Genomic DNA, 57,671 nt, shown 5'->3' on the forward strand with positions numbered 1-57,671 from the left:
TCATGCTTTGCGAGAATCTCGATCTCCTCATCATTCAGATGTACCGCATGCGCAACCAGAGATGGACGGGAGAAAAATCCTAGCTTCTCCAAATGCGCGACCGGACGCAGTCCGTAATCAGCCACGTTCTGCTCCACTTCGCGAAGCGTTTCAGACATATGCGTATGCAAAGGCAGATTCAGGTCATGAGCAACCTGTACCAGCTTCTCTATGTAATCCGGAGGGCAAGTGTAAGGGGCGTGTGGAGAGATTACGGTTGTAATTCTTCCGTCTGCTTGTCCATTCCATTGACGGGCAAATGCTGCGGATTCTTCCAGCTTGCGTAGTTGTTCTTCTTCTGAGCAAAGTCCGATTACCCCACGTGCCAGAGCAGCCCGAACGCCAGATTGTTCCACCACTTTCGCCACCTGATCCATATGATCATACATATCCAGGAACGCTGTTGTTCCGCCCTTCAACATTTCAAGCACGGAAAGTGATGTGCCCCAATATACGTCTTCAGACGTCATTTTGGCTTCCATTGGCCACATTTTCTCCTGCAACCATACTTGTAACGCCAGATCGTCTCCATGGCCTCTCAGAAGCGACATGGCCGCGTGACCATGCGTATTGATCAGACCCGGCAAGAAGAACAGTCCTTTTCCGTCCACCTTTGTCAGACTTTCGTCTCCTTCCGGCAATGTCTCACCAATATGCACAATCTTGTCATTCTCGACAACCATAAAACCTTGAACCACTTTCCAATTCGTACCCTCACTCACGGCAAATTTGCCGTTGTGAATTACCCATCTATTTGTCGTCATCTTCCTCGTCGTCCTTTCCATTCTCCAAGTAATAAGCAAGGCTTAGCAGATCCGTCGTAAAATCGGCATGATGAATGCGAATATGCGGCGGGGTCTTTAGGATCGTTGGCGCAAAATTCAGGATCGCTTCAATTCCTGACTCAATCAGCTGATCTGCAACATTTTGAGCTTCCGTATCCGGAACCGTGATAATACCTATACGAATGTTATCTTTTTTGACCGAATCCGTTAATTCATTCATCGGCTGCACCGTCAGACTGTTGATTTGACTCCCAATCTTCGGACCGTAGGCATCAAATACAGCGACTATTTTCATGTTGTCTTTGAGGTAGGCATTGTAATTGGACAAAGCATGTCCCAAATTACCTGCTCCAACAAGAGCCACATTGATCTGCTGGTCTATTTTTAAAATATGGCGAATTTTCTCGATGAGATATGAAACGTCATACCCGATCCCTTTACGACCAAAATCACCGAAGTAAGCCAGGTCTTTACGAATCTGGGCAGGATTCAAATCCAGCCTCAGTCCAAGTTCTTGTGAAGAAACCGTATTGACTTCGCGCTGATGCAGTTCATTCAAATAACGCAAGTAAACAGGCAATCTACGCACCACGGCTTCCGAAATTTTATCTGATTTCATTCATTGCTCCCCCTTACCAAGGCCACGATAGATAGATCAAAAGATGAGCACCCTGTCTAAAACGATGCAAAAATGATTACTGAATTAAACAGGATGCTCCTTGTTATATAATGGATAATTGCTTAAATTATTTCTTTAATCATTTTACTCGCATATCCATGAAACGAATAAATGATATTACTCAATTTTACCGCCAATCAGTGGCGTCATGCAATAATGCAAGGTACAGAGCATATCTGTTATTGTTGTTCATCGGTTGGTCTCTCGAGCCATTCCGAAATGCGTGGAACCATCTGCTCGGTGAGCATGTGCTCCATTTTGGGACCAGGTAATGAATATAAAAAGTACTTGCCATAATACGCTTCAATGACGCGTGTATCGTATACAATCACTATGCCTCTGTCTTTACCTGTACGAACCAGTCTGCCAAATCCCTGCTTGAAACGAATGACTGCTTGTGGCACTGACAGCTTCATAAACGGGTTTTTCTTCTGCTGTTGCAAAAGCTCGCTCTTCGCTTCGACTAATGGATGATTCGGTGGCTGGAACGGCAGTCTGACAATCGCAAGACAGGTCAGAGCCTCTCCCGGAATGTCCACTCCTTCCCAGAAACTGCTTGTGCCAAGAAGCACCGTTGCTTTCGCATCTTGGAAGCGGCGTGTAAGCTTAGAACGACTGCCGCTGTCCACCCCTTGCCCAAGTAAAGAGATATCATTGCCTGACAAGGCCTCCTTAAGCGGGTCATAGACCTGACGCAGCATGCGGTAGGAGGTGAACAACACCATCATGCGTCCACGAGTCGCGATAGCCGTTTCCGCGAGCGAGTGCACGAGCATATCCACAAAGTGGGCATCGCCTACACTGCCCTTCACGCTTGGGAAATCACGTGGAATGACAAGCAGAGCCTGTTCGCGATAGTTGAACGGTGACGGCAGCATGGACGTTAACAAGCGGTTATTCTCGGCAGCTTCCTGCAAGCCCAGCTGTTCGATCATGAATTGGAATGACTTGTCAACGGAGAGCGTAGCCGATGTAAGCACAACGCTTTTCTTTTTATCAAAGAACATATCCTTCAATTGTGCACTGACATCGACAGGAACAGCATAGAGTTGCAGTGATTTACTGCGGAACTGGCCGCTGGCCTCCATCCAGTACACGGTATTGGCATCATCCATCCGCATGAAGAAACGCAGATTATCCTTGATCGTTGCCAAGTCCTTGAGCAGACCTGAGATATCCGTAATCAGACTATCGGACTGGTAATCGTCCTGATCTTCTTTCACTTCAAGCAGCAGCTTGTCTCCTTTACGAATCAAATCGCCTAGAGTTACATAGATTTGGTTTTCAACATCCTGCAATTCCTGCCATTTAGCTGGTTTTTGTGAAGGTTTCAGTCTAAGAGAGAATTGTCCTGTCTCGCCTGGAGAAGCATCGCTACGTTCAGGCAACAGGCTGAATAGTGTATCACTTAGTCGATCCCATGTCTCCTTGACTTCGACGGCAAGCGGGAACATCTGATCAATCATGGAGCCCCACTGTACCGAATTTTCATGACCCGACAATTGAGAACGAAGCATAGGCAGTTGGCCATTACGGCTATCTTTAAACAGTCGGGTCAGTGTATGAACCAACGTGAAATATTTCATATGAAGACCAAGGTGTTTACCCGCTACATCCTCCAGATGATGTGCTTCATCGATGACGAGACTTTCGTAGGCTGGCAGCAACTGATGCGCTGCTTTGACATCCGTAAACAATTTCGAATGATTCGTAATAACGATATCGGACAGCCCCGCTTCATGTTTGGCCCGGTGATAGAAACATTTGCGGAACCAAGGACAGGAACGTCCAAGACAGGATTCAGACTCACTCTGTACCGTCTCCCAGAAGTCTCCTCCGCGCCCGCTTAGATTAAGCTCCTCGTCGTCTCCAGTCTCCGTCTGAGTAAGCCAGACAATCATCTGAGCCGCTGTAAAATAATCCTCTTTCGGTGTAGCAAATTCACGTTTATTGATTTTATGCTCAAACTTACGCAGACACAGATAGTGCCCACGTCCTTTGAACACCGCTGCCTTGAACGGGAACGGAACCACTTGGGTCAGCATAGGAATATCCCGCTCTCTCAATTGCTCCTGCAAGTTGATGGTATGTGTGCTGACCATGACTTTCTGTTCCTGTTTCACACTTTCATAGATGGCAGGCAACAAATAACCAAGTGATTTACCTGTACCTGTTCCAGCTTCAATCAATAGATGTTTCTCTTCATCCAAAGCTTGTCGTACACTGCTGAACATCTGAGTTTGAGCCTCACGCTCCTCATAATGGTCCAGCGTCTCCTTCAGGTTATCTCTAACCTGATCCATAAACTGCTCAAAACTTACGCCTTCCAGCGGATTACCCTCTCGCTCCTCACGTGGTGAGCCTATATCGGTCCAGTCACTCACGTTCAGGGCAAGCTGGCGGTAATACGTATGACCATCCAGATCCTGAATCGGCTCTGCTTCCTTCTCAGTACGCATTCCATCGAAGAACCAACCCAAGTCACTGTCTTCGGGTGCAAACAGGTCACTGAGGCGCTGAATCGTGATCAGAGGCAATGCACGCAGCTCATCGAGACACTTCAGTAATACAAAAGCTGTTGCAAGGGCATCACTGTCTGCCTGATGAGGGCGGTCATGCTGAAATCCGAATTCTGAAGACACGTAACCGAGTTGATAAGAACCCAGTGACGGGAACGTGATCTTCAGGAAATCAATCGTATCCAGAATCCGTCCGGTAAACGGTAGATAGCCGCAGCGATCGAGTGCATTTTGAAGAAAATGGAAATCAAAAGCAACGTTGTGTCCAACAAGAACCACATCGTCAAGCAGCGGAACCATCTCCATCATCATCTCTTCCAATGAGGGAGCATCCGCCACATCTTCATCAGTAATACCGGTTAACCCCGTAATAAACGGAGGAATCGGTACACCTGGGTTCACATAAGAACTATATATTTGAGTTATGCTGTAATCATGGTCTATGATGGCAAGTCCGGCTTGTATAATCTCACCGTCGGACTGCGTGCCGGTTGTTTCGAAATCCAATACGGCAAATTTCATTGCAATGTACGGTCCCTTCCATTCCAGTCTATGTTACAGCATAGCAAAAAAAAGGGCGTTTGAAAATTAACTGACAAAAAAGGCGGTGTCCCCGCCGCTATGCCAGAGGAGGGAACACCGTCTTTATGCCGCCGAGTAGCCCTTAATTTAAGGCAGTCAGCTGATTTGCATATTGCAATTTTCCGCTGTTTAAACGACAGGCTTCCATGTTATACAGCGGTTCGGTCAACGTTGGGTCATACTGAAGCGCCTGTGCAAATAGTGAACATGCTCCATCAGGGTTCGCAAGCTTGGCCTCGATACAGCCCAGGACGTTACATACCAGTCCTTTCAATCTCGGCGAACCATTCAAATGCATAATCCGCTGCAAGTGTATTCCTGCTTCCTCGGTTTGTTCCAGGTTAAGATGAGCAAGAGCCAGGTAAAAACGAGTCAATGCACTTTCCGGATAGTCGGTCACAACCCTAGAAAATTGCATAATCGCCTGCGGGTACATTTGCAGTTTGAAATATCCCTGACCGCGACTGAAACACTCCAGATGCAGTTCTGGCAATGCGGTAACAGCTTCCTGTTCAGGTTCGAGGGAAGCAGGCTTATCCATATCCCTTTCCCTCACCTGGCTCATTTTTTCTTCAAACATCAGCCACTCGTCAATCATCCCGTCACTCATCCGCTTCAGCAAATTCCACTTTTGCAGCAATTCCTGTTTGCTTAGGCCTTCAGCAGAAGGGTAGCGCTTGATAATTTCATCTAACATGTCGTTCATTTCTGCGAAAACATGCTGGAACATCGATGCATCCCCACCCTTAAAAAAATGGATTAGTGCAGTGACCTGTACTCATTTTTTGTAGAATGGGTCGATTTCATTCCCCTTACCAGTCGATTACATAATCGTCGCATGAACTTCTTGCTTCATCGTTTGCACAGGTTTATTCTGTCCATCCACAAATACAACGGTAGGCTTGTGATTATTTGCCTCTTCTTGAGACATCATCGCATATGAAATGATAATGACGGTATCCCCAGGCTGTACCAGACGAGCTGCTGCTCCATTCAAACAGATAACTCCACTTCCACGTGGACCTGGAATGACATAGGTTTCCAGACGTGCACCATTGTTGTTATTCACAATTTGCACTTTTTCATTTTCCATCAGATCGGAAGTTTCCATTAGATCTTCATCAATGGTAATGCTACCCACATAGTTCAGGTTTGCTTCCGTAACGGTTGCCCGGTGAATTTTGGATTTCATTAGTGTTCTAAACATGGGACAGCACCTCCGATTTTTGCAGCCTTATATTGTCAATCAATCTTGTTTTGCCGAATTTTACTGCAAGTGCGATCAACAGATCGTCACGACCATGAACTTTTTCCTGATTTGCAAGAGGTTCCAGGCTTGGAAAAGCCTGAATTTCAGCATAATCAATCACAGCCATTGGTGAACGTTCAATGTTCTGACGCAATATACCGCGGATATCCGCTGCTGTCATCGCCGTCCCTGCATCTACAGCTTCCTGAGCCTCACGCAGTGCCTTGGACAGAACAAGAGCTTCCTGACGCTGTTCTGCGCTGAGGTACACGTTGCGCGAACTAAGCGCCAAGCCATCACTTTCACGAACGATAGGACAAGGTACAACCTCAACTGCCATGTTCAAATCGTTAACCATCTGCTGGATCACAGCTACCTGCTGTGCGTCCTTCATGCCAAAAAATGCACGTTGCGGTTGTACAATGTTAAACAGCTTCGACACGACCGTAGTCACTCCGTCAAAATGCCCTGGACGTGATGCACCGCATAAGCGATCCGTTAGACGAGAAACCGATACGGCCGTTTGTGTAGGCTGTGGATACATCTCTTCAACAGAGGGAATAAATACGATATCCACCCCATTTGCTCGTGCAGTTTCCACATCTCTGGCTTCATCCCTAGGGTAACTGTCAAAGTCTTCATTCGGACCGAATTGAATGGGATTTACAAATATGCTCAAAACCACGATATCACTCTGTTGTTTGGCCGCTTGCATCAAACTTGCATGGCCTTCATGAAGAAATCCCATCGTAGGCACGAGTCCTACAACGGACTCTCTGGACTGAATCGACTGACGTTCCAAGCTAAGTTCTTGTCTTAATTCTGCGATTGTCCGTATCACTTTCATGCGTTGGTCTCCACCTTTTCTTTACGATGTCCGTACAGTTGATCCAGAACGCCGTCAGCGGCGGTAAATACATGCTCTTCTGCCGGGAATGAGCGGTCCTTGACTTCTTTCACATAGGACTCAATGCTATTGCGAATCAGTGTACCTACGTCTCCATACGATTTGACAAAACGTTTTGGCGTGTATGGGGAAGCATACTGAACCACATCATGGAATACCAATACCTGACCATCACACCCTCTACCTGCGCCAATACCAATCGTAGGAATAGACAATTCTTCTGATATCGCTCTTGCCACTTCTTCAGTGACCAGTTCGAGTACAATGCCGAAAGCTCCGGCTGCTTCAAGCGCCTTAGCTTCGTCCATCAGCCGTTTGGCATCTGCAGCATCCTTGCCCTGAATACGATAACCGCCAATTTGATTCACGGATTGCGGTGTAAGCCCGATATGTCCAAGTACAGGTACACCGGCTTGCACAACCGCCTTTACCGTATCTGCGATTTCGAGACCGCCCTCCATCTTGACCGCATGTGCATGACCTTCCTGCATCAGGCGACGGACACCTTTAAGAGTCTCGTCCACGCTGCCATGGTACGTCATGAAGGGCATATCAGCCACGATAAACGTATTTCCCGCCCCACGTACTACAGAGCGTGTATGGTACACCATATCGTCGATCGTAACAGGCAAGGTGGAGTTATAACCCAACACCACGTTTCCCAGTGAATCACCAACCAAAATTAGATCGATACCTGCTTCCTCGGCCAATTGGGCTGTCGGATAATCGTAAGCTGTAATCATACTAAGCGGCACGCCGTCCTGCTTATATTTTTTCATTTTCACAATATTCAATGCTTGTTTGTTTGCCATTTTTGTCATGGCTCCTCTCACCTTTTCAATTTAAACGCAACAAAAAAACCTTTTAGTTTCCACTAAAAAGTCCCGAAAAGTCAAAAAAGAGTCACTTGCGATCGTCCCTTCTGTCTCGGTCCTCTTCGGCTCAGAGCAGAATCCAACAACTCACTTTACTACCATTCCTGCCTTGTCACTACAACATTTTAAAAGCAGAACAAAGCATACTATTGCCGGAGTGCAATTCGGTCTGCATTAGCCGATATCGCCTCACGAACACAGTATACCAAAGTTCTGCCCAAAGTTCACGTCTTATGTTCATTTTAACGGTGTAAATTCGACAAATTGTTTAATTCACCAATGAAACTTCACCGGAATAAACCGATACACGCTCACCGTTTTTCTTCACCACAATCAATGCCCCAGAAGGATCAATGCCTACGGCTGTACCTTCGATGATCCCCTGCGGATTAGCCACCTTAATTTCGCGATTCATGGATACGGACAAAGCTTCCCAGAGCGAAGAGATCACGCCGAAACCTTCTTTTTGATACAAAAAATACAAACGCTCCAATTCCGAGAGAATGGCCGCTGCAAGTTTTGTTCGGTCTATGGTTTGTCCGGTCTCCATCTTAAGTGAAGTTGCGATTGTTATCAGATCCTCGGGATAATCCTTGGGATCGAAGTTCACATCTACGCCTATGCCTGCGATACAGTAACGTAATTCGTGGTCTTCAACGGTTGATTCAAGCAGAATCCCGCATACCTTGCGACCATCAATCAAAAGATCATTAGGCCATTTGATTCCAGCATCAGCACCTGTATATGACCGAATGGCACGACACACGGCCACACCCGTTAATAAGGTAAGCTGTGGTGTATTTTGCAGTGCAAGCTCCGGACGCATTAGAACACTCATCCAGATGCCTCTTCCAGGTGGTGAGAACCATTTACGTCCAAAGCGGCCTCGTCCACCCGTCTGTTCTTCCGCCAAAACCACAGCCCCTTCGCCCTGCCCCTGTTCAGCCATGTGCTGTACATCACCTTGGGTGGACAATGTGGAATTCAGAATGACCGCCTTCCGACCAAATACCGTCGTTTCTAGTGCCAGCTGAAGCGCTGTGGCATCGATACTGTCCGGTTTCGTGACCAAGCGATACCCTTTGCGAGATACGGCTTCAAACTCATAACCCATGTCACGCAGTTTGTTTACGTGCTTCCACACGGCCGTTCGGCTAATGGAAAGGTTGCGACTAATCTCTTCACCAGACACAAACTCTCCTTCGGCATTCAGCAACATATGTAACAGTTCCTCATGCTTTGTCATCTGCAGCCACCCGCTTTACTTCGTTGGTCAGCATGTCATGCTGATTCGCTAAATTTCCGATCGCAGTCTCTCTTAAAAGATATTTCATCAGTTGTCCCAGCCATGGTCCACCCTTGCGCCCAAGAAGCTGCAATACGTTCTCACCCGTAATATGCAAATCTTTCAGTTCATGCACCTTCATGGATTGACTCCATCCAGCACCTTGGGATTCTATTACCACCATCTGTTCTTCGTGCAGAACCTCTTGATCTCTCCAACCTGTTGGAAGCAGTCGTTGAATGATGAGCCAGTCCTCTGTTGCCTGACGTCCACAAGACAGCACAGTTACGATCCACTCTGATCGAAGTGTCTCTTCATCCTTCTGCTCTTGTACGACAGTCTGGATCAACTGTTCGACCTGGAGAACTCCATTAATGCGGGAACGATCGTCATTAGAAAACGTCCATTTTCGAAGTAAAGCATCTGCTTCATCCCTGGTATAATGACCTGCAATCAGCATCATGGACCAGCGCAATAAAACGTTTTCCTCCTTCAATTGTTCCATATTGGACATGAGGGCTTTATTGAATCGCTCCATGGAGATTGGTGCCTTCACATGCTCCAGTGCCTGGCTTCGAAACAGCAATTCCAGGCCGCGCAGTGGATGAGGGCCTGCCATCATTTTCACCATTTCGGTACGTACTCTTTCCATGGCGATATGTTGAAGCAGATCCTTTTGCCGAACTAATCCCTTCCAGGTGTTGTAGGCAATTTTGAAATCAAATACCGAAGCAAAGCGAACACAGCGAAGCATCCGCAGCGCATCTTCACCAAAGCGTTCTCCAGCCGAACCCACACATCTGACCCGTCCATCCTGAATATCCGATTGTCCACCAAAAGGATCAACGATATTTCCGTCACGATCCATAGCGAGAGCATTCATTGTGAAGTCACGCCGCTGCAAATCTTCTTTGACATCCTGCACAAATTGAACAGCAGTGGGTCTTCGATTATCCTTATATTCAGATTCAGTTCGAAAAGTCGTAACTTCAAAGTAAAAGCCTCCTGAACGAACAGTAACCGTTCCATGTTGGAGGCCCGTAGGGATGCAATCCGCGAACAGTTCCATGACTTGCTCAGGGGAAGCGGACGTGGTGATATCCATATCATCCACGCCACGTTCCAGCAGTTCATCACGCACACAACCACCGACCCAATAAGCTTCGTACCCTTTTTCATTTAATGTTCGCAGCACCTGTTCACTTTGTCTTGCCATTTCATGATCTACCTGTGTCCATTGAACCACTTACTCTCACCCCATAACTACGTGTTGCTTGGTGTGGCTTACACAGATATATTTCCGTAATGGAACAATCCTATCTGACAATCAGCCACAAACCGGCTTCAGATTCGGAACTTCACGTCCCAGCACCCGGTAGTATATTTGTTCATATTCATGCCGAATGGCATCATTACAGAAATCATGATGGGCCCGTCTCAAACATGCCTCTCTGAAGTCTGCTGTCAAACGGTCGTCAGTCAACAAACGAATCGTGTTCTCCGCCATCGATTGCGTGTCACCGATTGGAGACAAAAATCCGGTCTTGCCGTGCAATACCAGTTCAGGAATACCCCCTGCCTGTGATCCAATAGTAGGTACACCACAAGCCATGGCTTCGAGTGCCACCAGTCCAAAGCTTTCCTTCTCCGAAGGCAGCATAAGCACATCAGCCATCGAAATGACTTGAGCAACATCATCCTGCTTACCTAGGAAATGAACCTTGTCATTCAGTCCAAGCTCATTAATCTTCCATTGAATCTTCGGCAAATCCGGTCCTTCTCCAACAAATAACAGTTTGGCAGGTACTTGCTCCTGTACCTGACGGAACACCTCTACCACATCCTGTGTTCTCTTCACAGGACGGAAGTTGGAGATATGCATCAGTATTTTTTCGTGAGGTGCTGCGAAGTCTCTACGCAGACTTGCTGAATCACGTGGATAATAGATTCTTTTATCAATAAAGTTATAGGTTAGATCGATTGGGCGCCTAATATCCAGCAAATCAACCGTTTCACGAATCAAATCCTGGGATACGGCCGTAACCGCATCACTCTCGTTGATGGCAAGTCGAATCAAATCCTTCAACGACTCATCCTGTGCCAGTACAGTAATATCTGTTCCGTGTAACGTTGTAACCACCTTTAAATCCTCACCAACCATTTGTTTGGCCAAAAAGGCACACACCGCATGTGGCACTGCATAATGTACATGTAGCAGATCCAGTTGCTGTGCTTTGGCTACTTGCGCCATTTTCGTGGCCAATGACAGGTCATACGGTGGATAACGGAAGACGTAGTAATCGTTGACCTCAACTTCATGATAAAAAATATTTTTCTGAAATTTACCCAGTCTAAACGGGATACTATTAGCAATAAAGTGAACCTGGTGACCCTGTTCGGCAAGCAATTTGCCCAGCTCCGTTGCGACAACGCCAGACCCTCCGAGGGACGGATAACAGGTAATACCAATTTTTAGCTTTTGATCCATCCGGTGGACGCTCCTTTAATCTCCCGCGTGTGCAGGTTGATGTAATGCAACGGAAATGCAATTGATAAATGATTTATACGAGCAAGTTCGATCGTTTTATGACTTGGCTGCTTGGCCAAATTGATGAACTACATAAGGTGTAATGCTAGCGAATCCTTCTGCAAAAGGAATGAGGCTCCGCTGTCCGAGCAAAGAATCCCGGGATTTCACCCGTTCAATATATCCTTGAGTCAATGGAGTGGCAACTGCGCCTTCTCCCAATTCGAACTGGGAACGATAACTAAGCAATGAATTTTCCTTCTGCTCATAGTGTTCCGTAATATCCACAATCAAATCCGTTGGTCCGATATCGTTAATGAAGTAAAAATACAATTCTTTCACCTGAACTGCGGGCATGTCCGGCTTATAGTTTCTAAGCTTGGCATTAAAGACAGCCTCCTGCACCAGCTTGCTGCACATCACATGATCCGGGTGACGATCCTCCCAATATGGCGCAAACACAATTCGAGGGGCATGACGCCGTATCTCGGCTGTCACAGCCTCGATGTGTTCAGGAGTAATATACAGCCCCCGATCAGGCAAACCGAGATTGCTTCGACACGAAAGACCGAGGACGCGGGAGGCTTGCTCCGCTTCCTCGGCTCTGCGCTCTACCGTCCCGTTGGAAGACATCTCCGCCCGGGTCAGATCACACACGCCTACTTTCAGTCCGGCTGCAGTATGTTTGGCAATCGTTCCTGCCATCCCAATCTCTGCATCATCCGCGTGTGCGCCAAATATGAGAATATCCAGACTCATTGAGCATCACCCGAATTCAATCCACCCTCAGGCTTGTATTTATGTACAAGCTCTCTCCAGCCAAAATCACCGCGATCGAGCGCTTTAACGAGAATCTCTGCAGTTGCAATATTCGTAGCAAGCGGAATCCCCTGTACATCGCACAGACGCAGCAAAGCGTTAATATCTGGTTCATGAGGCTGTGCCATCAATGGATCACGCAGAAAAATAATCAGATCCATCTCATTTTGTGCAACCAAGGCTCCGATCTGTTGATCCCCGCCCAGTGGACCGGATTCAAACCGATGGATCTGTAATGAGGTTCCTTCCATAATGCGAAGACCTGTTGTACCTGTCGAGTATAGTTGATGGTCTGTAAATACATTTTCGTAGGCTGTCACGAAGTTAACCATCTCTTCTTTTTTGCGATCATGGGCAATAAATGCAATTTTCAACATGACAATCCCCTTTAGTCGATAAAGTGATCAAATCCGTAGATAAGTCCTGTATATTCCATAACCTTCTGTACACCAATCTTAACACCAGGCATGTAACCTGCACGCTCATAGGAATCATGACGAATTTTGAGGGATTGGCCATAGTCTCCAAATACCACTTCTTGCTGGGCGAAAACCCCCGGCAACCGTACACTATGAATTCGGAATCCATTATAATATCCGCCACGCGATCCTTCGATCGTCTCTTCTTCATTCGGATTACCCTGACGAAGTTCCTCGCGGTTTGCTGCAATTAGCTCAGCTGTTTTGATTGCTGTACCTGAAGGAGCATCCAGCTTCTGATCCCCGTGATATTCGATGATCTCCACGTTCGGCATATGTTTGGCAGCCTGTGCGGCAAATCTCATCATCAGAATAGCACCGATTGAGAAGTTCGGGGCAATCAACCCTCCAATGCCTTTGTCCTGACACTGCTTGTCCAGCTGTTCAATCTGCTCCGGCGTAAAGCCGGTAACACCCATAACAGGTCTGACTCCATGACGGATCGCAATCTCTGTATGGGCGAAGGCATATTGAGGGACTGTAAAGTCCACCATAACCTGTGGTTTAGTCTCTGCAAAAGCCATCTCGATATCATCGGTCAAAAGCACCCCACATTCGGGCAGACCGACAAGTGTTCCAGCATCCGTGCCTACTCCGGAGCGGTTGACCGCTGCGGCGAGCTCCAGTTCAGGATCTTGAAGCACCAGTTTCACTACTTCACGGCCCATCCGGCCAGCCGCTCCGATTACGGCAACTCTTATTACTTCACTCATCTTGACTGCATCTCCTCACTATGTTGGTTCATTTGGTTGAATCCATTTCAAACGATTTCCATCCCGTTATGAAATGGCATCTTATTGAATGGATTTCATACGCAGCTTAATTTCCTGTAACAATAGATGCAGTTGATCATTCTGCGGGTCCAGCAACAATGCGTCACGAACGGAACGGGTTGCAAGGTCGAATTCATTCAGATCACTGTAAGCAAGAGCAAGCATGATATGCGCTTCCACATATAACGGGTCAAGTTTTACTGCCTGTTTCAGCAGATCGGCCGCCTGCACATATCGTTCATGCGTTCCGTCTCCGGCCTGCTCAAGCAACACCTTGGCCTGAAGGCTTATCTGTTTGGCTTCCAGGGTCTGTAAATGCAAAACATATTCCTCTATCCCCTGTGACAGTTCAACAGCCTTACGCGCATATTCAAGCGCTGGAGCCAAGTGTTGACTGCGGGCATGTGTAATGGAACAACGATAATAGAGCTCCGCATGTTCCGGGTGAGCATCAATGGCAGATTCGAACCAACGAATCGCCTGCTCAAAATCATTTTGCAAAATACAGCGGTAAGCATGCTGCATATACTCTTCCGGTTTCATCATCAAAGCTGTCCCTCCCCCATTGAGGTGATGGTACAGCATATGTAATCTACGCCTAATCGGTGTTTTTTGGCGTCCACCGATTTGCATCGCGTGTGTTAAATTTATGCATGACTTTGTCGTGCGCCTCTGCCAGGTCGATCCCGAGAGAGTTAGCAAAACAAATCGTGATAAATAAAATGTCCCCGAGCTCAAGCTCAATGGAATTGTCTGCTTCGGAAGATTTTTTCGGTTTTTCACCGAACTCGTGATTCACTTCCCTTGCAAGCTCTCCCACCTCTTCAGACATACGGGCGAGCATGGCCAGCGGGCTGAAGTATCCTTCTTTGAACTGGGAAATATACAGATCAACCTCACGCTGCATTTCTGCAATGCTTTTCTCCATGAGAACGGATTCTCCTTTTGAAATTATGTCGTATTTGTTCCTAATATATCAGTTATTTAGATTCACTTCCACCATCATAAACGACAAATCATTTTTAAAGAATCAATAAACAGGTATACTAAGATGGGAATGATTGCTTTCTCATTCTAATTTGTAAAATGGAGAGGGAACTTATGAGCACTTCCAAAACCTGGGTTCAATTCAAATTGATTCTCCCCATCCTATTGGGTACGGCATTATATGCCTTTGGACTTCTGTACTTCATCATCCCCAACCAGCTCATGGAAGGCGGCGTAACAGGGATTACAGTCCTGCTGAATTATGCATTCAACATCTCTCCTTCACTTACAACCTTGGTTGTTAATATTCCACTCTTTCTGGTGGGGCTCAAGATTTTGGGCGGCAGACAGATGATCTATACAGGCGTGGGTATTGGAGCGCTTACGGTGTTCCTGTGGTTATTTGAAAAAATGATTCATCTAGGCTGGATTGAACCGCTACATACCCAGAATGACCTTTTACTTGCGGCGCTTTACGCTGGAGTTACACTGGGGGCAGGCCTTGGAATCGTATTCCGCTGGGGCGGAACGACAGGCGGCTCTGACATCATTGCCCGCATTCTTAATCGAAAATATGGCTGGAGTATGGGACGTGTACTATTAGGTATCGATTTCATCATTATTGGTATCTCCCTCGTCTACATTCCCAAAGAAAAAATACTGTATACCCTTGTAGCTGTGTTTATCGCTTCTAAAGTGATCGACTTCATTCAGGAAGGAGCCTATTCGGCCCGCGCATTTATGATCATCAGTGATCATGCACCTGAGATTGCAGATTTGATTACCCGTGATATGGACCGCGGTGTAACGCTCATTCCAGCCATTGGTGCGTATTCAAAACAAGCCAAACACGTTGCTTACTGTGTCATCTCCAGGCAGGAATTCCGACGTTTGCAGACGATTGTGCGTTCGGTTGACCCTAGAGCTTTTGTTATTATTAGCGATGTGCATGATGTACATGGAGAAGGATTTAAGGAAAGTTGACCTTTTACTTGTACAAAAAGAAAAAACCTCTCTCGCCAAGAGAAGAGCCACCGGTTGGCCTTCCTTGTAGACAGAGGTCTTTATCATATCGTGATAACAGTAATGGCTTAACGCCGAAAAGGAAAAATCCCTTGTTGCTGTGCTCGATATTTACGATAACCCGCATAACTTAGCGTTGCTATGATTATGGAAGTAATGAGCAATCCGGCTGCCCTGCGATTGGGACCCTGAACAAACGGTACGAAGGCACTTTCGTCCTTTTCCCGACCAAACAACTGGTTCACCAACTCTTCACCATGGGCTACCATACTCTTCAATTGTGCTATGTCAGTCTGCTTGGCCGCAGTCAGACCCTTGGTATGAGACAACCATGCGTCCAGTTGGGCGATCTCGTAAGGTTCACGGCGGATCATCGCCGCAGGCCGGATCGTCTCGTAATGCTCCTCCAGCAAGGCGTAGCGGCTTGCTATTATCGCCGAACTTAACTGCTGATCTGCCGCGGTTGATAGCGCATCAATATCATTTTTTACGATTTTATAATACTGGAGCCATAAAGGTTTGGCCGGGTTGGCGAGACTGTCTGCCGCAAGTCGAAGTTTGGCAGAGGCCTGCTGGAGAGATGCATCATCACTTTTCACCCTGACCGCAGCTTCTTTCACTTCAACAATGGTCTCGGATAGGGCATGAATGCCTTCTACTGTCGTCTGACCCTCAAAGGATATATGCTCCAGACCTTTACTGATTCGCAAAATACTGCCTCTAACCTCTTCAATATCATTCTCCAAGGCATGTCGATACAGCAGGGCCGCTTCTTCATTTAATTGCTGAATTGAATTTTTGGCTGATACTTGCTGATCTGTCTTTCCGTTCGCACCTGTACTTTCCGCTGATACGCTGTATGACAAGTTCGTCCAGAACAGTAGAGTCATGAACGACACCACCATAAATCCAGTTTTAATCCTGAACGTTCTCTTCATGGACATCCCTCCCACCATCAATGTATGGCAGGGGAGAGTTCCTTAGAACAAGCTTACATTATGAAATCAGGTCCGTTTAGCCTGTCTCAATGCAAGCCACGCACAGAGAATGCTTACTAGCGTCAGTCCCACTGTGAAGTTGCGTACACCATCCAGATGGTCCATCAGCGATGCGGGCAGCCATGGGAAAATGTCATAGGTATAATCCATCGTATCGTTTAACAGCGTCCACAAGGCAGCGATCACCAGAGCACCCCAACGGAACCCAAAGAACCGCACATACAGCAGAGCCTCAATAGCCATGGCGCTATGCGATGCAATTAACATCCAATCCTGCCAGTTCTGTGCGCCCCCCTGCATCCAGCCTGCAAAAATGATGGAGACTGCCCAAACGCCGTATTTTACCGAAGTAACCACAGCAAGCGCCTGTATGACATGTCCAATCCGATTCAGAAGCATCGATTTCGGCTTGTACAAAATCCACAACAAGGATAGTGTAAAAAACAGACTCGCCGTCGGACTGTCCGGCACAAACACAATTTGCCATAGTGGTTGCTGTGCCAGCGTATATTCCAATTGATCCCCGTACCATATGTATCCATATACTGTTCCTAATGCGTTACACCAAAAAAGAAGCCACAGGAAATAACGGTTCGTTAGAAATTCCCGGCTCCAAAAATACGATAAAGCCACAGGCTCTGCCCCTTCCATCATATGTGTTCTACGTTCCAAAGATAGGTTTTGCGAAAAACGCCTCAAAAAAACCTGACCGCATAAACGATCAGGTTTCATTGCTTAGTTCGATTTTACTGTTCTGCCTTCTGTTTCGCAAGCCATTCCGCCAAGTGATTGATGTCATCATCTGTCAGCCCTTGGGCAATGGCGTTGTCATACTGAGCAGGCATACTGTTATAACCTTCTTTGATAATCGTCAGGATTTCTTCCTGGCTGTGTTTGTCACCCACACCCCGAAGCGAAGGCCCTCCTGCTCCCTTCATATCTGCCGCATGACATCCGATACATCCGGCCTTTTTGAAGGTATCCATTGCAGGGTCATCCTTCTCAACGATCGCCACTTCTTCTTTTTGACCTGGCGCATTCGACGTAGGAAGACCCTGCGCGTGTTTCTCACGCGCTTCTTCCTCACGCTGAATATGTTCCGGCTTCTGGCCACTTGCTTCCAACTCATGCGCGTAGTGTGTCCATGCAACATTGGTCAGGTAGAAAACGGCCATCACCGATAGAATCATAAGTGATGATGCAATCGGACGTTTGTAGAAACGCCGCTCCTTGCCTGTATCCAGAAAAGGGGCCAGTAACAAAGCGCCGAAAGCAACTCCGCTGACTCCAAGTACCCCGAGCAGGACATAATCACCTGAGGCATATGGGTATTTCAAATACTGATACAGAAAAAGGAAGTACCAGTCTGGCATCGGGATAACCGATGCACTTGGATTGGCCGGATAGCCCAATGGTGCAGGTTCCGAAATCGTTAATACCAGAATACCAACCAGTACAACAACACCAACCATCCATTCCTTCAGCAAGAAGTTAGGAATAAAAGCCTCTGATTTGCCGGGATACGCCGTGTAATCCGGTGGAGTGATAAACCCCGCTCCTTTACGGACGCGTGAGTCCCCGACGAAGATAATCTTTTCCTGGTCATCTGACTTGTGTCCGTGAGCCATGTCGATTCCTCCCTTCTCAGATTATAGTGGTCCCGAAATGCCCTGTCTGCGGATCATAATAAAGTGACCGACCAGAAGCACCAGAAGCACAGCCGGAAGGAAGAAGACGTGCAGGGCAAAGAACCGTGTTAACGTCTGCGCACCTACAATAGTTCCGCCTTGCAGGAATTCCTTAATGATCGGCCCCAGCCAAGGAACCGTATTCGCAATCTCCAGAGTAACCTTGGTTGCAAAGTATGCTTTGTTATCCCATGGCAACAGGTACCCGGTAAGCCCGAGACCCAGCATGACAAAAAAGATCAGCATGCCGACAACCCAGTTCATCTCACGTGGTGCTTTGTAAGAGCCGGTAAAGAATACACGCATCGTATGTAAGAACATCATAACGATAACCAAACTGGCTCCCCAATGGTGCATCCCGCGTACAATTTGGCCGAAGGCTACTTTGGTCTGCAAATACTCGACACTGGCGTAAGCATTAATAATATCAGGCACATAATACATGGTCAGGAACATCCCTGACAAAATTTGAATAACAGTGATAAAGAACGTCAATCCACCAAAACAGTACACGAATGCGGAAAAGTGATGAGCCGGGTTTACGTGCTCTGGAACTTCATGATCCGCAACGTCCCTCCAGATTGGCGTGATATCGAGACGCTCGTCAATCCAGTCATAGACATTTTTAAACATCTGCGTTCACGCCTCCTATTTGACTCGGGTGTTCGGAACAATGTCGCCCAGATAAACCCAACCCTGATCTTCCTTAACCACATACTCATCCAGCGGCTTCGGGGCTACGGCAAGATTCTTGCCTTCTTTGGTATAATGCGCACCATGGCACGGACAATGATATTCGTCGGGATACTGCTTATCACTGTTCCAACCTACGGTACATCCCAAATGTTTACAAATGGGTGAAAGCGCATAGATTTTGCCCTGTTCATCTTTCCTGATCCAGGCGATTAACGAAGCATTGCTCAAATACCAACCGTCTTGCTGTTTCACTTCAAACGTAAATTCTTGAGGTTCATTCGTAATTTTGCTGATTTCCGCTACTTTGACAGAGGTGCCTTCTCCCTTGTGCTGCAAAATCGGGTCCACCGCAAAACGGACCATGGGGAGTATTGCACCGGCGGCCATGTAGGCTGTAGCTCCACCAAGCGTGTACGTCAAAAACTGCCTGCGTGACATTTCCATGCGGCTTGGCAATTTCATCGAAGCTTCGTGCTGGTCATGCTCACTGCTCATACTGTCTCCAACCCCCTTTTTCAGCCAACTCTCTCAATCGTTTTCATTATCAGAAATTCCACGACTTACTAGAACATACATAATCATATAGTAGCCCTAGAACACCGTCAAGAATTTGTCACACATTTTTAAGGTTCATTTGTAAGCGTTATTAAAAAAGTGTTGGTAAATTGTCACATTTGTCACAGGTAGGTCATCTTTTCCATAACTCTCGGATTTTTTCCCCGACAAAACGCGAAATCCCTTCTTCTCCAACCTCTTGAATTAAAATAGAACGACTTAATACCAAATCTGCAGAAGTAATTTGGGTCTGTTCCAACACACCATCAGATGACATTATAACCACATATTTGAAACCGGAAGATTTGAGTTGTTCGGATAAGGTATTTAATGCCATTGACATATCCGGACATGCATAATGGAATGCAGGGTAAGTCATGATACGTCCTTTAAAAGGAATCTCCACCAGATCCAAAAAATCTCTAAGCCGCTCCAACGCCTCAGTTGCTTCAACCGGGGACTGCTTGCCCGTTAGGGCTGTATATGGAATAAGGCATGTATCCAGATAGAGTTGCAGTTCCGCCCAGCTGTCTTGAGTCATCTCACTGAATTTCAATTCCCTAATTCCCCTCTCTATCCATTTTATTCCCATATTATATATGAGCTTATATTATAAATCCAGAGATTCATACTTTTTCCGTGTAGGAATGGTCGTGAACGCAAAAAAGAAATGCGTGTTTCACGCATTTCCTGACTTATATATTTATTTTACATGCTCATCAGTTTATGGCCTTCAGTTCATCCGTCAGATTCCGGAAAGCTACTTCGTCTCCGGTAGCCAATGCCTTATCGATTTCCATATACAGCTTCTCGCTGCGCTGTTTACGAAGCGCGTCGTCCCACACCATCTCAGCAGCCAGCCCCAACATGACTTCATACGTAACTTTCATTTTATCCAATAGGATGCACCTCCAAAACGGATTTAAGAGCTCCTATACTCCTTTCCTTTGGCAACATAACCTAGTGTAGTTCTCGACATCCGCTCAAGATCTGCATCAGTCAACTCACGTATCACTTTGGCTGGTGTGCCCAAAGCAAGGGTATAGGGCGGAATTTTAGTATTTTCAGTAACAACAGAACCGGCCCCGATCAGCGTATATTCACCAATTTCGGCTCCATTGAGAAGGATAGCGCCCATACCAATCAGCGAACCTGTTCCGATACGACATCCATGGATAATCGCAGAATGCCCTACCGATACATCGTCGTCCAAAATCAAAGGTTGATCCGTATTGAGGTGTCCAACAGCATTATCCTGTATATTACAGCGCCGTCCAATCACAATGGGTGCCAGATCGGCTCGCAGCACAGCATTGAACCAGATCGTAGATTCTTCACCCATTGTCAGATCACCTATAAGTTTGGCGCCTTCAGCCATATATACCGAAGGGTGTAACTGTGGATGCATACCTTTGTATGGAATTATCATAAGTATCACTCCTTAATTTGGGAGTGATTTTAGCAACTTGTCCTTCACTTGTCAAACATAACGGGAGTAATGTCCCCGGACAGCGAGCGACAGGATGACGCAAGGCGTGAACCCCATGCTGTCATTTGTACTGTACGCCCATCTGCATTCTCTCCAATGCGAAGCATGCCCAGATGCAGCATCATTTTGAGTATCCTGTTGTCATAAATCGTCTCTGCAGTGTCATAATAGAACGGCTGAATGTAGGGACCAATCTGTCGGAACAAAGACTCTGCTGTGGACCAGCCAGCTGCACATTCCCCTGTCCAGTACACAATGGAGGACAGATTGGGAATAGCACCTTTATAAAGTCTTAACCAAAACCGAAATAGCTGTATCATCTCGGCTGTTTTCTCTGCCCCCAGCTTGTCTTCACCGGAAGGTGACAATTTCAGCGTGCCCTGCTCCTCGCGGACCAGACGATGATGAAAAGCGTAGTCATAGATGAACGCAAATCGGTCGGGGTAGTCTTTGAACGAACGACCATAACCAAATCTCCATCCTGCCTTACCCACCAGCGCCTCACTCACATGCAAATGCTCCATGATCTGCTGCTGAGAACGACGATACATCATGCCTTCTGCGTTTAGTGCTATTTCATGCTGCTGGACAAATTGTAGAAACAGTTTCAGATCATCAGCGAGTAGATGGTATTCATCCCTGTAAACGGGAGGCTCGCTTGTCTGTGCAATGCCTGCCTTCAGGTGAGTGGATAACACATCCCGAAATCTCATTTGCAAATCCTGGGGTACCTGATACAGGTATCTGGTCTGTTGAGTTGTGCCATTGAACAACCATCCACTCTTCGTGAAGCGTACGATAAGATCACGTGGACTGGCTCCAGCCTCGCTATCTTTTTTATCCATCGATTGACGAGCAATGGCGACAAGTTCCTCCATACCGAAGTATTGGCGGGCATCAAACAGCAAGTTGTTCAAAAATCGCAGATCTACCTGGTTTAGTTCGCGAACCTGCTGCTCAAAAAAAGGTCTGCTGCCCAATGTAGTTAGAATACTCTGGATGAGTTCATGTTTGGAATTGGGCTTACACTCGCACTGGTAATAGTCTGCTATTCGATTAAGCTGGCCGATATCGGCAAAAGTAAGCATATCCGCTAGATTCATGGGTCATCGCCTCGCCCTTGACTACTTTTTGGCTGTTGATTCGGGGCCTGGAGTAGTTTGGTTTTGTAAACATCGTTGACGGAATTCCCATGATCTAAACCTCTTTTTTTGCAAATCTTTTATGTTTTAACCATACTATGCCCGAAGTTGCCTGCTCAGAAGAAGAATGAGAGGTTCAAAATCATATAGAAATTGAACTAAAGAATATTTACACTTGCCACTTCAATGACAGAACAACCTTCTAATCGCTGTTATCCCCAGATTTTTTGGATCCCCTTTTTTCAAAGGGGAAAATCCGGGGATAAAGGCGAACGCTCCGCTTCCTCAGGTTATTTCTGTCCTCTCCGTTCTTGTCTAAATGTTTATTTCAATCTCTATAGACATTGCTATAACGCAAAAAAAACAACCTGAGTTAATTACTCAGGTTGTTTCGCCAGATCCAATAAAAGGTGTCGTGTACAGTTATATAGCAATGGTCTCCAATCTTCACGTTCCTTCTCCAGGATCGTAAGCGACAGGTTTCCAATTCGTTCCGTATAGCGGTCTTTATACAAAGCTGACAGCAGATTGGCTAGAAAGGCGCCATGGGACACAATCAGCACATTTTGGTCCTGATGAGCCTCCCATAAATCCTCCAGAAAGCCCAAAGCACGTGTCTGAATATCAGCAATCTGTTCCTGTCCCAAATCAAGCGTCTCCCAGGAAGCGCCCCAACGAGCAACACGCTCTTCGGATGTCAGACCTTCAATTTGACCAAAGGCACGCTCCTTCAAGCGTGCATCCGGCTTCAGCAAAGGAACATTCAATAGCCCGGAGATAATCTCTCCCGTCTCCTGAGCCCTGGACAGCCCGCTCGTAATGATGTGGTCCCAGCGATACTCTTCGGTAAGCAAACGTCTACCCAGGCGCTCAGCTTGCTCACGACCTTCCGCATTCAGAGGTATGTCTGTCTGTCCCTGAATACGTCCTGCCGCATTCCAGTCGGTTAGACCGTGACGAATAAGCCCAATCCGCATCTCATCCCTCATTTCTCTATACGGTGAACGAAAGCTTTACCTAAGCACGTGCACCTTGTTTGCGTTTGTTCGTTGTACGATGCATACGTCCAAGAGAGAACAGAGCCATACCTATTGCAAGCAATGACAACGCCATCCAGTACTGAGGATACGCTGGGCCCATGCTCACAACAAAGGGCTCAATAATACTCCCTCTGTCCGCTCCCGTCATGTTGTACTTGTACAATCCGGAGGAAGAAGGCTCACTGCCCGCTACCCCTGTCTCCAAAATACCCGTAGAGACCACGCTGGTCTGCTCAGCTTCTGATACATCTGGCTTAAACATCGCCATGTACAGAAAGCTGCATAAGAAAATTGCCAGGAACGCAGCAATCCACAAAGACATATGCTTGCGGATCACAGCAGAGAAACGATTAACCTTTGCCTCTTCCGGCAATAGCCATGGAGACTCCGCATAGATCCGGTCCATAACATTACGGTTCACTTTCTCTGCCTGTTGTTCTGTCACTGGGACCGGTATGCTGTGCAGCAGAATTTGAGCTTCTTCCCAAACCTCAAATTGCTGCGAGCAATCTTCACAACCAGCGAGATGAGCATGAAATGCAATTCGCTGAGGATGAGCTTCCGGTAAGTCCCAGACCAGTGCAAACAGTTCCTGGGCTTCATTGCAATTCATCTGTTCTTCATCCCTTCATATGGCTCGTAGACCGGTTCGAAGAAATAAGGTTCCAATTGAGTTTTTACGCTTGACCTTGCTCTGAACAATAACGATTTTACAGAACTGACGCTCTGCCCAAGAATATTTGCAATCTCCTGGTAATCTAGTTGATCATACTCTCGGAGTATAATGGCAGAACGCTGCTTCTCCGGTAAATTGTTAATTGCATCCCTAACCAGCATCACCCGCTCACTGCGCAAAACAGCATGCTCTGGCGCATTCTCAGAAGGAGCAATGGGTACAAAACCGCTCTCTTCAAGTGGAACACTCCCAGTACGCTGTTTGCGAAGCTCACTCAGTACCGTATTTCTCGCAATGGTATATAACCAGGTTGAGAACGAGGCATCCACCTCTCGGAATGAGTGCAGACTGCGGAACGCCTTATAGAAAGTCTCAGAACAGAGATCTTCCGCAAGCAGCTCCATATTAGAACTTTTCAACATATGATATACGAAAGCCAGTATTTTACGCTGATAACGACTCATCAGCTCGGAATATAACTCCAGGTTACCTTCCTTGATCTCTCGAATCAACTGGGAATCCGTCATTTGAGTGCGACCCCTCCTCGCCCATCCATGTGCTTCTCCCCGTTCGACTCTATCCATGTATTACCGAACAGGCACAAAAAAGTTGCGGTTTTCACCGCATAAAACAGCGTTCAGCGCCAAAACAGGCCTTCCCGCCAAATTCCCCTATGTAATGGCAATTTCCCCAACGTTTCTACATTAACAGTATTTATTGTACAACGGTCTGCATCATCCTGGCAAATCCATGGCTTCCATTGAAGCCCGACCAGTCATTATTATGCGGCTATTTTCTCGTCCATGACTTCAATTTGATCCCTTTTGTGAAGCCACTCTTATATTGGACGAACGAAGGCCTCAAAAAGTTTGTGTGATTAAAGAATTAATTTAAAATTTCAGAAGAATTTCGTTATAATATATTTTTCTCAATTGCACCATTCAACCTTATTTCCGATCATCAAGCAATTGTCCAAATGAAGATCTATCCCACTTTATGCAAGGATTATATTTCCTTAATTTACGAATGTTATAATTATTTTAAACAATTTTACTCAAAGTGTTGACAAAATGAAAACGTATACATATAATAAAAGTACAGTATGGTTTCTCTCCACTCCTATCCAATAACTGTATTGCTCCACGTGAGCAATGGCCGCTTATGTAAGCGGTCTTTTTTTTTGTCCTTTTTTAGGTTATGTACTGTAACAACTGGTTTTCAACACAAAGAAAGAGGGCTTTCGCCCTCTTCCAAAAGCCTAAACCCACACTTGATACCCCAGGGAATCCAGCAACGTTTTGGCACGTTCCATTTCTTCTTCCTGCCGGAACGACAAACGCATAATACCCGGTACATCGACCCGGTTTTCAATAATCTCCATGTTGCTTAAGTTAATATCATTCGCCCCAAGCTCAGTGGCAATCTTGCCGATCATCCCCGGCGCATCCTGCACATCCGTATAAAGATCATACAACGACGAGATCATGCCTTTCCGTCGTTCTGGCAGCACACTACGGAACTCCCGTGCCTGACGGAACGCCTCCTCAATGCCCTCACCATTTTGTTGCTCCAGCATTTCAGTGAAAGCCGTCATCTGACCGTTCCAATCCTTCAGCAAGCCCAGCAGCACCTCACGGTTGCTCAGCAGGATATCTCTCCATACAATGGCATCACTGGAGGCAATCCGGGTAATATCCCGAAAACCGCCTGCAGCCAGCATTTTATACAAAGGGTTCGATTCATTATATTCGCGTACCTGGTTCACCAGCGCAACTGCAATTACATGTGGCAAGTGACTAATCGCCCCCACAATGTCATCGTGCAGCAGCGGCTCTACACGAACAATCTGGGCACGTGTATACGCAAGAAGATCAGATAACCTGTCATAAGCTTCCTCAGGTACCTGTTCTGAAGGGGTCAAGACATAGTATGCATTCTCGAATAACACAGCCGAGGCTGCATCCACACCAGCACGCTCAGATCCGGCCATCGGATGACCGCCGATAAAGTATGCATCACTCATGCGGACATGCTCAGCACAGGCTGCGATGGACGCCTTAGTGCTTCCTACATCCGTAATAATACATCCCTTTTTCAAGGGAAGCTTGGCCAATTGTCCAAAATAGGATTCGAGCAGCCCAACAGGTACGCACAAAAAAATAAAGTCGGCATCCTGTACCGCTTCCTCCAGAGAGAGCGTAGCATCATCCACTACACCACTCGCTATGTACTTGTCCTTCAGTTCAGGCAGATGGGCATAGCCCATCACCGTTACACCAGGCTTGCCTTTGAAGCAAAGCGCCAGTGAACCGCCGATGAGCCCTACACCGATCATTGCAATTTTTAGTTTCATGGGTCCTCACTCTTTTCATCGCCAGATTTAAGGGCGTGCTACCGCCTTCTCAGCCAGCGTGTTCTCCAGTGCCGTGACAAACGCACGATTCTGTTCTGATGTTCCGACGGACACACGTATGTATGTTGGATATACATGGAATCCAGGACGAACAATAATGCCTTGTTTCAATAGTGACTGGAACGCCGTTGCAGAAGGCATGTCCAGATCAACCATGATGAAGTTACCCTGTGAAGGGAAAAACGGCAGTGCTAACCGCGTGAATTCATTTTGCAAATATTCTCGTTCTACCGCATTACGTTCCGCGCACTGTTGGACAAAAGCCTGATCCTCAAGCGCAGCCTTCGCCGCAGCCTGACCGAAACGTGAAGTGTTGAACGGCTCACGCACGCGGTTGATAAGATCGATCACTTCCGGGCGTGCAATACCGTATCCAATACGTAATGAAGCGAGACCATAGATTTTGGAGAATGTCCGCAAAATGACCAGGTTAGGATAACGCTCAATCATAGGGACACTTTGCGGGTAGGCTTCATCCGTTACAAATTCATAATAGGCTTCATCCAGCACAACCATGACATGAGAAGGTACACGATCCATAAAAGCCGTCAATTCCTGCTCAGAGATGATTGTACCCGTTGGGTTATTGGGGTTACACACCCAGACCGCCTTAGTCTTATCATTGATTTGCGCCATCATGGAAGTCAGGTCATGAGTTCCATCTTTAAGTGGCACTTCAATGCTGACAGCACCTTCGATGTCAGCGTTACTTTTGTATACAGAGAACGTCTGGTCTGCCATGATGTTCTCGTCTCCCGGGAGGAAGAATGCACGAGTGATCAACGCAATGATCTCATCCGATCCACAACCAAAGATCAGATTATTCCGTTCCACTCCCAGATGCTTCGCCAGCACTTCAGTCAGTTCCTTGGAACTGCCATCCGGATATATGCTTACATTGACCAGTTCTCTGGTGATCGCTTCAAGCGCAGCAGGCGAACTTCCATATGGATTTTCGTTGGAGGCCAGCTTGATCACTTGCTCCAAACCCAGTTCACGTTTCACTTCTTCAATCGGTTTGCCCGGTTTATATACAGGCAGATTGACAATCTGGGACTTCGGTTTCAACCCGACCGCCTCCTGTTATTAAAATAGTTATGGACATGCCTCAGCCTGTGCTGAGCATGCCCCGGGGATGTAACATCATTGAATCCCTATCCTTTTAATTGTGCCACAAAGTTGCGAATTTGCAACAGTCCCGCCTGACGCGTATCCGGGTTTCCAAGAAGAGGTATAGCTTCTTCCACCTGACGAACGATAGCACTACCTACAACAACACCATCACAGATACGGGAGAAACGAGCTACCTGCTCGTGACTGGAAATGCCGAAGCCAACAGCGACCGGAAGATCTGTCAGGCTCTTTACAGTTTCAATGAAGCTCTCTACCCCATCGAAAAAGGAAGCTCGCTCTCCCGTAACACCCAGAGAGGAGACACAATAAATGAAACCACGTGCTCCCGTGACAATACGCTCGATTCTCGCGTTGGACGTAGGGGCTACAAGCGGAACCAAATGCACACCTGCAGCATCCGCACGGCGTCGCATATCCTCAGCTTCCTCAATCGGAAGATCCGGGATGATCATGCCGCTGATCTCATGTTTGACCAACTCGTCAAAAAATACATCCAGTCCCGTCTGTAATACTGGATTATAGTAGGTGAACAGTACAAAAGGCATTTTCACACCCTCCGCACGCGCTCTTGCTGCTGTCTCCATACAAGTCCGAATCGTGATCTGACTTTTCAATGCACGCTCGGAAGCACGCTGGATTACCGGTCCATCTGCGAGCGGATCAGAATAGGGAACACCGAGTTCCAATATGTCTGCCCCCGCCTGTTCCAATTCCTTAATGATTTCCACCGTGGTGTCCACATCTGGATCTCCAACCGTGAGGAATGGAATAAGGGCTGTTCGGTTCTGTTCTTTCAATTGCTGGAAGGTCTGGTCCATCAGGTTCATGCCAAGTCCCCTCCTGTATATTTCATAATGGATTCAACGTCTTTGTCACCACGACCGGAAAGACAGATCACAACGATATCATCAGCGCTGAGTTCAGGCGCAAGCTTGACGACCTGCGCAACAGCATGGGCTGACTCCAAAGCGGGAATAATGCCTTCTGTCCGGCTCAGCAACTGCAAGGCATCCAATGCCTCCTGGTCCGTAATCGGAACATATTTTGCACGTTTAATATCTTTGAGATAGGAATGCTCGGGACCAACACCCGGATAATCAAGTCCCGCTGAAATGGAATGAGCTGGCTGAACCTGTCCATATTCATCTTGCAGTAGATAACTCATCGAACCCTGGAATACACCATGTGTGCCTTTGCTCATCGTAGCCGCATGGAACTCGGTGTCCACCCCTTTACCTGCTGCTTCAACACCAACAAGCTTCACATCCTGATCGCCAATAAACGGATAGAACATGCCGATTGCATTACTTCCGCCGCCTACAGCTGCAACAATCACATCCGGCAGCCGTCCTTCAATCTCCTGAATCTGGCGCCGTGTCTCATCACCGATCACTCGCTGGAAGTTACGTACCATCATTGGATACGGATGAGGACCGACTACCGATCCAAGCACATAGAAGGTATCTTCCACATTACTAACCCAGTAGCGGAGCGCCTCGTTACCTGCATCTTTCAATGTCCTCGTGCCAGATGTCACCGGAATGACTTCCGCCCCAAGCAGCTTCATCCGAAATACGTTCAACTGTTGTCGCTGCGTATCTTCTTCACCCATAAACACTTTACATTCAAGCCCCAGCAATGCAGCAACTGTTGCCGTGGCAACGCCATGCTGTCCTGCACCCGTTTCGGCGATGACTTTCTTTTTCCCCATCCGTTTGGCTAGCAATCCCTGTCCAATAGCGTTATTAATCTTGTGCGCTCCCGTATGGTTCAGGTCTTCACGTTTCAGATAAATTTTGGGTCCACCCAAGCGGCGGGACAATTGCTCTGCATGGTATAAAGGCGTTTCCCGTCCAGAATACTCGCTTAGCAGGTAATTCAGTTCCTTGTTGAATTCCTCGTCTTCGGAGAAGTGGCTATACGCTTCCTCCAGTTCGATCAGAGCGTTCATTAGTGTCTCAGGTACAAAGCGGCCTCCGAAGGGACCGAAACGCCCGTGTTGATCCGGCAATTGATGTGTCATGCCTGCTTCACCCTTTCTACAAATGCTGTAATTTTTGCAATATCCTTCACACCTTCGGACTCTACGCCGCTGGATACATCGACGCCATCCGGTGTATATGTCTGTATCAATTGTTGCACATTATCCGGCTGTAAACCTCCTGCCACGAACAACGCGATTCCATGTTTTCTTGCCCATTCGGCATAGAAAGGAATTCGTTCCCAGGCAAAGGTTTTACCGGAGCCCCCTCCATAGAGCGGGTCAAACGTATCGAGCAATATGGCGTCCACCACATTTTTATATGGATCAAGTGCCAGCAAGGCAGTATCGTCAGCTAATGAACCTGTTTCATCTTTGGGAAAAGAGAAAGCCTTGAACACTTCGCTACCGAAGTGCTGCTTCACCTGTTCACAAAATTCCGGCGATTCCTGTCCATGCAGCTGAATGACATCCAGGCGTGAAATCTGCATGATGCTTTCCAGCTCTTCGAGCGTAGGATTCACGAAAACACCCGCCAGCTTCGGCCGATCGAACATCGTCCAGTCCAAGAGAACCGTTCTTAGCTCGGCACCCTGTTCAGGTGTAATACGGCGACGGGATGGGGCAAAAACAACTCCAATGTAATCCACAGGCAAGTTTATCATCGATTTTAGCACTTCAACGTCCTGAAGTCCACATATTTTTATAGCCGCTGCCGGCCGGTTTCGCAGATTCACGTCTCTGCTGCTTGTGCCGTCATGATTGATTGCATTCATGCTTTTGGTCCCATTAGTTCATATACCGCAGCCTCAACATCGTCCTTGCGCATCAGATGCTCCCCAACAAGGATACCATGCACACCTGCCTCAATAAGAGATTCCAATGGCTGAGGACCGTCAATTCCACTTTCACTGATTAATGTTACACCATCCGGAATCAAGTTCATCAAATCTAACGTGGTGTTCAGACTCGTTTCGAACGTTTTCAGATTGCGGTTGTTGATGCCCACAAGTGTTGCCTGCGGAATATCGAGTACTTGCTCCAGTTCAGCTCGGTCATGGACTTCAATTAATGCATCAAGGCCCAGACTTTTAGCAAATGTCAGATATTGACGCATCTGTTCGGGTGTCAGAATACTCGCAATCAGCAAAACGGCATCCGCGCCAAGCAGCCTCGCCTCGGCAATCTGTCGTTCATCTATAATAAAATCCTTGCGCAGTAGCGGTATGTTCACAGCTTCATGAATGGCCTGCAAGTATTCGCTATTTCCCTGGAAATAAGAAACGTCGGTCAATACGGATATACAATCTGCTCCAGCCCGTTCGTATGCGGAAGCAATTTCTACCGGATGAAAATCAGGACGAATCAGTCCTTTGGACGGAGAAGCCTTCTTCACTTCGGCAATGAGACCCAGCTTACGGTTACGTCTCTCTGATAAAGCACGTTCGAATCCACGAGTATTGGGTAATGTCTCTATCTTTTTCAGCGCATCGTCCATCTGAAATGTTTGTGCGAGAACTTCAACTTCTTTATGTTTGGTTGCTACGATTCGATCAAGATACATGACTGTACGCCTCCGTTGTATGAATTAACTGTTCCAGCTTCCCGGCAGCCTTGCCAGAGTCTACAGCTTCTGTCGCCATCAACACACCTTCTGCAATGGTATTCGCTAGACCGGATACATAGATGCAAGCCCCGGCATTCAACAGAACGACATCGCGGTATGCGCTCCGTTCTCCCTGGAAGATCCTTTTAATAATTTCGGCATTCTGAGCCGCATCTCCTCCAAGAACCGATTCCAGTGGATGTAGCGATAATCCCATATCACGTGGATCAATGTCATACGTATGCACTTCGCCATTACGCAGTTCGGATACTTGTGTAGGTGCGGAGATGCTGATTTCATCCAGTCCATCATGACTCGCTACGACCAAAGCTCTTTTCAGCCCCAGACGATTAAGCACTTCAGCGATCATCGGTGTCCGGCTACGGTCATATAAACCAAGCAATTGTCGATCCGCTCCCGCAGGATTAGTTAGAGGTCCGAGCATGTTAAAGATCGTACGCACACCCAGCTCTTTTCTTGGTGCAGCAGCATGTTTCATAGAAGGGTGGTACACCTGAGCAAAACAAAAACAGATTCCGATCTCATCGAGACATTGTCTCGCCTGCTCTCCGTCCAGATGAATATTCACGCCCAATGCTTCAAGTACATCCGCACTGCCCGCCTTACCTGAGGCAGAGCGATTGCCATGCTTCGCCACCCGGACAGAAACTGCTGAAGCAATGATGGCCGATGCCGTTGAAATGTTGAACTTATGAATACCTGAACCACCTGTTCCACAGGTGTCCAGCAGTCCATTGCCGTCGGTCAGGATCCGTCCGCCCTGTCCACGCATGGCTTCGGCAAACCCCGTGATTTCATCCACCGTTTCCCCCTTCATCCGCAAGCCCATAAGCAAACCTCCGATTTGAGCCGGAGTGGCCTCACCTCTCATGATGGAGTACATCAAGTCGCGCGCTTCTGCCTGCTCCAGATGGCTTCCCTCCAAAATTTTGGCAAGGCCATTCTTCATGCCTTCCGCATGACTAACTTCATTTGCGGATCGCTTGGATTCTTCATTCATGACTGGGTTCATATTCATTTCCGGTCTCTCCTCTCTCAGTTTTGTGCAGCCGTGGCTGGGGTAACAAAATAATCGGCGTTGGCAAGTTTCAAGGTGTGATCCTTCTCTTTGGCAGGAAACATCGCTTCTGCTGTACGAATCGCCTTTAGCAACGCTTTGGCTTTATTTACTGTTTCTTCATATTCATTCTCAGGCACCGAATCCCATACGATTCCGGCTCCAGCCTGCACATAAGCTTTTCCTTTTTTGAAAATAATCGTTCGGATTGTAATACAGGAGTCCATGTTTCCCGAGAAACCTAGATAACCGATAGCACCTGCATAAGCACCCCGTGCTTCTTTTTCCAGTTCCGCGATAATCTCCATCGCACGCAGCTTCGGCGCACCGGATACCGTACCCGCTGGTAAACATGAAAGAAATGCATCAAAGAAATCCTTGTCTTCTCTAAGCTCACCTGTAACGTTGGACACCATGTGCATGACGTGGGAATATCGTTCAATCTCCATGAACATGTCACATTTCACACTTCCGAAGTTAGACACACGTCCCAGATCATTACGTCCCAGATCGACAAGCATCAGATGTTCCGCACGTTCCTTCTCATCCTGCAGCAGATCTGCGGCCAATGCACGATCTTCTGCTTCCGTAGCTCCTCTTGGACGAGTTCCCGCAATCGGCCGTGTCTCTACGCGGTTTCCATCCACTTTTACCAAAGCTTCCGGTGAAGTGCCCACAATAATTTCATCGTCCATCTTCAGATAATACATGTAGGGTGATGGATTCAACGTCCGAAGCACGCGATATACATGCAGCGGAGAAACTTCGGTATCAATATGGAAACGTTGGGATAATACCACTTGAAAAATATCTCCTGCCCGAATGTACTCTTTGGCCTGTTCTACATTCCCGATAAACTGTTCCTTCGTGAGATTGGATCGAATATCCCCCAGTTCCACGTCTCCTGGAATGGAACGCGGGTTCAGGTTCTCCCCCGGTCCTTGCTGCTGCAAGCGTTCAGCCGCCTGTTCCAGCTTCTCAGAAGTTAAAGCATAGGCTTGACGGATATCATCATCCGTTGCACCGTCTTTCACGTGTACATTGCCCACGAGCAGCATCTGCTGCTTCACATGGTCAAACACGATAATCTGGTCGCAGAACATGAAGCGAATATCATCCATTTTCAGATCATCCAGCGCGTGAGCCGGAAGCTTCTCATAATATTGCAGCAGATCGTATCCAAAGAAACCAATGGCCCCACCTGTAAATGGCGGCAGTTCTTCATCTTTCGGACTGCGATACTTACGTAGGAGCGCTTTGAGTTCTTCAATCGGCTTGCCTGGCAGTTCTCGAATCTGTCCCGCTTCTTCTACCACGATCCGGCCTTTTTTGGCGGAGATCATCAGGAACGGATCTGTACCGATGAAGGAATATCTCGCCCATTGAATTCCACCCTCCACACTTTCCAGCAGAAATGCCCGGTCGTTGTCAGCATAACGGCGGAAAATTCGAATCGGGGTCTCCATGTCTGCCAGAATCCGTTTGACTACCGGAATCAGATTATATTCATTCGACATTTTCAGTACTTGATTAACGTTTGGCGTTATCATCAGATCACGTCCTTTCAAATTAGGTAGACGAAAAAGTAAAATATACAACAAAAAAACCTCTACCATCAGGTAGAGGTTTGGTTATAAGCTGTTTCAACAGGTTGCTGCTTCATAAATAACAAGTCCCTATACATGCATCCTTACCGAATTATCACACAGGCTGTTGTATGGATGAATTATAAATTCATCAATTACAAAGGAATTGTACCGGCATACACTAATTCTCACCCATAGCACTCATTCATCATGAAATGCATGTGCATGAGGGTATCGGTCGTGTTATACCTAAACAAAACGATGTCGCTAGACACGTTTGCATTCCTTCATCCTGTTTCAAATAATTCCGTAGCACGACGTACCGCGAATCAGTTGACCGGCTTCTGTTGCTCCGGTTACCACCCGCTGGACTCTGCTATATACTCCACTCATCTCAGCTGCTCTCAGCTCAATCTCTACTCTACTCAACTGGTTCTCACTATACATCATTCCGAATGATTTGACAACCACTCTAATCTTACGAATTGGAAGGTGCCGCCAAATCGGGACGCAGAGACTGTGCACCGTTAAGATACACATGGTTAATTTCATTCTGACCTTTTGCAGTGTTAACATGTACCATAAAACGGATGCATTGTGGCAAGGCACCTGCAACCGGAACTTCCAGCGCACACATCAAAGGTACAAGCTCCCAGCCATCCAACTGGCGAATTGCCTTTGCTGGGAAAGCTGCATCCAGATCTCCAGTCATCGTAATCCACACACTGCAAATATCTTCGGGTTGAATCTCGTTACGATCCACGATTTCCTGCAATAGTACAGCCGTTTCTTTCAAAATATGTTCTTCGTTATTATGCGTGACCGTAGTAGCCCCGCGAATTCCCCGAGTAACCATCGCTTTTAATCTCCCTTCTTGAGCATTTCAATGACGTCGCGCACTGCCGATACCGGTACATCCTTCACAATTCTGGCAGCGCCGATCCGGTCAGGAATAATGAAGACCATATGGCCCTCACGGAACTTTTTGTCGTGCATCATTGCATCTATTAATGCATCCGTATCCAAATGTTTTGGCATCGTCACCGGCAGGCGCAATGAACGCAACATGCGAACCGTATCGTCATAGAGGCCTGCTGGGGCTCCCAACTTCTCGCCGAGCAATGCCGAGCCCGCCATACCAATCGAGATGGCTTCACCATGCAGAAATTCGCCGTAACCGGCAATCGCTTCAATGGCATGACCAATCGTATGACCCAGGTTTAACAATGCACGTTCTCCATTTTCACGTTCGTCACGCGATACAATCTCTGCCTTGATACCACAGCCTCGTTCCAAGCCATATCCCAAAGCCTCCGGATCAAGGGCAAGCAGTTCATCCGCATGCTCCTCACACCAGTATGCAAAAGCTTCGTCCCGAATCAGTCCATGCTTCAGCATCTCTGATAAACCAGCTGAGACATCGCGTGGCGGCAAGGTTTGAAGAGTATCCACATCATAGAGCACCAGCTCTGGCTGATGGAATGCACCGATCATATTTTTAGCCAGCGGATGATTGACAGCTACCTTACCGCCAACACTGCTGTCATGCGCCAGAATCGTCGTAGGCACCTGCACAAACTTGATTCCACGCATATATGTAGCAGCAACAAAACCCGCCAGATCCCCTACTACACCGCCGCCTAAAGCAACAATTGCCGAACTGCGATCCAGTTTGCCTTCGATGGCGACAGTCATCATATCCTGATATACCGAAAGGGATTTCGATGTTTCACCAGATGGAACAACTGCGGAGACGACTGTAAAACCAGCCGTACGCAGTGTTTGTTCCAGATCGGACAAGTATTTGGGTGCCACATGATCATCAGTAATAATGAGTAAGGGGCTTTTTTTGGTTAAGCCATATTGCTCAAAATATTGAGGCGCTTGAGCCAACAGGCCGCTGCCAATCAGAATTGGATAAGAGCGTTCCTCCAACTGCACTGTCAGCTGGCGCATCTTAGTAATTCTCCAGTTGATTATTGTAGTTGGCAAAGTTCGCGCGGATTTCCTCCATAGAATCTCCGCCAAATTTCTCGAGGAAAGCTTTTGCAATTTCCCAGGCTACCACATGCTCCATAACGACACTAGCTGCCGGAACAGCACATGCATCAGAACGCTCAACCTGAGCTGTAAATGCTTCTTTTGTATCGATATCCACACTTTGAAGTGGTTTGTACAACGTAGGAATAGGTTTCATAACTCCACGTACCACAACTGGCATGCCGTTAGTCATTCCGCCCTCGAATCCGCCCAAACGGTTGGTAGCTCGGTGGTAACCACGCTCTTCACTATGCACGATCTCATCATGCACCTGAGAACCACGAATCGTTCCGGCTTCGAACCCAATACCAATTTCCACACCCTTGAATGCGTTAATAGACATTACACCCTGTGCGATTCGTGCATCCAGTTTGCGGTCATACTGTACGTGGCTACCAAGACCAACAGGCACACCTTCAACGATACATTCAACGATTCCACCGATGGAGTCGCCTTCCTGTTTGATCTGGTCGATGTAGGCTTCCATCTTCTTCTCGGTTTCTGCATCGGTTACACGAACGGAGGAAGCTTCTGTCACTTCGATCAGTTCATCGATCGGCAGATCTTGATAAGGAGCTTCGATTTCTCCGATACGCAACACACGTCCAGCTACTTTGATTCCGAATTCAGCAAGGAATTGACGTGCAATAGCACCACATGCTACACGCACCGTTGTCTCACGGGCACTTGAACGCTCCAGTACATTACGCAAATCTTTCAAGTTATATTTGAGCCCACCATTCAAGTCGGCATGTCCCGGACGTGGACGATGAACGCGACGTTTCTCTTCGTCACTGCCTTCAATCGGCTCAATATTCATAATATTCTGCCAGTGTTTCCAGTCATTATTTTGAACAACCAATGCTACAGGAGCACCTGTTGTATATCCGTGACGGATACCACCAACGAAATTGGCCTGATCCTTCTCAATTTGCATGCGACGTCCACGGCCATATCCCTTCTGGCGGCGGTGAAGCTGAAAATTCAGCTCTTCAAAGTCAATATTCAGATTGCTTGGCAATCCTTCAATAATTGCGGTTAATTGGGGTCCGTGCGTCTCCCCTGCGGTTAAATAGCGTAAACTCATAATACGTTCCCCCTTTAAACTGTTAAACTTCACATTGCTAAAATCCCATAATTTCTTTGCTTATTATAGTATAGCTGACCGGCTTTGACAAGAAAGTCGGTCGTTTCTTGTCCTAAAATGGATTGGACTCGAGTGGTGATTGATTGAGATTCCGACATGTGTGAGAAATATCCATTCATCCATTATGCAAATAACCGCCTGGACACATATACATGTGCACGCCAGACGGTTATAAAATAATTGAAATTATTTTTTGCGATAAAAGAATGTTTCCGCTGTCTCGAGACCATATTGTCCCGGGGAAAAAATCTGTTCCGTACTACCCACGAACAAAATACCGCCTGGACGCAAACTTGTTGCAAACTTGTGATACAACAGGTTTTTGGCTTCCTCGGTAAAATAGATCATGACATTTCGGCATACAATCAGATCATACCCCTCGTCAAAACGATCCAGCAACAGATTTTGCTTCATGAACTTGACCGAACTTTTCAATTGTTCATCAATACGGTACACCAAGCCATCCTGCTTGAAGTATCGATTTGCTGTTTCCTTCGGTACATCTTTTAGCGAGCGTTCCATATAACGACCTTCCTTGGCTTTGGCAAGAGCACCTTCATCCAAGTCACTTGCCGTAATGGAGCTTCCCTTAAGAATGCCCATCGTATCCAGAATCATCGCCAGAGTGTAAGGTTCTTCGCCTGTGGAACAAGCGGCACTCCACACTTTAACGCCACGCTTCGGACCCAGCAACTCAGGCAGGATTTCATCCCGCAGTACTTCCCAGCGATTAGGGTTACGCCAAAATTCCGAGACGTTAATGGTCATGCGATCCAGAAACTCATAAAACAAGGACTTGTCCTTTTGCATGGCATCAAAAAAGATAGAAAACGTATGAAATCCGTTTTTGTTACGAAGTGTGGTCAGCCTTCTTTTCATCTGGCCTTCCTTGTATTGAGCAAGATCAATGCCTGTGCTCTCTTTGATTTTCCGAATAAATCCGGCGTAATCCGGGTCTAGTAGTTGTTCCTGCTCCAGCATCGTATCACCCTTCTGGCTAAAAATTACAACCAGGCTGCGATGCTCTTGTCGTACGTTACCAGCTCATCCGGAGCAAAGAAGTTTGCTGCTTCACGAGTGGCGCTTTCCGGTGAATCCGCCCCATGAATCAGATTATGCGGTGTGTGGCTGGCGAAATCTCCGCGAATTGTGCCCGGAGCCGCTTCCTTTACATTGGTTTTCCCGATTACGATGCGCGCAAGCGCCACGATGTCGTCACCTTCCCAGACCATAGCAAATACAGGTCCAGATGTGATAAAACGAACCAGATCATCGAAGAACGGTTTCCCCTCATGTTCAGCATAGTGGCGTTTGGCCTGATCTTCAGACATCTGCACCAGCTTGCCTGCCACCAACTTAAATCCTTTGTCTTCCAGACGGCTAACGATACGCCCTATCAAACCACGCTGCACACCATCCGGCTTCACCATCAAAAATGTACGATCCATAGGCTCACTCCTCACTCACGGTTCAAAGTTATTTCATTATGTAAACGCAATCCCTTCGATTGTAACATACATGTCCAAATCCTCCCAATGAGGAATATCACATGAACGTTATTTCTTGAGTGAGAACAGCTAAACAAGGAACTGCATTGATGAAAAGATTCCCGTTCATAGCAGAGTAATGTTCAAACATATTAATGCGTACGTTTGACCACAAAATGGGCGATATCACGCAAGTTTTTGGTGGTCTTGATGTTAGGCAGTTGATCCAGAGCATCGAGCGCTTTCTTCATATATCGGTCAGCCAGGGCTTCTGCTTTAGCAATTCCTTGACTTTGGCGAATCATTCCAATCGCATCTGATGCACTCGCCCGTCCCTCCTCGTGCTGGACGCGGGTTATCTCCTCCAGCAAAGGTTCACGCAAGTTAGGTTCCTGCAATGCATAAAGTACAGGCAGCGTAATATTCCCCTGCTTCATATCACTGCCTGGAGGCTTACCCAGTTGTTTCTCGGTGCCAACCAGATCAAGTACATCGTCTTGAATCTGGAACGCCATACCCACGTTGTAACCGTAGGTGTACAGCAACGAAGATACATGTTCCGGCGCACGAGTAGCAAGCGCCCCCAGCTGGCAGCTGACAGCAATAAGAAGCGCCGTTTTGCGACGAATTCGCAAGAGATAGTTACGTACACTTTGTCCCGTATTGAAAAAGTCACGAATTTGCTCCATTTCACCAATGGACATCTGCACCATCGCTTTGGCCAGAATACGGTGTATCGCCGGATCGGACAGGCCCGCAGTCATCTCAAGCGCCTTGCCGTAAATGTAATCTCCGGTGTACATGGCAATCCGATTATCCCATTTGGACTTCACCGTTGGTTTACCTCTGCGTGTCGCGGCATTATCAATAACATCATCGTGAACCAGAGAAGCCGAATGAATCAGTTCCAACGGAACCGCTACCAGCTTCAGACGTTCAATGTCGTATGTACCAAATTTCCCGCCGAGTAACACAAATACCGGACGCAAACGCTTACCCCCTGCCTTGAGCAGGTGAAGTGACGTTTCGCTTAGCAGCTTCTGTTCTCCCTGAACACTGCGATACAACTCTTTTTCAATGTAGTCCATGTCTTTTTTTAACAACCCGAAAATATCCAATAGTTTCATTCGTTCACCCGTGTCAGCGTATTGTCAGTCCATAAATCCATGCTTACCTTCCCCTCCAGCAAGTCGGGCCTGCAGGCATAACGAAAAACCAGGGCTTGCCTTTCCTGCTTGTGTTCTTCTGAGACGTACTAATCTTCTTCGAATGTCAAGGCCGACATCCGGGAATTAAACTCTGCGACTTGTTCTGAAACATAAGTACAGAAGTTGCCGGAGCATGGGTCAAGGCTGTGGTTCCATTCAAACATCACCATCAGCGCTCACCAATACCCCGGGATTGGGGGACAGCAAGTTGTACCTGCAATTCGGATAGCAGATTCAAAATTGCAGGAAGCTAAGAAGCTATCCCCGTTCATCCGGTTCTCCCCATCTTGTAAACAGTTGATGCGGGATGCGCAGACTATCGAGCACTTTACCCACCAGAAATAGAATCAACTCGTCCATCGTTTGGGGTTTGTAATAAAAAGCAGGCATAGCCGGTATCATTCGGACACCAAGCCGTGAGAGCTTCAGCATGTTTTCCAGATGGATTGCATGCAGTGGCGTCTCACGTGGCACCAAAATCAGCGTTCTCCCCTCTTTTATCATGACATCAGCAGCCCGGGACATCAGATTGTCCGACGACCCTTGTGCAATGGATGAAAGAGTACCCATGGAGCATGGCATTATAATCATGCCTTCTGCCAGGAAAGAACCACTTGCGATGGAGGCACCAATATCACTAACGGGATGATAGATCAGGGAACCCGCACGGCCGTCGAATTTTTCTTCCAGCACACGGTCGCGATTCGTAACATCCCAGTCCATTTCTTCTTTTAATACACGCCACCCGGCATTGGAGATCACCAGATGCACGGTGTATTCAAGATCAAGCAGCGTTTCAATTAATCTGATGCCATATATACTTCCACTGGCCCCGGTAATTCCGACAACTAGTCGTTTATTGTCCGGCTGCTGCATCTTTATTTCACCGCCAGATCAATTAAAGTAAACGTAAATACAACCAGGCTGAGCACACTGTTCATTGTAAAGAATGCGGTCTGCACCCGGCTCATGTCATTTGGCGATACAATATAGTGCTCATAGAAGAGAATACCATAAGTAATCAGCATTCCGGCACCATACCACCAACTCAGATCGGTCAACAATAACAAAGCAAGAAAACCGATTGCGGTAATCACGTGGAAGAACTTTGCGATCTGCAATGATTTGTTAAGACCAAAACGGGAAGGTATGGAATGAAGACCCTCGCCCTGATCAAAATCCAGATCCTGACATGCATAGATGATATCGAACCCTGCAGTCCAGAACACAATCGTAACGTACAGTACAATCGCTGTCCAATCCATCGTACCCGTTACCGCTACCCAACCCCCAAGTGGAGCCAGACCAATGGTCATACCGAGCACTACGTGGCACAACCAGGTGAAACGTTTGGTATATGAATACAATACCAGCATAAATACAGCTATCGGCAACAGCTGCATGGATAACACATTAAGGTTAGAAGAGGCCCAGAACAACAATACAAATGATACCACGACAAAAATAACGACCTCACCGTTTTTTAACAAACCGGCAGGGATTGCTCTCATTGCAGTACGTGGATTTTTCTTATCTATTGCTTGGTCAATCATGCGGTTCAAACCAAATGCCGCACTCCGTGCACCAATCATCGCAAGTAATACCCACATAATCTGCATCCATGTAGGGAATGTATCTTTCACTACCATGGAACCGAGGATAGCTCCCATAAATGCAAAAGGTAATGCGAAAAGCGTATGTTCAATCTTGATCATTTCTAAAAAGATGCGAATTTTCCTAAACATGCTGATTCTCCTTGGTTCCAATATGCAGTGCCGCGATGCCTCCGGTCAGAGGGTAGGCCTGCACTTGCTGCAATCCGGTTTCTGCGAAAATGTCGGCCAGTTCCTTCCTTCCTGGAAAAAGTGCCAGTGAGTCCGGCAGCCATTTATACTGCTCATAACGTTTGGCAAACAATTTGGCAATGTTCGGTAATAATTGTTCGAAATAAAAATAATAAATAGCTTTAAATGGTTGCCATGTCGGCTTAGACAACTCCAGACAAACTACCATGCCTCCCGGTTTCACTACACGCTTCATCTCTGACAGAACCTGTCTGAGATCCGGTACATTGCGCAGTCCAAATCCAATCGTGACATAATCAAATGAATTGTCTTCAAAGGGAAGTGACATCGCATTGCCTTGAATCAGCGTGATCTGTTTCTGACGGTTTACAGCATCAACCTTGGTCTGTCCAACTTCCAGCATATTGCTGCTAAAATCAAGTCCATGCATGTGACCCGTTTCACTTGCTTGGGCCATGGCGAGTGTCCAGTCACACGTGCCGCAGCACAAATCGAGACCGGTATCGCCTTTGGACATATTCATCTTCTTCATGGTAAATTTACGCCAAGCCTTGTGCCTGCGGAAACTCAGAATATCATTCATGACGTCATATTTACCGGCTATACTCTGAAAAACAGAATGGACAAATTCTTCTTTAGGTTTGGTCTCTCCGCTCCCCATTCGTCTGTCTCCCCCTCAATCTTCCCTTACTGCCGCATGTGAAGGCTGCAAATACGTCAGGTAAGGCTCCAGGATTGCACTGATCTCATGCAGGCCCAGTTGATCTTCCTCGTCATGCAGCAACAGTTGTATACGGCGTGTACACTCACGAAGCTTGTCCAGCAAAAACTCACCGATCCGATACTTCAGCACCATACCACTCCATGCTCTTGTATCCGGCTCCGGCTGACGCAGCATATTCCGCTCATCGTCATTACCGTACTCGTAAATATGCCAGAAAGCATAACTGTGATAAAAATTCTGTTCGTCATTCATCCGATGCAGCTCTTCCATAATTGCCTCGCAATAGCTGAATTCGGCCAACAGGTCGTTCCATAGCGATGCTTCGTTATCGCGGATCATGCCTGTAAAAGAAAGAAACAGCTGCATCTTCAGCTGTACTGTTTCACGCAAGTATTCTTCAGCCGAAACGAGAAGCTTTTTCATCCGTTCATACAGCGTCATCTTTCGTGCATTCACTTCGGAAACAGCACCACTAAGTTTACCGATCATTTCAATTTTGCCTGCATGGGCAAGCAACTGATAGAAACGGCTACTGAAATAATCTCCGGCAAGCACGTTCAGCTGGCGTGAACGCATCTCCAGTTCTCTACGCTCTCCGGATATCGTATCGATTCGATCATGCGTATCCATGGCCAACTGAACGAGCGAGGTTGCGAGAGCGTATAGCTCATCATGCACCTTTTCGTCTGTGCGGCCCACAAATACCTGCAGCAGACGAGCCCGGCTATCCGGAAATGATGGGATTTCCGTATGTTGTCGAATCATGTCGTAATCCGTATATTTCTTTGCTAGTTGGGGTACGCGATATGAATTCATTCTCAGCCTCCGAGCCTTTACATTGTTAAACCATTTCTGCACTACAATCTTATATATTATAGCATATGTTTATCGGACACGCACTGAATCATGCTATTCTATTACCTCTGACTTGACATTTCGAATTGCTTCTTCCAAAGTTCGGTCTCCATCATGTGAAACCAGTCCTTTAATTCGTTCGAGAGGATCGGACTGTTCCAGTCTCGAAGCGTTTCGATTGCATACATCGGCCATTCCCCACGTCGAAAATCGGCAGCGAGCAATAAATGTCTTTTGTGAAGCCATTCGTCCTCTGCCATAACACGCAGCATCACCCGTTCCACGTTATCCAGACTTCGAAATCCCAGATCTGCCACAGCAGCCATATTACCATAGATTTCAGTGTAACTTGTGCTGGTTCCGGTAACCTTTAGATCGAGCGTCAAAATGGATTGTTTCCACTCCACCCTGGCAATGGGTGTCGATAATTTCATGGTGCTCAGCACGTCCACCAGATTGTCTTCCGTTAGCTGAACTGGATGCTGCGTCGCAGAAACGGGCTGTACGTTTTCACCGCCCCAGGTACGCATATGTAAGGTTTGTATGGCAACAAGCAGAAGGACCGCCGCAACCGTTGCCAGCAGTGAAGCAGTCACGATCATCCGCGGTTTCATAAATGCCTCCCTGCCCTTACCTGTTAGTGTAGTCTGTCCGGTAAAGGCTCATACCTCATTGTACAATGAAAAAAAGCAGGCTATGCCTGCAATTTTCATTATTCCGACTGAATCTGTCCATGCTTAGTAATCAGCGTGGCTTTTCCACGGATTTTAATGGCGGAAGTATGATTGGTAAATTGGGCAAACATGACTTCTCCCTTATCCAGCTTCTCCGTATGGTGGAAACGGGTATCCTGACCTCGAGTAAGGCCGATCACCTGAACACCATTTTCCTCCGCCTTAATTACGATATAATCACTGCCGGTTGGATGATCCATCACGCACATCCCCTCTCCTTGTTCAATAGCGTTAATGATGATAAAGATTGTTTCATTTGTCAACCAGCCCTTATGTGAATGGAGCGCAATAATCTGTTACTCCCAGGTCATACTACAAGTTATCCAGCCACAGAAAGGAGAGTCTTTATGAAGTACATTCCCGCAGCACTGACAGACGAGCATATTCACCAGTTAAAAGAAACCGAACAGCATCTGTCCTCAGCCGCTGGAGAAGAACTTATTCTGATTGCCTATGCGCAGCAACCGGATGACCCGGAGTCGCTAGATGGCAGGAAGAAAAATGATTAAAGGACAAAAGAAAAGGCCGTGAACAAGTCACGGTCTTTTTGTCGACATATGGAATATGTAGAAATCTTATTTAATTCCGTCTTTGAGCGCTTTACCTGGTTTGAATGCAGGAATTTTGCTCGCAGGAATTTCGATTTCTTCACCTGTTTGCGGGTTGCGTCCTTTACGTGCAGAGCGCTCGCGAACTTCGAAGTTCCCAAAACCAACCAATTGTACTTTGTCTCCGCTTTGAAGAGCCTCAGAGATTGCTTCGAATACGGCATCAACCGCTTTCGTTACATCCTTTTTGGACAATTCAGTCGCTTCAGACACGTTTGTAATCAAGTCTGATTTGTTCATTTGTTTTTTCACCTCCTGAATCAATGTCCTGAATGTTATACTGTGTTTCCGTTTTATAGCGAAATATACGTTCATACACAAAAAATCTACGTACATCTTGAGCGTGATGAACAGAAATCTCGGCCTGCGGTCAACAGTCATTTCTGGCAGAATGTCGCCTGAAACAAAGGTTGTTTCAGACGCCGAACAAATTTTATACTAATACAGACAGCACACAATTTCAAGTGCGGTTGCGGTTTAACACGTAAAATGTAACCGCCAGGGCAAGCACGAGCACCCCGCCTTTTACAATATCATGTGTGAAATATTGAACATTCATCATAGTCAAACCGTTCACCAGTACACCAATCAGAACCGAGCCAATGAATGTTCCAATCACGTTTGGTTTACCTGCACCAAATACGGAGAATCCGACAAATACAGCGGCCACGGATTCCATTAACAACGGAGAACCCGCATCAATTTGTCCAGAACCCACTTTGGATGCATAGATAATACCGCCGATTGCAGCAAACACTCCAGCAGCTACATAGGCGAGTGTACGCACCTTTTTTACCTTGATTCCGGATAGACGTGCCGCCTCCTCATTCCCCCCAGTAACGTACATCTGGCGCCCATACTTCGTATACGTCAAAAAGATATGCACACCGATAACCGCAATGAGCAGCAGGATGACCGAAATCGGCATTCCCAGCCATTTTCCTTGCCCAAGCTGCAGAAATGTGGAGTCCATCTCTCCGGCAGCCTTGCTTCCGTCTGGAAACTGCATATGGTTATAGATCGTGTACCCTTGAGCATACGTTTTGTGAATTCCACCGATAATGTACATCGTGGCAAGTGTAGCGAGCAGATCCGGGATACGGAGTTTCACGATCAGCAAGGCATTAAGCCAACCAATCACAGCCCCAATAATCAGCGGAACGATAATGACAACTGCCAGCGGCTGCTGATACCAAATCATTAATGAAGCGGTAACGACAGTAGTTAGTGAGACCGTTGCCCCCACCGAAAGGTCAAATCCATCGACAATGAGAGATAAGGTAACACCAATCGCCACAAATGTCACGATAGAGATTGAACCCAAAATATCGGTCAAGTTACTGTACGTGAAGAAATAAGGCAATTTAATACCGAAAAATGCTATAACACCAATAATAACGATAATCGCCCCATAACGGAACGCAAAATCCAATGATTTATCCTTCATGCTTCCACCTCTTGTCCACCGCTTGCATAGTATAGCAGCTGTTCTTGGTTAGTCTCGCCCCGTTTGAATTCCTTAACGATAGTCCCTTCACACATGACTGCAATCCGGTCACCAATGCCCAATCCTTCATCCAGTTCACATGTGAAGTAGATAACAGCTTTACCCGCCAAAGCCAGTTCGTTAATGATGCGAAAAATGTCACTTTTGGCTCCGATATCCACACCTTTTGTCGGCTCATCAAAGATAAAGACGTCTGCGTCCGCATTCAGCCATTTGCCAATGGCCACCTTTTGCTGATTGCCACCGCTTAAATACTTCACTTCCTGCCGCACTGACGATGTTTTGATACCCAGTTGCTGCACTAAAGATTCCGCATTCTCACGCTCTCGCTTTCGACTTACAAAACCTAATCTACTAAGACGTCCAAGCAAAGGCAGGCTCAAATTGCGTTCCACGTTTTCCTCAATCAGAATCCCCTGTTTCCGCCGTTCCTCAGGCACTGAGACAATGCCCAGAGCAGCAGCATCAGCAGGTTGGGAAAGGTGAAGTTCTCGATTGTTAAGCCGAATCTCTCCACTCTCCAGCCGATCTGCACCAATCAACAAGCGGGAACATTCCGTTTTCCCCGCACCTACAAGACCCACCACAGCAAGTACTTCTCCTCGATGAACAGACAGGTCTACCCCCTTGACTCGGACTCCACGCCGAAGTCCTCTCGCTTCCAGCAACACTTCACCTACCGGTGCTTCTGTCTTGGGGAACTCTTCCTCAAACGGTTTTCCGAGCATCTGCGTCACCAGATCATTGATCGTAAGCTCTTTTGCTTCACCCGTAAACACATGTTGTCCATCTCTCATCACGGTAACGCGGTCACAGTGACTTGTAACTTCAGGAAGACGGTGCGTAATGAAAATACATGCCACTCCGCGTTCCTTCAGCAAATGAACGATTCGGAAAAAAGCGTCCGATTCTTCCTGGCTCAGCGGTGCAGTTGGTTCATCAAAAATAATGACCTTGGCATCCTGGATCAGAATACGTGCAAGCAGAATCATCTGCTTCTCCGCAAGCGTCAGGTCAGCTACTTTTTTGTGAACGGATATACTCGCTCCTAATTGCTGCAAAGCTTCAGCCGCACGCTGTTGCAGTTTCCGCGGACTTTTCCACCAACCTCCGCCAGGCGATGCCAATTGATCCAGCATAATGTTCTCGGCAGCTGTCAATTGGGGAACCAGCGCAGCATCCACCTCCTGGTATACACAGTGAATACCACTCGCTTTGGCATCGCCTGGTGAATTCAGATGAAGCGTTTGCCCACTTAATTGGATGTTGCCCTGATCCAGTTGATAGGCACCAGACAGAATTTTCATCAATGTGCTCTTGCCGGCACCATTCGCACCAAGCAGTGCATGAATTTCCCCGCCTTTGACGGAGAACTCCACGTCTTTCAGTGCAGGAATGCCTGCAAACTGCTTGTGGATATGTACCATTTGAAGCAGAATCGGTGCAGTACTCATGACGCCAACCTCCAATCGCTCCCCTCCGGGAGTATCACTATTCTCATATAGTTATATTCCATCATGGTTGGAAAAAGCGCGCCTTGCGGCGCGCCTCCGTTACGCTGTTTTATTTAGCAGTAACTCCGTATTCAGACATCCAATCCTTGATTCCCTGTGTACTTCCTCCCCATCCCTCCACATACTCGGACAGCTCTGAAGTAGAGATTTGTTTGTCAGGCAGCGCATCACGCTGTACATAAACCGGGTTGAGAACCACTTGATCCTCTGTCTCATCCCCATTCAGCTTCTGGTATGCATAACGAACTTGAACACGCCCAATGTCTGTTGGATCAACCGCTGCAGAAGCTACCCAAGGGTTTTTCGGATCTTGGATCATCTGCAAGTCTTCATCACTCATGTCAATACCATATACCTTGATCTCGTCACGTCCTGCTTGCTGAATGGCACGTGCTGCACCTTTAGCGAACTCATCCCATGCAGTCCATACCGCTGTAATTTCACCTTTTGGATATTGCTTCAGAATCGCTTCCATTTTGGCTTGTGTATCCAGCGCCGGGTTCTGTGCTGAACCAAACGTTGCAATCTCCTTAATGTCCGGGTTCTCTTTCAGGAACTTGCCATAAGCAACCTGACGACGTTCCATTGGTGCAAAGCCGGCAACCCATACTTTTACGATATTTCCTTGTCCGTTAATATCTTTTTTCATTTGCTCCAGCGTAAGTTCAGCCATCTTTTGATCATCCTGGGACAACACTGTTGCTCCCGGAACACTAATGTCTGCATCGAACACAACAACCGGAATGTTTTGTTTTACTGCCTTTTTCACGCCCGGCGTCAGCAAGGAATCCCCATGATCCGTTAGAATGGCATCGAATTTCTGGTTAATTGCGCTATCGAGCAACGATACCATTTTGGCTTTATCATTATCGGCGACAAACGTAGTCAGTTGTCCACCGAATTTTTCGATTTCTTCTTTAACCCCTTGCACGTATTGTTGTGAGAACGTACCTGTGTTAAATTCCATAATCAGTGCAATTCGTTTTCCGCTAAGTGGACCTGTTACTGCTTCGGTTTGAGGCTTGTCCTCTGCTGCGCCGGAAGTTGCAGTTGAAGCAGGTTCTTTTTTAATTCCGCAAGCAGACAGCGCTAGTGTAAATACAAGCAACACACTCAACCATACCCATTTTGTATTTTTCCCTCTCATCTCTTTCTCCCCCTGTTCACACTCTCTGTGATCTCGATCACAATAGTTGAATATTAATATAACGGCTAATCCCTAGTATGTAAATGGGTTTTAGTAATTTAAAGCTAAAACTCGCTAAGTTTTTATTTGAAACTAAAGTATCTTATCCAGTTCATCCAGAATCATGAAAATAAAATAAGAAAAAGACCGCGAGGGGTACCCCTACGGCCTTTTGGACTTACAGAATTATGGCGATTAATCCACCTGAACCTTCGTTAATGATACGTCCTAGTGTCTCTTGCAATTTGTATCGTGCGTTATCTGGCATCATCGCAATTTTACCCTGAATTCCTTCTCTCACGATGGAATGCAGCGAACGACCGAACATATCTGAATCCCATACCTTGATCGGATCGTTCTCGAAGTCCTGCATCAAGTACCTCACCAGTTCCTCACTCTGTTTTTCCGTTCCGATAATCGGTGCAAACTCCGATTCCACATCGACCCGGATCATGTGAATGGATGGTGCGGTTGCTTTCAAACGGACGCCGAATTTGGTACCCTGCCGGATGAGTTCTGGCTCATCCAGTGCCATCTCGGCGAGGGATGGAGCTGCGATACCGTAGCCGGTCGTTTTGACCATCTCCAGCGCCTCAGCGAAGCGATCGTACTCCCTCTTCGCATGGGAGAATTCCTGCATCAACTGCAGCAGATGATCCTTGCCTCGAATTTCAATACCAACAACTTCCACGAGGATCTGATCGTATAATTCATCCGGTGCATACAGATCGATTTCTGCCACACCCTGCCCCATGTTCATACCACTCAGACCGGCTCGGTCGATGAATTCGTATTCCATGAACTGAGCAACAACCCGATCCACGTCACGCAGCCTGCGAATATCCTTAACCGTGTCGCGAACGGAATTTTCGTAGTTGCTGCGCAGCCAGTGGTTTTCATTCAGAACCATCACCCAGCTCGGCAGATTCACATTCACTTCATGTACAGGGAACTCATACAGCACTTCGCGAAGCACACCTGTCACATCATCTTCTGTCATTGTAGCTGCACTGAGTGTCATAACTGGAATGTCATACTTGGCAGCAAGCTCACTGCGCAACTGCAGCGCTTCTTCACTGCGAGGGCGAGTCGAGTTGATCACTAGTACAAACGGTTTGCCTACTTCCTTCAGTTCGGCAATGACACGTTCCTCTGATTCAACATAGGAACTCCGGGCAATCTCCGCAATCGTACCGTCAGTTGTGACCACAACGCCCAGCGTGGAATGCTCCTGAATGACTTTGCGTGTGCCAATCTCGGCTGCTTCCTGGAACGGAATGGGTTCTTCGAACCATGGTGTGGAGATCATACGTGGACCATTCTCGTCCTCGTATCCCTTCGCTCCTTCCACCGCGTAACCTACACAATCCACAAGGCGCACATTGACATCCAGTCCCTCGGCAACCTTGATTTGAACCGCGTTATTGGGTACGAATTTCGGTTCCGTAGTCATGATCGTTTTGCCTGCCGCACTTTGCGGGAGTTCATCCACTGCCCGCGCACGGTCTGCCTCATTTGTAATGTTCGGCAAGACGATTGTTTCCATGAAACGTTTGATAAATGTTGATTTACCTGTCCGGACTGCGCCGACAACCCCGAGATAGATATCCCCTCCGGTCCGCTCGGCAATGTCCTTAAAAATGTCCACTTTCTCCAATGAAATCCCCTCCCTAAATTACTCCGAAGGAAAAATGCTAAAGAGCATCCGCTTCGTTTTTTCAATCAGAAGACTGAAATCCCTGCAACGGTAGAGCCGCCTTTGTGAGTGCCCGGAAGTCGTCCGCCGCCGAACGTTGCATTCTGATGAAACCGGCGAAAGCGGCGTTAACTCGTACATGCAATTGGACTAGTATCATCTTATGTATCCGTATGCAGCATTATGACGCGTATTTTTTGTTTTTTTCTCAAGGTAGTTGCCTTAAGAGAATCGCCCCGCTCTCGGACTGCGCGTCTTTATTTCAATCTACTTTATGAGCGTGCTGAAGCTTTTATGCCGGTTCGTTGATTTGGTTTTCGTGGTACCGTTCAAGCCATGCAGGAGGTATACTGTGAGGGTAAGGCATTTTTTTAGCAGAGAAGAGCAGAGATAACGAGCTGAGAAAGGTGAGATGAGCATGGCACAGATTAAAGTATATGGACTAGGTGAGCATCTGAGCCCATTGAAAGCGCAGCTTTCACAAGTCATACACTCCGTTATGGTGGATGTTGTGGGATTACCGGAGAACAAGAAGTTTCATCGTTACTTTCCCATGGACACGGATGATTTTCTCTTTCCCTCCGATCGTTCAGCTGGTTATACCATTATTGAAATCAGCATGTTCGAAGGCCGAACAGATCAAGTCAAGAAAGAACTCATTCAGCAATTATTCACACGAATGAATGAACAATTGAAATTGTCGCCCAATGATGTGGAAATTACCATATTTGAAACACCTCGCAATCATTGGGGAATTCGGGGATTACGCGGCGATGAACTTGACTTGAGTTATAAAGTGGAGGTCTAAACAAAGTAATCTAAATGTAGCTTATGGACCATATGATGTGACTATAAACCAATATACAAGAAAGAGATATCCCATGATGCGGAATATCTCTTTTTTAATCTTAAGGCCAATCATTGTATTGCGTAACACTCGATCGAATTAACTCTCATTATTACTTTTTGCAACTGGGGTGTTATTCTGCCAGGTGTAGGCGACCGATTTTACAGGGACAAAGTAAGAATGCTCCAGCAAGAATTCACGCATATCTTCCATTTTCGTTGGAAGACTATCTGACTTCTCTATAGCCTGCATAATGTCAAAAGCATAATCCACATAGACATTGCCCTCGTCATCCATCATGAACGGCAGCTCCTGACCCGAATATACACTATTCAGTGTAACCGATGGGGCACCAGCCTGTGCGGCTTGTTCCATATCTACCGCGTATAGACCTGGATACAGTTCTTCCCCACTTGGCAGCTGATTGTTATGTACGGACTTGTACTGGTTGACCATTCGCTGAACATCATTTACTTTCTGCACGGTTTGAAGATCCATGACTTTGACAGTTGGGTTCACTTCTTCATCCTGAATGAGAAAGTAAGCGCTCCCACCACTCTCAAACGCAGTGCCCGGTATTTCATCCAGATACCCCTGCTGTTTCAGCTTGGACAGATCGACTCTGAATTTTTCATATTTAGGTGTTTCCATATCTGCATTGACCATGGGCAAAATCCCCTGATCCTGTTGGAATGCTTCTACCGCAGTTTGAATACGGCTTACGCTTTCCCTATAAGCTATTTTGGGATCGGGATTACTCTGGGATTGATACATACACCCCGTTGCTGTAATAGCAAACAATAGGAATAAGAGTAGACAGGACATCTTCTGCAAGTGACGCCTCTGCCTTCTTGGTTTCACGTTCTTCGTCATATTCACGTTCATCCGTATCCTCCTTGAATCGTTCCACTCAGGTATTCTTAGAACCACTTAGAACCAATCGTCCTCTTCCTGCTGCTGACGCTCCAATTGTTTACGAATCGCTGCTTTCAGAGGGTCCTCCGGAACATGAACCGTCACCGATCCCCGCACCTTCGCCTGACATGACAGTCGAGTGCCTGCATCCAGCAGTGAACCTAGTTTGTGCTTCTCGGCATCTGTTGGTGGATGCAGCGCTGCTAAATGTTCCGAATCTACTTTCACCTTACACATCAGGCAGGCTGCCTTTCCATCACATCGCGTTGCTATCTTCACCCCTGCACGGCGTGCAGCGTTTAACAGCGTTACCCCTGGCTTTAGCCGAATCGTTTTATTTTGCGGTAAAAATGTAATATTGTAATCCATAACTCTTCCTCCCAACCTACTGAGGCCAGTCGAAGCCAACAAGCTCTTCCACTTCTGCTCTGAATCGGCTTGTCCATATATTTTGCTGCCCCAATAAAGTCATTAGAGGTTGATGTACTTCGGGCATCTGCCGAATCTGTCTTGCAATGGGTTCATAACGATCGGCACGGCCTCTCATCAGATTGAACAACAGCTCATGAGCAAGCGGCATTAGACGTAATGTGTAAGAACCTACTTTGGCTTCAGGTGCATACTCGGCCAATACATGCTCAATTTCAATGCGGTACCAACTTTTACGTGACCATACTTCGAAACCCCCAACCAGTTCCAAGGCACAAGTCCCTACCTGATAATGACTGAGTAGCGAGGCATAAGGTCCAGTCTTATCTACGACAGGCTCGTCCAGCACCATTCCAGGCGCAGATTTATGCAGCAACTTCGCAGCGGTGATATCAGCGTAAATGTCAATATCTCTGGGAGCCTGCTGTAATTCCACCTGTTGTAGCAACAACCCACAGCTTCCCCCAAGCAACCACGTATAAGGCTCTGTATCCCAGGCTTTCGCCGTTTCCAGCAAAGCCGCGTGTAATTCCGGATAGCGCTCTGTACGATCCTCCGTTTCATGCGGCCTCATCGGCTCACCTTCCCTTCATCCGTTTTCGTTGTGTCAGTTCTTATGATGTGTTTATGCGGATGTTATCTCTCAGGCGAGAAAGATCAGGTCAGAGAAGCTATTCCGCCGAAAAAGCCAATCAGCATAATGAGAAAAGCAATTAAAGAAAGAATCCCACGTACAATACCTTTCGTTTTGGATCGAGCAAACGTAATCAGGAATACAGATAGTCCCATAATGAGGATTGCGACCAATGAAAGCCACATCTTGTCCATCGCGTTCATAATCCAGAGTTCTCCCCTTCAGTCCGTTATTCATCACTGACACTGTGACAATTGCAACTATTATAACACGAAACATCGCTCAGATTTCCAAAAAAAAAGACAAAAAGCAAGCCGGCAGATGCCGACTCGACTTTTTGTCTTGCTCGATCGCCTGCATAGCAGGCGCGATCTATTATTTTTTCATCATCATTTTCATTAATGATTCCATACTGTTTGGGTTTAATCCGCTTTTTTTGACGGCACTCACGATATCCTGAACTGTATCCTCAGATACCGGCACTTTTGCCATGGCGGATACTTGCTTGATCAGTTGGCGCAACTGAGCTTCATTCTGCATGGTGGACGGTTTTACTGTACTCGCCAATTTCTTGACGGCACCTTCCGTAATCGATTTCCCTGCTTTTTTGTTGATCGCTTTCAGCGCTTCCTTGGAAATGTTGTTAGCCATTTGTCTCCCCTCCTCCGGCAATACTCATGTGTATAATATGAGTGCACCGCAAAAAAGGTGAATAAGCTTCTCATTTCGGGAAAGCTGCCTACGCTACCATCAGGAATGCCATTGTTCCCAAGTTTCAAGCGTCATGACTTCCATTTCGGTCTTGGGATCACGTCCCATCAAGGCTTCAACCGCATCCCGCGGCTGTCTCTCCTGAAAAAGAACATGATAAAGCTGATCTGCAATCGGCATTTGCACACCGTATTTCTGAGAAATAAAGTGGGCAGCCTGCGTGGTCCGAATTCCTTCCACAACCATGCCCATGGAATTCAAAACATCGTCCAGCTTCTGTCCTTTGCCCAGCAAGGAACCGGCTCTCCAGTTACGGCTGTGCTGACTAGTCGCGGTCACGACCAAATCGCCGATCCCTGCAAGTCCGGAGAACGTGAGCGGATTCGCTCCCATCTCCACACCTATGCGTGTGATCTCGGCCAGCCCACGTGTTAGCAACGCTGCTTTGGCATTGTCACCAAAGTTAAGCCCGTCTGACATACCTGCTCCCAGCGCGATAATATTTTTGAACGCTCCCGCCAGTTCTACACCGATCATATCTCGATTCGTGTACACACGGAAATAAGCATTCATAAATAAACCTTGGGCTGCCTCGGCAGAAGCTTTATCCAGTGATGCCACAACAACCGTTGTTGGGCAACGCTTAACCACTTCTTCCGCATGGCTTGGACCAGAAAGTACAACGATATGTCCTTCTTCACAATCAAGTTCTTCCGAAATGACCGTGGACATGCGTTTCAGGCTTTCTGTCTCAAATCCCTTGGTTGCATGAATGATTAACATTTCCGGTTTGTAATAGGCCTTAAGCTGATGAGCAACCGAACGCATCGCCGATGAAGGAGCAACAATTAACACAGCTGAAACCCCTTCAACTGCCGTTGCCATATCCGTTGTTGCCTGGATACGGGGTGACAGTTCTGCATCGGGAAGAAAGCGTTGGTTTGTATGTTTATTATTGATCTCTGCGGCCTGGTCTTCACCACGTGTCCACATGATCACATCCAGCTGATTGGCAGCCAATACACTGGCGAGTGCAGTCCCCCAACTACCTGCAACCAGAACAGCAACTTTTTTAGACAACGCGTTTTCCCCCTCCAGGGTTTTTCGATCCCAATTTATTTTCCTGTCCTTTGGCGAGCTTCGCAATATTGGTACGATGTCTCCAGAACGCAAACAGACAAATAATCAGACTTCCCCAGAAGATACTCATCGAATATCCGGGTAACACAAGGATGAAGAGCGGTGTCAAAGCTACAAAAATAAGGGAACCCAATGAAACATATCGTGTCAATACGATGGACAGGATGGCAAATACTCCGGCGCATAGCGCAGGAATAAGTGCAAGAGTTACGAGCACACCGATCGCTGTAGCAATTCCTTTTCCTCCACGGAAACGGAAGTACAGCGGCCAGTTATGTCCTGCAATGGCAGCTATACCACTAAGTGCAGGAATCCAATCGGAACCATTGCTGAACCAAACCCCAATCCAAACGGCCGCAATACCTTTGAGTACATCCAACAGCAGTACCAGAATTGCCGGTCCTTTACCCAATATCCGCAAAGTATTGGTAGCTCCTGCATTTCCGCTTCCGTGTTGACGGATATCAATCCCCCGTAGTGCTTTTGCAAGGAGGACACTAAAGCTGATTGAACCGAGCAGATAGCTCAGTACAATCGCTGCGATTTGTAAAATCACAAACTTCTCCCCTAACCTTCGTCGGACTTCCTCCGAGTAAATATGCGAATTGGCGTCCCTTCAAAATCAAACGCTGCACGGATTTTATTCTCCAGGTAACGTTCATAAGAAAAGTGCATCAATTCCGGATCGTTCACAAAAATAACCATGGTCGGAGGTTTAACTGCAACCTGAGTCACATAGTTGATTCGCATTCTGCGCCCTTTATCCGTTGGTGGCGGATTAATCGCGACTGCATCAGATACTACATCGTTAAGCAGATGCGTCTGAACACGCATAGTATGCTGCTGTGCTACACGTTGCACAACAGGCAATAATTTTTGTAAGCGTTGTTTTGTCTTGGCTGACAAAAATACAACCGGAGCGTAAGTCATAAACAGGAAATGATCCCGAATTTTTTTCTCAAACTCATTCATTGTTTTATCAGACTTCTCTACAACGTCCCATTTGTTCACAACAAACATGGAAGCTTTACCTGCTTCGAATGCATAACCTGCAATATGCTTGTCCTGCTCAATAATGCCTTCTTCGCCATTAATTACAATCAGAACAACATCTGCACGCTCAATGGCACGCATCGCACGCATTACGCTGTATTTCTCCGTGGTTTCATAGACTTTACCACGTTTACGCATACCTGCTGTATCAATCAGCACATAGCGCTGACCGTCTTTTTCAAACGGTGTATCGATTGCATCCCGCGTCGTACCAGCAACATCACTGACAATAACACGTTCCTCGCCCAAAATGGCGTTCACCAATGAAGATTTACCCACGTTAGGACGTCCGATCAGAGCTACACGAATGACATCGTCATCGTAAGTCTCTTCCTCAAGTTCAGGCAATTTCTCTACGATGGCATCGAGCAAATCACCTACACCTGTACCATGACTTCCCGATACTCCGATTGGATCACCAAATCCAAATCCATAAAACTCATAAATGAGCTCACTGCGCCCGATATTATCCACTTTGTTAACGGCTACAACGATAGGCTTACCTGAGCGGTACAACATCTCTGCGACTTCTTCATCAGATTGCGTAATCCCTGCTTTTGCATCACACATGAATACAATAACATCCGCTTCTTCAATGGCGAGCTCTGCCTGCATCCGGATTGATTTTAAAATGACGTCCTCGCCGTCGATTTCGATACCACCTGTATCGATAATGCTAAATGGTTTACCGTTCCATTCGCCGATTCCGTAGATACGGTCACGGGTAATGCCCGGCTTGTCTTCCACAATGGCCAATCTGTCGCCGATGATCCGATTAAAAATGGTGGATTTGCCCACATTCGGTCGCCCGACAATTGCCACAACGGGTCTTGCCATACATTCCACTCCTCCTGTCCATACTTACGATACTCATCATAGCAAAAAACGCCTGTCTTGGCTAACGTTTCATGCCGTTATACTCGCAATAAAAACAATCGGCGAACCCGCTGGGGCTCGCCGATCTTGCTTTTATTGTTCAGCAAAATATGCAGTATATAACTAAGAACCATGCATGTATAACTTATTTGAATTTGCTGAGTTTGTCACCGAAGCGCTCGCCGAGCGTGATGCTCAGACCTTGATTGCTCAAGGAAACGTTCGGGTTGTTGATTTCTTCACGTGGAGCATTGTTTCTTGCAGGTCTTTCTGATTTTGGCGCTTGAGCAGGAGCTTCTTCAGTTTCCTTGATGCTCAGGCTTACACGTTGCTCAGAAGGATTCATGTCCAAGATTTTAACTTGAACTTCTTGTCCTTCTTTCAACACTTCGTGCGGAGTGCCAATATGTTTGTGTGAGATTTGCGAGATATGCACAAGTCCCTCAACACCAGGAGCGATTTCAACAAAAGCACCGAAGTCAACCAGACGTTTTACAACACCTGTTACGATATCGCTAGAGTTGAATTTGTCGCCAGCTGTTTCCCAAGGACCTGGTTGAACAGCTTTCATGCTCAAGCTGATTTTACCTTTTTCAGGATCAACTTTCAGCACTTTTACGTTTACTTTATCGCCTTCAGACAGAACGTCCGATGGTTTGTCAACGTGTGTCCAAGCCAGCTCAGATACGTGAACCAATCCGTCTACTCCGCCTACATCAACGAAAGCACCGAATTGAGTCAAGCGTTGTACCGTACCTTCGATGACTTGACCTTCTTGCAAACCAGCCATAACAGTAGCTTTGTTTGCTTCGAATTCTTGCTCAAGTACGTCTTTTTGGGAAAGGATCACTTTGTTGTTCTCACGGTCGATCTCTTTCACTTTAACACGCAATGTGCGTCCTTTGTAATCGTTGAAATCTTCAACGAAATGGCGCTCTACCATGG

65 protein-coding genes (2 of these 65 running past the window's edge) are annotated in these 57,671 nt (G+C 46.9%); 3 read left to right on the forward strand and 62 right to left on the reverse strand.

Annotated elements, in window-relative coordinates; all coding sequences use genetic code 11:
* The 15 genes from ACDJ58_RS18430 to ACDJ58_RS18500 form a co-directional block, all read right to left on the reverse strand.
* Positions 1-803, reverse strand: the 5' portion of a protein-coding gene (locus ACDJ58_RS18430; RefSeq protein ID WP_413372307.1) for an amidohydrolase. Its footprint begins 502 nt before the window's first position; only the first 803 of its 1,305 coding nucleotides appear in the window; it begins with the start codon at positions 801-803; its stop codon lies beyond the left edge, outside the window.
* Positions 790-1,443, reverse strand: coding sequence for a redox-sensing transcriptional repressor Rex (locus tag ACDJ58_RS18435; RefSeq protein WP_053780717.1), 654 nt, complete (start codon positions 1,441-1,443; stop codon positions 790-792). Before ACDJ58_RS18435 ends, ACDJ58_RS18430 begins: the two co-directional genes overlap by 14 nt.
* Positions 1,444-1,682: 239 nt before the next feature.
* Entirely contained in the window at positions 1,683-4,544 is a 2,862-nt protein-coding gene (gene dinG, locus ACDJ58_RS18440) for an ATP-dependent DNA helicase DinG (RefSeq protein WP_413372308.1), read from the reverse strand.
* Between the two features lie 142 nt (positions 4,545-4,686).
* The gene (locus ACDJ58_RS18445) at positions 4,687-5,334 is read right to left on the reverse strand and encodes a tetratricopeptide repeat protein (protein WP_413372309.1); all 648 of its coding nucleotides are present in this window, start codon (positions 5,332-5,334) and stop codon (positions 4,687-4,689) included.
* Between the two features lie 93 nt (positions 5,335-5,427).
* Positions 5,428-5,811: an aspartate 1-decarboxylase gene (panD, locus tag ACDJ58_RS18450; protein ID WP_062327492.1), complete on the reverse strand. Its 384-nt coding sequence runs from the start codon at positions 5,809-5,811 to the stop codon at positions 5,428-5,430.
* A complete protein-coding gene (panC, locus tag ACDJ58_RS18455; protein WP_413372310.1) occupies positions 5,804-6,700 on the reverse strand; it encodes a pantoate--beta-alanine ligase in 897 nt (298 codons plus the stop codon). Before panC ends, panD begins: the two co-directional genes overlap by 8 nt.
* Positions 6,697-7,572, reverse strand: a complete 876-nt coding sequence (gene panB, locus ACDJ58_RS18460) for a 3-methyl-2-oxobutanoate hydroxymethyltransferase (RefSeq protein ID WP_413372311.1) — start codon at positions 7,570-7,572, stop codon at positions 6,697-6,699. Before panB ends, panC begins: the two co-directional genes overlap by 4 nt.
* A 331-nt stretch (positions 7,573-7,903) precedes the next feature.
* Complete coding sequence (locus ACDJ58_RS18465; RefSeq protein ID WP_413372312.1) at positions 7,904-8,881, reverse strand: biotin--[acetyl-CoA-carboxylase] ligase; 978 nt, start codon at positions 8,879-8,881, stop codon at positions 7,904-7,906.
* The gene (locus tag ACDJ58_RS18470; RefSeq protein WP_413372313.1) at positions 8,868-10,166 is read right to left on the reverse strand and encodes a CCA tRNA nucleotidyltransferase; all 1,299 of its coding nucleotides are present in this window, start codon (positions 10,164-10,166) and stop codon (positions 8,868-8,870) included. Before ACDJ58_RS18470 ends, ACDJ58_RS18465 begins: the two co-directional genes overlap by 14 nt.
* Before the next feature lie 81 nt (positions 10,167-10,247).
* On the reverse strand, positions 10,248-11,408 hold the full coding sequence (gene bshA / locus ACDJ58_RS18475; RefSeq protein WP_413372314.1) for an N-acetyl-alpha-D-glucosaminyl L-malate synthase BshA: 1,161 nt from the start codon (positions 11,406-11,408) through the stop codon (positions 10,248-10,250).
* A 96-nt stretch (positions 11,409-11,504) separates the two neighbouring features.
* Complete coding sequence (gene bshB1 / locus ACDJ58_RS18480; protein ID WP_413372315.1) at positions 11,505-12,206, reverse strand: bacillithiol biosynthesis deacetylase BshB1; 702 nt, start codon at positions 12,204-12,206, stop codon at positions 11,505-11,507.
* A complete protein-coding gene (gene mgsA, locus ACDJ58_RS18485; protein ID WP_024630633.1) occupies positions 12,203-12,643 on the reverse strand; it encodes a methylglyoxal synthase in 441 nt (146 codons plus the stop codon). The genes bshB1 and mgsA overlap by 4 nt, the downstream gene beginning before the upstream one ends.
* 11 nt (positions 12,644-12,654) lie before the next feature.
* The gene (dapB, locus tag ACDJ58_RS18490; protein WP_413372316.1) at positions 12,655-13,458 is read right to left on the reverse strand and encodes a 4-hydroxy-tetrahydrodipicolinate reductase; all 804 of its coding nucleotides are present in this window, start codon (positions 13,456-13,458) and stop codon (positions 12,655-12,657) included.
* Positions 13,459-13,539: 81 nt separating this feature from the next.
* Positions 13,540-14,064 carry a tetratricopeptide repeat protein gene (locus ACDJ58_RS18495; RefSeq protein WP_413372317.1) on the reverse strand — a complete coding sequence of 175 codons (525 nt, stop codon included), beginning with the start codon at positions 14,062-14,064 and terminating at the stop codon, positions 13,540-13,542.
* Positions 14,065-14,116: 52 nt separating this feature from the next.
* Positions 14,117-14,446, reverse strand: coding sequence for a nucleotide pyrophosphohydrolase (locus ACDJ58_RS18500; protein WP_024630636.1), 330 nt, complete (start codon positions 14,444-14,446; stop codon positions 14,117-14,119).
* Positions 14,447-14,619: 173 nt separating this feature from the next.
* Here ACDJ58_RS18500 and ACDJ58_RS18505 point away from each other — a divergent pair, with 173 nt between their 5' ends.
* Positions 14,620-15,489, forward strand: a complete 870-nt coding sequence (locus tag ACDJ58_RS18505; RefSeq protein WP_063566789.1) for a YitT family protein — start codon at positions 14,620-14,622, stop codon at positions 15,487-15,489.
* A gap of 107 nt (positions 15,490-15,596) precedes the next feature.
* On the opposite strand, the gene ACDJ58_RS18510 is transcribed toward ACDJ58_RS18505, so the two are convergent.
* The 33 genes from ACDJ58_RS18510 to mtrB form a co-directional block, all read right to left on the reverse strand.
* Positions 15,597-16,466, reverse strand: a complete 870-nt coding sequence (locus tag ACDJ58_RS18510) for a sporulation protein YpjB (RefSeq protein ID WP_413372318.1) — start codon at positions 16,464-16,466, stop codon at positions 15,597-15,599.
* 66 nt (positions 16,467-16,532) lie between these two features.
* A complete protein-coding gene (locus ACDJ58_RS18515) occupies positions 16,533-17,159 on the reverse strand; it encodes a DUF1405 domain-containing protein (RefSeq protein ID WP_064640765.1) in 627 nt (208 codons plus the stop codon).
* A 113-nt stretch (positions 17,160-17,272) separates the two neighbouring features.
* Positions 17,273-18,154 carry a c-type cytochrome gene (locus ACDJ58_RS18520; protein ID WP_413372319.1) on the reverse strand — a complete coding sequence of 294 codons (882 nt, stop codon included), beginning with the start codon at positions 18,152-18,154 and terminating at the stop codon, positions 17,273-17,275.
* 21 nt (positions 18,155-18,175) lie between these two features.
* Entirely contained in the window at positions 18,176-18,847 is a 672-nt protein-coding gene (gene qcrB, locus ACDJ58_RS18525) for a menaquinol-cytochrome c reductase cytochrome b subunit (RefSeq protein ID WP_017687726.1), read from the reverse strand.
* Between the two features lie 15 nt (positions 18,848-18,862).
* Positions 18,863-19,405: a ubiquinol-cytochrome c reductase iron-sulfur subunit gene (locus ACDJ58_RS18530; protein WP_063566786.1), complete on the reverse strand. Its 543-nt coding sequence runs from the start codon at positions 19,403-19,405 to the stop codon at positions 18,863-18,865.
* 193 nt (positions 19,406-19,598) lie between these two features.
* Positions 19,599-20,021 (reverse strand): DUF2487 family protein, encoded by a 423-nt coding sequence (locus tag ACDJ58_RS18535; RefSeq protein ID WP_413372322.1) that lies wholly within the window; start codon positions 20,019-20,021, stop codon positions 19,599-19,601.
* Positions 20,022-20,184: 163 nt separating this feature from the next.
* Positions 20,185-20,364 (reverse strand): IDEAL domain-containing protein, encoded by a 180-nt coding sequence (locus tag ACDJ58_RS18540; protein ID WP_024630643.1) that lies wholly within the window; start codon positions 20,362-20,364, stop codon positions 20,185-20,187.
* A 23-nt stretch (positions 20,365-20,387) separates the two neighbouring features.
* A complete protein-coding gene (locus tag ACDJ58_RS18545; protein WP_413372324.1) occupies positions 20,388-20,894 on the reverse strand; it encodes a gamma carbonic anhydrase family protein in 507 nt (168 codons plus the stop codon).
* A gap of 44 nt (positions 20,895-20,938) precedes the next feature.
* Positions 20,939-22,057 carry a hypothetical protein gene (locus ACDJ58_RS18550; protein WP_413372326.1) on the reverse strand — a complete coding sequence of 373 codons (1,119 nt, stop codon included), beginning with the start codon at positions 22,055-22,057 and terminating at the stop codon, positions 20,939-20,941.
* Between the two features lie 416 nt (positions 22,058-22,473).
* Positions 22,474-23,073, reverse strand: coding sequence for a histidine phosphatase family protein (locus ACDJ58_RS18555; RefSeq protein ID WP_413372328.1), 600 nt, complete (start codon positions 23,071-23,073; stop codon positions 22,474-22,476).
* 40 nt (positions 23,074-23,113) lie between these two features.
* Positions 23,114-23,749: an anti-sigma factor family protein gene (locus ACDJ58_RS18560; RefSeq protein WP_413372329.1), complete on the reverse strand. Its 636-nt coding sequence runs from the start codon at positions 23,747-23,749 to the stop codon at positions 23,114-23,116.
* The gene (locus ACDJ58_RS18565) at positions 23,746-24,339 is read right to left on the reverse strand and encodes an RNA polymerase sigma factor (protein ID WP_413372330.1); all 594 of its coding nucleotides are present in this window, start codon (positions 24,337-24,339) and stop codon (positions 23,746-23,748) included. The genes ACDJ58_RS18560 and ACDJ58_RS18565 overlap by 4 nt, the downstream gene beginning before the upstream one ends.
* Positions 24,340-25,070: 731 nt before the next feature.
* Entirely contained in the window at positions 25,071-26,165 is a 1,095-nt protein-coding gene (locus ACDJ58_RS18570; protein ID WP_413372331.1) for a prephenate dehydrogenase/arogenate dehydrogenase family protein, read from the reverse strand.
* Positions 26,166-26,192: 27 nt separating this feature from the next.
* Positions 26,193-27,293, reverse strand: coding sequence for a histidinol-phosphate transaminase (gene hisC / locus ACDJ58_RS18575; protein WP_413372332.1), 1,101 nt, complete (start codon positions 27,291-27,293; stop codon positions 26,193-26,195).
* 86 nt (positions 27,294-27,379) lie between these two features.
* A complete protein-coding gene (gene trpA / locus ACDJ58_RS18580) occupies positions 27,380-28,186 on the reverse strand; it encodes a tryptophan synthase subunit alpha (protein ID WP_413372334.1) in 807 nt (268 codons plus the stop codon).
* On the reverse strand, positions 28,183-29,382 hold the full coding sequence (gene trpB, locus ACDJ58_RS18585; RefSeq protein ID WP_063566776.1) for a tryptophan synthase subunit beta: 1,200 nt from the start codon (positions 29,380-29,382) through the stop codon (positions 28,183-28,185). Before trpB ends, trpA begins: the two co-directional genes overlap by 4 nt.
* Entirely contained in the window at positions 29,379-30,116 is a 738-nt protein-coding gene (locus ACDJ58_RS18590) for a phosphoribosylanthranilate isomerase (protein WP_413372335.1), read from the reverse strand. Before ACDJ58_RS18590 ends, trpB begins: the two co-directional genes overlap by 4 nt.
* On the reverse strand, positions 30,113-30,904 hold the full coding sequence (trpC, locus tag ACDJ58_RS18595; RefSeq protein WP_413372336.1) for an indole-3-glycerol phosphate synthase TrpC: 792 nt from the start codon (positions 30,902-30,904) through the stop codon (positions 30,113-30,115). Before trpC ends, ACDJ58_RS18590 begins: the two co-directional genes overlap by 4 nt.
* Positions 30,894-31,916, reverse strand: coding sequence for an anthranilate phosphoribosyltransferase (gene trpD, locus ACDJ58_RS18600; RefSeq protein ID WP_397333630.1), 1,023 nt, complete (start codon positions 31,914-31,916; stop codon positions 30,894-30,896). The genes trpC and trpD overlap by 11 nt, the downstream gene beginning before the upstream one ends.
* 86 nt (positions 31,917-32,002) lie before the next feature.
* Positions 32,003-33,574 (reverse strand): anthranilate synthase component I, encoded by a 1,572-nt coding sequence (gene trpE / locus ACDJ58_RS18605; protein ID WP_413372338.1) that lies wholly within the window; start codon positions 33,572-33,574, stop codon positions 32,003-32,005.
* A 333-nt stretch (positions 33,575-33,907) separates the two neighbouring features.
* The gene (locus tag ACDJ58_RS18610) at positions 33,908-34,039 is read right to left on the reverse strand and encodes a hypothetical protein (protein WP_413372340.1); all 132 of its coding nucleotides are present in this window, start codon (positions 34,037-34,039) and stop codon (positions 33,908-33,910) included.
* Between the two features lie 49 nt (positions 34,040-34,088).
* Positions 34,089-34,466, reverse strand: coding sequence for a chorismate mutase (gene aroH, locus ACDJ58_RS18615; RefSeq protein ID WP_063566773.1), 378 nt, complete (start codon positions 34,464-34,466; stop codon positions 34,089-34,091).
* A gap of 5 nt (positions 34,467-34,471) precedes the next feature.
* Positions 34,472-35,566, reverse strand: a complete 1,095-nt coding sequence (aroB, locus tag ACDJ58_RS18620; RefSeq protein ID WP_413372341.1) for a 3-dehydroquinate synthase — start codon at positions 35,564-35,566, stop codon at positions 34,472-34,474.
* Position 35,567: 1 nt separating this feature from the next.
* Positions 35,568-36,737, reverse strand: a complete 1,170-nt coding sequence (aroC, locus tag ACDJ58_RS18625) for a chorismate synthase (RefSeq protein WP_063566771.1) — start codon at positions 36,735-36,737, stop codon at positions 35,568-35,570.
* Between the two features lie 246 nt (positions 36,738-36,983).
* On the reverse strand, positions 36,984-37,778 hold the full coding sequence (locus tag ACDJ58_RS18630) for a CheR family methyltransferase (protein WP_076288938.1): 795 nt from the start codon (positions 37,776-37,778) through the stop codon (positions 36,984-36,986).
* Between the two features lie 23 nt (positions 37,779-37,801).
* Positions 37,802-38,245, reverse strand: coding sequence for a nucleoside-diphosphate kinase (gene ndk / locus ACDJ58_RS18635; protein ID WP_090900586.1), 444 nt, complete (start codon positions 38,243-38,245; stop codon positions 37,802-37,804).
* A 191-nt stretch (positions 38,246-38,436) separates the two neighbouring features.
* Positions 38,437-39,411 carry a polyprenyl synthetase family protein gene (locus tag ACDJ58_RS18640; protein WP_053780687.1) on the reverse strand — a complete coding sequence of 325 codons (975 nt, stop codon included), beginning with the start codon at positions 39,409-39,411 and terminating at the stop codon, positions 38,437-38,439.
* Between the two features lie 339 nt (positions 39,412-39,750).
* A complete protein-coding gene (locus ACDJ58_RS18645; RefSeq protein WP_413372342.1) occupies positions 39,751-40,368 on the reverse strand; it encodes a UbiX family flavin prenyltransferase in 618 nt (205 codons plus the stop codon).
* 2 nt (positions 40,369-40,370) lie between these two features.
* Complete coding sequence (locus tag ACDJ58_RS18650) at positions 40,371-41,237, reverse strand: UbiA-like polyprenyltransferase (protein WP_413372343.1); 867 nt, start codon at positions 41,235-41,237, stop codon at positions 40,371-40,373.
* Complete coding sequence (locus ACDJ58_RS18655) at positions 41,230-41,958, reverse strand: demethylmenaquinone methyltransferase (RefSeq protein WP_413372344.1); 729 nt, start codon at positions 41,956-41,958, stop codon at positions 41,230-41,232. Before ACDJ58_RS18655 ends, ACDJ58_RS18650 begins: the two co-directional genes overlap by 8 nt.
* A gap of 15 nt (positions 41,959-41,973) precedes the next feature.
* Positions 41,974-42,837 (reverse strand): heptaprenyl diphosphate synthase component 1, encoded by an 864-nt coding sequence (locus ACDJ58_RS18660; RefSeq protein WP_413372345.1) that lies wholly within the window; start codon positions 42,835-42,837, stop codon positions 41,974-41,976.
* A 101-nt stretch (positions 42,838-42,938) separates the two neighbouring features.
* Positions 42,939-43,490 carry a hypothetical protein gene (locus tag ACDJ58_RS18665; RefSeq protein WP_413372346.1) on the reverse strand — a complete coding sequence of 184 codons (552 nt, stop codon included), beginning with the start codon at positions 43,488-43,490 and terminating at the stop codon, positions 42,939-42,941.
* Positions 43,491-43,588: 98 nt separating this feature from the next.
* On the reverse strand, positions 43,589-43,810 hold the full coding sequence (gene mtrB, locus ACDJ58_RS18670) for a trp RNA-binding attenuation protein MtrB (protein ID WP_024630669.1): 222 nt from the start codon (positions 43,808-43,810) through the stop codon (positions 43,589-43,591).
* 147 nt (positions 43,811-43,957) lie between these two features.
* Here mtrB and ACDJ58_RS18675 point away from each other — a divergent pair, with 147 nt between their 5' ends.
* Positions 43,958-44,119 carry a hypothetical protein gene (locus ACDJ58_RS18675; RefSeq protein ID WP_413372347.1) on the forward strand — a complete coding sequence of 54 codons (162 nt, stop codon included), beginning with the start codon at positions 43,958-43,960 and terminating at the stop codon, positions 44,117-44,119.
* 66 nt (positions 44,120-44,185) lie between these two features.
* On the opposite strand, the gene ACDJ58_RS18680 is transcribed toward ACDJ58_RS18675, so the two are convergent.
* From ACDJ58_RS18680 to spoIVA, 5 genes are all read right to left on the reverse strand, one after another.
* Positions 44,186-44,458 (reverse strand): HU family DNA-binding protein, encoded by a 273-nt coding sequence (locus tag ACDJ58_RS18680; protein WP_413372348.1) that lies wholly within the window; start codon positions 44,456-44,458, stop codon positions 44,186-44,188.
* A 220-nt stretch (positions 44,459-44,678) separates the two neighbouring features.
* Entirely contained in the window at positions 44,679-45,665 is a 987-nt protein-coding gene (locus ACDJ58_RS18685; RefSeq protein ID WP_413372349.1) for an ABC transporter permease, read from the reverse strand.
* Positions 45,662-47,179 (reverse strand): sugar ABC transporter ATP-binding protein, encoded by a 1,518-nt coding sequence (locus tag ACDJ58_RS18690; protein WP_413372351.1) that lies wholly within the window; start codon positions 47,177-47,179, stop codon positions 45,662-45,664. Before ACDJ58_RS18690 ends, ACDJ58_RS18685 begins: the two co-directional genes overlap by 4 nt.
* Before the next feature lie 109 nt (positions 47,180-47,288).
* The gene (locus ACDJ58_RS18695) at positions 47,289-48,386 is read right to left on the reverse strand and encodes a sugar ABC transporter substrate-binding protein (protein ID WP_413372352.1); all 1,098 of its coding nucleotides are present in this window, start codon (positions 48,384-48,386) and stop codon (positions 47,289-47,291) included.
* Between the two features lie 217 nt (positions 48,387-48,603).
* Positions 48,604-50,082: a stage IV sporulation protein A gene (gene spoIVA / locus ACDJ58_RS18700; protein WP_024630674.1), complete on the reverse strand. Its 1,479-nt coding sequence runs from the start codon at positions 50,080-50,082 to the stop codon at positions 48,604-48,606.
* 457 nt (positions 50,083-50,539) lie between these two features.
* Here spoIVA and ACDJ58_RS18705 point away from each other — a divergent pair, with 457 nt between their 5' ends.
* Complete coding sequence (locus tag ACDJ58_RS18705; RefSeq protein WP_413372353.1) at positions 50,540-50,929, forward strand: tautomerase family protein; 390 nt, start codon at positions 50,540-50,542, stop codon at positions 50,927-50,929.
* A gap of 138 nt (positions 50,930-51,067) precedes the next feature.
* On the opposite strand, the gene ACDJ58_RS18710 is transcribed toward ACDJ58_RS18705, so the two are convergent.
* The 9 genes from ACDJ58_RS18710 to rpsA form a co-directional block, all read right to left on the reverse strand.
* Positions 51,068-51,853, reverse strand: a complete 786-nt coding sequence (locus tag ACDJ58_RS18710; RefSeq protein WP_413372355.1) for a hypothetical protein — start codon at positions 51,851-51,853, stop codon at positions 51,068-51,070.
* A 45-nt stretch (positions 51,854-51,898) separates the two neighbouring features.
* Entirely contained in the window at positions 51,899-52,252 is a 354-nt protein-coding gene (locus ACDJ58_RS18715) for a 2Fe-2S iron-sulfur cluster-binding protein (protein ID WP_413372356.1), read from the reverse strand.
* Positions 52,253-52,268: 16 nt separating this feature from the next.
* A complete protein-coding gene (locus ACDJ58_RS18720) occupies positions 52,269-52,886 on the reverse strand; it encodes a hypothetical protein (protein WP_413372357.1) in 618 nt (205 codons plus the stop codon).
* Positions 52,887-52,969: 83 nt separating this feature from the next.
* Entirely contained in the window at positions 52,970-53,149 is a 180-nt protein-coding gene (locus ACDJ58_RS18725; protein WP_053780676.1) for a DUF2768 family protein, read from the reverse strand.
* A 172-nt stretch (positions 53,150-53,321) separates the two neighbouring features.
* Positions 53,322-53,597: a stage VI sporulation protein F gene (locus ACDJ58_RS18730; RefSeq protein WP_301246466.1), complete on the reverse strand. Its 276-nt coding sequence runs from the start codon at positions 53,595-53,597 to the stop codon at positions 53,322-53,324.
* A gap of 99 nt (positions 53,598-53,696) precedes the next feature.
* Entirely contained in the window at positions 53,697-54,737 is a 1,041-nt protein-coding gene (locus tag ACDJ58_RS18735) for an NAD(P)H-dependent glycerol-3-phosphate dehydrogenase (RefSeq protein ID WP_413372358.1), read from the reverse strand.
* Complete coding sequence (gene plsY, locus ACDJ58_RS18740) at positions 54,730-55,353, reverse strand: glycerol-3-phosphate 1-O-acyltransferase PlsY (RefSeq protein ID WP_076288925.1); 624 nt, start codon at positions 55,351-55,353, stop codon at positions 54,730-54,732. Before plsY ends, ACDJ58_RS18735 begins: the two co-directional genes overlap by 8 nt.
* Before the next feature lie 11 nt (positions 55,354-55,364).
* A complete protein-coding gene (gene der, locus ACDJ58_RS18745; RefSeq protein ID WP_063566754.1) occupies positions 55,365-56,687 on the reverse strand; it encodes a ribosome biogenesis GTPase Der in 1,323 nt (440 codons plus the stop codon).
* 184 nt (positions 56,688-56,871) lie between these two features.
* Positions 56,872-57,671, reverse strand: the 3' portion of a protein-coding gene (gene rpsA / locus ACDJ58_RS18750) for a 30S ribosomal protein S1 (protein ID WP_413372360.1). The gene runs 415 nt beyond the window's last position; only the last 800 of its 1,215 coding nucleotides appear in the window; the start codon falls outside the window, past its right edge — the gene reads right to left on this strand; it ends in the stop codon at positions 56,872-56,874.

The organism is Paenibacillus taichungensis, from assembly GCF_047302525.1.
GTDB classification, from domain to species: domain Bacteria; phylum Bacillota; class Bacilli; order Paenibacillales; family Paenibacillaceae; genus Paenibacillus; species Paenibacillus taichungensis_B.

Coding starts and splice junctions, on each gene's coding strand:
- ACDJ58_RS18435 (WP_053780717.1), bottom strand. CDS start 1,443: ATGAAATCAGATAAAATTTCGGAAGCCGTGGTGCGTAGATTGCCTGTT.
- dinG (WP_413372308.1), bottom strand. CDS start 4,544: ATGAAATTTGCCGTATTGGATTTCGAAACAACCGGCACGCAGTCCGAC.
- ACDJ58_RS18445 (WP_413372309.1), bottom strand. CDS start 5,334: ATGTTCCAGCATGTTTTCGCAGAAATGAACGACATGTTAGATGAAATT.
- panD (WP_062327492.1), bottom strand. CDS start 5,811: ATGTTTAGAACACTAATGAAATCCAAAATTCACCGGGCAACCGTTACG.
- panC (WP_413372310.1), bottom strand. CDS start 6,700: ATGAAAGTGATACGGACAATCGCAGAATTAAGACAAGAACTTAGCTTG.
- panB (WP_413372311.1), bottom strand. CDS start 7,572: ATGGCAAACAAACAAGCATTGAATATTGTGAAAATGAAAAAATATAAG.
- ACDJ58_RS18465 (WP_413372312.1), bottom strand. CDS start 8,881: ATGACAAAGCATGAGGAACTGTTACATATGTTGCTGAATGCCGAAGGA.
- bshA (WP_413372314.1), bottom strand. CDS start 11,408: ATGGATCAAAAGCTAAAAATTGGTATTACCTGTTATCCGTCCCTCGGA.
- bshB1 (WP_413372315.1), bottom strand. CDS start 12,206: ATGAGTCTGGATATTCTCATATTTGGCGCACACGCGGATGATGCAGAG.
- mgsA (WP_024630633.1), bottom strand. CDS start 12,643: ATGTTGAAAATTGCATTTATTGCCCATGATCGCAAAAAAGAAGAGATG.
- dapB (WP_413372316.1), bottom strand. CDS start 13,458: ATGAGTGAAGTAATAAGAGTTGCCGTAATCGGAGCGGCTGGCCGGATG.
- ACDJ58_RS18495 (WP_413372317.1), bottom strand. CDS start 14,064: ATGATGAAACCGGAAGAGTATATGCAGCATGCTTACCGCTGTATTTTG.
- ACDJ58_RS18500 (WP_024630636.1), bottom strand. CDS start 14,446: ATGGAGAAAAGCATTGCAGAAATGCAGCGTGAGGTTGATCTGTATATT.
- ACDJ58_RS18505 (WP_063566789.1), top strand. CDS start 14,620: ATGAGCACTTCCAAAACCTGGGTTCAATTCAAATTGATTCTCCCCATC.
- ACDJ58_RS18510 (WP_413372318.1), bottom strand. CDS start 16,466: ATGAAGAGAACGTTCAGGATTAAAACTGGATTTATGGTGGTGTCGTTC.
- ACDJ58_RS18520 (WP_413372319.1), bottom strand. CDS start 18,154: ATGGCTCACGGACACAAGTCAGATGACCAGGAAAAGATTATCTTCGTC.
- qcrB (WP_017687726.1), bottom strand. CDS start 18,847: ATGTTTAAAAATGTCTATGACTGGATTGACGAGCGTCTCGATATCACG.
- ACDJ58_RS18530 (WP_063566786.1), bottom strand. CDS start 19,405: ATGAGCAGTGAGCATGACCAGCACGAAGCTTCGATGAAATTGCCAAGC.
- ACDJ58_RS18545 (WP_413372324.1), bottom strand. CDS start 20,894: ATGATAATTCCATACAAAGGTATGCATCCACAGTTACACCCTTCGGTA.
- ACDJ58_RS18550 (WP_413372326.1), bottom strand. CDS start 22,057: ATGAATCTAGCGGATATGCTTACTTTTGCCGATATCGGCCAGCTTAAT.
- ACDJ58_RS18555 (WP_413372328.1), bottom strand. CDS start 23,073: ATGCGGATTGGGCTTATTCGTCACGGTCTAACCGACTGGAATGCGGCA.
- ACDJ58_RS18560 (WP_413372329.1), bottom strand. CDS start 23,749: ATGAATTGCAATGAAGCCCAGGAACTGTTTGCACTGGTCTGGGACTTA.
- ACDJ58_RS18565 (WP_413372330.1), bottom strand. CDS start 24,339: ATGACGGATTCCCAGTTGATTCGAGAGATCAAGGAAGGTAACCTGGAG.
- ACDJ58_RS18570 (WP_413372331.1), bottom strand. CDS start 26,165: ATGAAACTAAAAATTGCAATGATCGGTGTAGGGCTCATCGGCGGTTCA.
- trpA (WP_413372334.1), bottom strand. CDS start 28,186: ATGAACCTGATGGACCAGACCTTCCAGCAATTGAAAGAACAGAACCGA.
- trpB (WP_063566776.1), bottom strand. CDS start 29,382: ATGACACATCAATTGCCGGATCAACACGGGCGTTTCGGTCCCTTCGGA.
- ACDJ58_RS18590 (WP_413372335.1), bottom strand. CDS start 30,116: ATGAATGCAATCAATCATGACGGCACAAGCAGCAGAGACGTGAATCTG.
- trpC (WP_413372336.1), bottom strand. CDS start 30,904: ATGTATCTTGATCGAATCGTAGCAACCAAACATAAAGAAGTTGAAGTT.
- trpD (WP_397333630.1), bottom strand. CDS start 31,916: ATGAAGAATGGCCTTGCCAAAATTTTGGAGGGAAGCCATCTGGAGCAG.
- trpE (WP_413372338.1), bottom strand. CDS start 33,574: ATGATAACGCCAAACGTTAATCAAGTACTGAAAATGTCGAATGAATAT.
- aroH (WP_063566773.1), bottom strand. CDS start 34,466: ATGGTTACTCGGGGAATTCGCGGGGCTACTACGGTCACGCATAATAAC.
- aroB (WP_413372341.1), bottom strand. CDS start 35,566: ATGCGCCAGCTGACAGTGCAGTTGGAGGAACGCTCTTATCCAATTCTG.
- aroC (WP_063566771.1), bottom strand. CDS start 36,737: ATGAGTTTACGCTATTTAACCGCAGGGGAGACGCACGGACCCCAATTA.
- ACDJ58_RS18630 (WP_076288938.1), bottom strand. CDS start 37,778: ATGCTGGAGCAGGAACAACTACTAGACCCGGATTACGCCGGATTTATT.
- ndk (WP_090900586.1), bottom strand. CDS start 38,245: ATGGATCGTACATTTTTGATGGTGAAGCCGGATGGTGTGCAGCGTGGT.
- ACDJ58_RS18640 (WP_053780687.1), bottom strand. CDS start 39,411: ATGAAACTATTGGATATTTTCGGGTTGTTAAAAAAAGACATGGACTAC.
- ACDJ58_RS18645 (WP_413372342.1), bottom strand. CDS start 40,368: ATGCAGCAGCCGGACAATAAACGACTAGTTGTCGGAATTACCGGGGCC.
- ACDJ58_RS18650 (WP_413372343.1), bottom strand. CDS start 41,237: ATGTTTAGGAAAATTCGCATCTTTTTAGAAATGATCAAGATTGAACAT.
- ACDJ58_RS18655 (WP_413372344.1), bottom strand. CDS start 41,958: ATGGGGAGCGGAGAGACCAAACCTAAAGAAGAATTTGTCCATTCTGTT.
- ACDJ58_RS18660 (WP_413372345.1), bottom strand. CDS start 42,837: ATGAATTCATATCGCGTACCCCAACTAGCAAAGAAATATACGGATTAC.
- ACDJ58_RS18665 (WP_413372346.1), bottom strand. CDS start 43,490: ATGAAACCGCGGATGATCGTGACTGCTTCACTGCTGGCAACGGTTGCG.
- mtrB (WP_024630669.1), bottom strand. CDS start 43,810: ATGGATCATCCAACCGGCAGTGATTATATCGTAATTAAGGCGGAGGAA.
- ACDJ58_RS18675 (WP_413372347.1), top strand. CDS start 43,958: ATGAAGTACATTCCCGCAGCACTGACAGACGAGCATATTCACCAGTTA.
- ACDJ58_RS18680 (WP_413372348.1), bottom strand. CDS start 44,458: ATGAACAAATCAGACTTGATTACAAACGTGTCTGAAGCGACTGAATTG.
- ACDJ58_RS18685 (WP_413372349.1), bottom strand. CDS start 45,665: ATGAAGGATAAATCATTGGATTTTGCGTTCCGTTATGGGGCGATTATC.
- ACDJ58_RS18690 (WP_413372351.1), bottom strand. CDS start 47,179: ATGAGTACTGCACCGATTCTGCTTCAAATGGTACATATCCACAAGCAG.
- ACDJ58_RS18695 (WP_413372352.1), bottom strand. CDS start 48,386: ATGAGAGGGAAAAATACAAAATGGGTATGGTTGAGTGTGTTGCTTGTA.
- ACDJ58_RS18705 (WP_413372353.1), top strand. CDS start 50,540: ATGGCACAGATTAAAGTATATGGACTAGGTGAGCATCTGAGCCCATTG.
- ACDJ58_RS18710 (WP_413372355.1), bottom strand. CDS start 51,853: ATGAACGTGAATATGACGAAGAACGTGAAACCAAGAAGGCAGAGGCGT.
- ACDJ58_RS18715 (WP_413372356.1), bottom strand. CDS start 52,252: ATGGATTACAATATTACATTTTTACCGCAAAATAAAACGATTCGGCTA.
- ACDJ58_RS18720 (WP_413372357.1), bottom strand. CDS start 52,886: ATGAGGCCGCATGAAACGGAGGATCGTACAGAGCGCTATCCGGAATTA.
- ACDJ58_RS18725 (WP_053780676.1), bottom strand. CDS start 53,149: ATGAACGCGATGGACAAGATGTGGCTTTCATTGGTCGCAATCCTCATT.
- ACDJ58_RS18730 (WP_301246466.1), bottom strand. CDS start 53,597: ATGGCTAACAACATTTCCAAGGAAGCGCTGAAAGCGATCAACAAAAAA.
- der (WP_063566754.1), bottom strand. CDS start 56,687: ATGGCAAGACCCGTTGTGGCAATTGTCGGGCGACCGAATGTGGGCAAA.